Here is a 55536-nt window from a genome sequence, read left to right as displayed (position 1 = left end):
GCGAGGCCGAGCTGTCCGAGCTCACCGATGACGAGCTCCGCGCCGCCGCCACGGCGCTGCACCAGCGGGACGACCCGCAGGACTTCGTCGAGGCGTGCGCGCTGGGCCGCGAGGCCGCCAAGCGGGCCCTCGACGAGCGCCCCTATGACGTGCAGCTGCTCGGCGCTCAGGTGCTCCTCGCCGGTCACGTCGTCGAGATGGCCACCGGTGAGGGCAAGACCCTGACCGCCGCGATCGCCGCCGCCGGGTATGCCGCGATGGGCCCGGTCCACGTGATCACGGTCAACGACTATCTCGCCCGTCGTGACGCCGAGTGGATGCGCCCGGTCTATGCGCTGCTGGACCTCACCGTCGGCTGGGTCAACGAGTCCTCGACCCCCGACGAGCGGCGCGAGGCGTATGCGTGCGACATCACGTACGTCTCGGTCAGCGAGGCCGGCTTCGACCTGCTCCGCGACAGCATCGTCACCGACACCGCGCTGCGCGTGCACCGCGAGTTCGGCACGGTCATCATCGACGAGGCCGACTCGATCCTGATCGATGAGGCCAAGGTCCCGCTGGTCCTGGCCGGCTCGACCATCGACGAGAAGGACTCGCCGGTCGCGATCGCCGAGATCGCCGGCGGCCTGCGCCGCGACCACGACTACGACGTCGTCGACGACGGCCGCACCGTGCACCTGACGTCCGAGGGCCTGGCGAAGGTCGAGGCGCTGCTGGGGATCGACCTCTACGCGGCCGACCAGATGGACTCCCTCACCGCCGTCAACCTGGCGCTGCACGCCGAGGCGCTGCTGGTCCGCGACGTCGACTACATCGTCCGCGACGAGAAGGTCGAGCTCATCGACGAGTTCCGCGGCCGGGTCGCCCAGCGGCGGCGCTGGCCCGACGGCCTCCAGGCCGCCGTCGAGGCCAAGGAGAAGATCCGCAGCAGCGGCGGCGGCACCGTCCTGCAGACGATCACCGTCCAGGCGTTCCTCACGCAGTACAAGAAGATCTGCGGCATGACGGGCACCGCGCTGCCCGTCGGCGACCAGCTCCGCGAGTTCTACAAGCTCGAGGTCGCGGTCATCCCGCCGCACCTGCCCAACATCCGCAAGGACTGGCCCGACCGCGTCTACGCCTCCGCCGAGGAGCGCGACATCGCCGTCGTCAACGAGATCGTCGCGATGCACGCCACCGGCCGCCCCGTCCTCGTCGGCACGCTCAGCGTCGCCGAGTCCGAGCAGCTCGCCGCCACCCTCGCCGAGGAGGGCGTCGAGTGTGTCGTGCTCAACGCGAAGAACGACGAGAAGGAGGCCGGCATCGTCGCCGAGGCCGGCTCGTTCAACGCGGTGACCGTCTCCACGCAGATGACCGGCCGTGGTGTCGACATCCGCCTCGGCGGCAGCGACGAGAAGGACCGGGAGCGGGTCGAGGGCCTCGGCGGCCTGTTCGTCATCGGCACCGCGCGCAACGACAGCCGCCGCATCGACGACCAGCTCCGCGGCCGCGCCGGCCGGCAGGGCGACCCCGGTGAGTCGATGTTCTTCGTCAGCCTCGAGGACGAGCTCATCCAGCGGTACGGGCCCGAGCCCATGCCGATGGGCAGGGCCGACGCCGACGGCGCCATCGACGACGAGGACGTCCGCTGGGCGATCGGCTCCGCGCAGCGGGTCGCGGAGACCGTCAACCTCGAGATCCACCGCAACACCTGGCGCTACAACTACCTGCTCGACCAGCACCGGCAGCTGCACGCGAAGCGGCGCGAGGAGCTGCTCGTCACCGACGCCGCCGGTGAGCTGCTCGCGGAGCGGGCCCCCGACCGCTACAACGAGCTGTCGGAGGAGCTGGGCGAGGAGGTCGTGCTGCGCATCGCCCGCACGATCGCGCTCTTCCACGCCGACTCCGCCTGGTCGGAGCACCTGGCCGACATGAGCGAGCTCCGCGAGGGCATCCACCTGCGCGTCCTCGGCGCCCAGGACCCGCTGGACGAGTTCCACCGGGAGGCGATCCCGGCGTTCCGCGGCCTGCTCGCCGAGATCGACGACCGGGTGGTCAAGGAGTTCGAGGAGCTGGAGATCGACGGTCCCGACTGGGAGCCCGCCGACGCCGGCCTGGTCCGCCCGAGCGCCACCTGGACCTATGTGGTCAGCGACAATCCGTTCGGCTCGGAGATGGAGCGGTTCTTCGCCGGCATGGTGAAGCTGTTCCGCAGCGGCAAGGGCATCAAGAAGGGCTGAGCCCCTCATCGGTTCCGGGGCGGCTGTCGCGATTCCGCGACGGCCGCCCTTGCCGTTGTGCACGGTGCACGGCAACGCCGTCAGGTGGTGCGGGGCGCGCTCGGCGGCCTCAGCCTCTCCGTCGCCGTGCGGCCTCCGCCGCTTCGGCGCTGCGCCGGGGCCGGACCGCCTGGCAGGGAGCGTGCGTGCGCCGCCCGGCCTCGGCGCCGTGAACCCCCGGCGGGCGCGTCCAGGGCCGCGGCGAGCTCGACGCGGTGGTGTCGCCGCCGGTACGCCAGGGCCGCGGCGAGCTCGACGGCGGTACGCCAGGGCAGCGCGAGGCCGGTGGGCGCCGGTGACTGTCGGGGTGCGGCGCTACAGGGCGATGCGCATCGACGGGCTCTGCACGTCGCTGAAGCCGAGCCGCCGGTAGAGCTCGTAACCCTCGTCGGACGCGTGCAGCTGCACCCGCACGACCCCGCTGTCGCGGAACCAGCCGAGCAGCGCGGTCATGCACGCCCGGGAGTAGCCGCGGCGCCGGTACGCGTCGTCGGTGGACACGTTGAACACGTAGCCGAACAGGCCGGCGGGGTTCGCGGGCGAGCCGAGCCGCACGTCGATCACGCCGACCGCGCACGCCGCCAGCCGTCCCGCCTCGCCGGGCCGGTCCACGACGAACGCCGCCGTGCGGGCGTCCGGCCCCGGCAGGCGCTCCCGCAGCGACCGGACGGCCGCCGCGGACCACTCCCCCGGCTCCGGCGCGACGCCGTCCACGGCCTCGAACATCACGATCCGCAGCCGGACCAGCTCTTCGGCGTCCGTCGCGGTAGCTCTGCGGGCCCGCACGTCGATCACGCCGCGAAGGTATCAGGCGGCCGTGCAGCCCGTCGCCCGCGATGCCGGTGCTCCCGTCCTCGGGGTCCACGGGTGAGCTGCCACACGCTTGGGTGGTCCCGCAGCGGGTAGGCAGCAGGTGGGAGCGACACAGAAGGAGGACTTCAACGATGAATGTCGCGTTTCTGGTTGCCAAGGAAGGCATCGAGCAGGTCGAGCTCACCGAGCCGTGGAAGGCCGTCGAGCACGCCGGTCACACGCCCCGCCTGATCTCGCCCGGACCCGGCCGCGTCCAGGCCTACAACCACCTGGAGAAGGCCGACGCGTTCGACGTCGACGTGACCGCGGCCGACGCCCGCGCCGACGACTACTCCGCCCTCGTCCTACCCGGTGGCGTCGCCAACGGTGATCTGTTGCGCTGGCAGCGCCCCGCCGTCGACCTGGTGCGGGAGTTCGTCTCGACCGGCAGGCCGATCGCGGTGATCTGCCACGGCGGCTGGGTCCTCATCGAGGCCGGCGGCGTCACCGGCCGCCGGGTGACCTCGTGGCCGTCGATGCAGACCGACTTCCGCAACGCCGGCGCCACCTGGGTCGACGAGGAGGTCGTCGTGGACGGCCCGCTCATCAGCAGCCGCAAACCGGATGATCTGCCGGCCTTCTGCAAGGAACTCGTCGAGGCCCTCGCGGACGCCCGCTGACCCTCGACGCAACGGGAAGGACGCCGGGTCGCCACAGCGGCCCGGCGTTTCCACGCCCGCCCGAGCCCGTCCCCCGCCGCACCGGCGGCCACGCCACCGCGACCTCGTCCTCGCCCGGGCCGCCGCCCACCCTGACGATGCGGACCCGGCGTGGGCGCGGCGGCTCCCCGACCCGGGCGTCGACCGACCGCTGCTCAGCCGCCGCGGATCAGCGTTTGAGCGTGACCCTGGTGACCAGGCGGAGCGCGCGGGCGGCGACCGACATCCTCCTCGGGTAGGACACGACCGGCCGGCGGCTGCGAACCGCTTGCATGAGCACGTCCACCGCACGGTCGACGCTGACGAGCATGGGCTTCGCGGAGCCCTTGGCCATCTTCGTGTCGACGAACCCGAACCTGACCACGGTCACCGCGACCCCGTGGGGGCGCAGCGCGGCGGACAGCCCGAGCAGGTAGGAGGTGAGCCCGGCCTTCGACGCGGCGTATCCGGGTGCGTCACCGGAGATGAGGACGTCGGCGAGGCTCGAAAGCCCGATGAAGTGCCCGGAGCCCGCGGCGAGCATGCCGGGGACGACGCTCTGCACCGTCCTGGCCGCGCCGATCAGGTTGACCTCCAGGGTCCTGGTCTGCGCCGCGAGGCCGGCAGGGTCGAACATCTCCCCGACGCCGGCCGCGTAGACGCACAGGTCGACCGGCCCGATCCCGGCGAGCACCTGGGGAAACGCGTCGGCGGTGACGTCCACGACGTGCTGCACGACCCCTTCGTGCGGGCTGCGGGACACCCCGATGACGCTCCACCCCTCGGCGGCGAGCCGCCGCGTGAGAGCCAGACCGATACCGTCACTGTTGCCGACCACCAGGGCACGCCGCACCCGCCGAGCGTAACCATCGCCCGGCCGTCCCGGCACCCCGGCCGACCGCGGCGATCTTGACAGGGCGCGACGGAGGGGCGGGCATCGCCAGCGACTTCTCGTTCGACACCGAGGACCTCGCCCTGGAGCTGACCGGGAACCCGGACCTGTTCCCGGAGAGCTACACCCGCTGGGGCCCGATCGAGCTGATGCCGCCGGAGGGCCTGCTGCGGGTGGAGACGGCCCTGAAGGCGAAGGGCTACCCGGCGGACGCCGTCACCGCGATCCTGGGCGGCGACTTCCGCCGCGTCGCCGCCGAGGTCTGGCCCGGCCGGCTGAAGCCGGCCCGGCCGCCTACAGCGCCCCGAGCGCCGTGTACGTGCCGTCGTGGTACACCAGCGGCGTCGCGGAGCTGTCGGCGTGGTGGTCGGCGTGCACCGGCGACGCCACGACGATGACGTGGTCGCCGGCCTCGACGTGGTTGACGACCTCGCAGATGAGCACCGCCAGGACGCCGTCCAGGATCGGCACGCCGCCGGGGCCCGCGGTCCAGGTGCCACCCTCGGCGGCATGCGTGGCATACCGGTCGGTCCCCCGCGCGGCGAAGGTCCGGGCGACCGGCTCCTGACCGGCGGTGAGCACGTGCACGGCGACCAGCCCGGCGCCGCGGACCGCCGGCCACACCGACGCGGCGGTGCCCACGCAGAACGAGACCAGCGGCGGGTCCAGCGACACGGACGTGAACGACGTGGCGGTGAATCCCGTCGGCGGATCGCCGGGCGCCGTCACCACGACCACGGCCGCCGCGTGACGTCGCAGCACCCGCCGGAACAGCCCGGAGTCGATCGCGGTAGCCGTCACCCGTCCTCCCCGAAACGACGGAACCCAGCCGGTGTCAGGTGAACCTTACCCGGGGGTCCACGATGCGACCACCGCTGTCAGACGGCCTCCCCGAACAGCCGCAGGCGCGCCATCCCGCCGTCCGGGAAGACGTCGAGGCGCACGTGGGTGGCGGGGGTGGCACTGTCGAGGCGGAAGCGGTGCCTCGTGTCGGGCTGCAGGTCGACGCGGGGCAGCAGATCGAACCACGCCGATTCCGAGGAGGGGTCGACGGTACCGCGCAGCGTCGCCGCGCCCGGAGCGTTGCCCTTGAAGTGCGTGGTGTCGAGCTCCGCGAGCCGGATCGTCCCGGTCGCGGCGAGCCGCACGAGGACCCAGTCGTTGCCGTCGTCGCGGCGGCGGGCGGTCTCCCAGCCCTCGCCCATGACACGGGCCCGGTCGGGCAGGATGAGGTTGTTGGCCGAGCCGTAGAAGCGGTTGCTGCAGTCGACGACGAGCCCGCCGAGCTCCAGGGCCGCGAGGTCGACCGTCATGCCGTGCAGCAGTGCCGGGTCCGGTTCGACGACGCCGTGGACGCGCAGCCGGGCGACGCCCCCGTCGGGGAAGATGTTGAGCCGCACGTGGGTGACCCGCCGATGGTCGGTCACCTCGAAGAGGTTGCGCGTGTCCCCCCGCACCGCAGACTTCGGCACGAGGGGGGACCATCCGGTCAGCGCCGAGGGTGCGGGGTGGCCGGGGACCGCACAGCCCTCGACCGAGACGTGCGGCGGGTAGTTGCCGGTGAAATGGGCGGTGTCGACGACGACGCCGTGCACCGCGCCGGGTGCGCCGAGCCGCACGACCGCCCAGTCGTGGCCCGGGGTGCGGCGCCGGCGGGTCTCCCAGCCGTCGTACACCTTCCCTTTGGGGCCGAACGTCCACGTCTCGAACGTGGACGGCTCCGGGTTGACGAGGTTGTCGCGGGCGGCGAAGAACTCGTCGTTGGCGTCGACGACACCCCCGCCGAGCACCCTGGACGCCAGGTCCGGCAGATCCACGAACGCCATCAGTGTTGGTCCTCCCGCCGTAGGAACGTCCCGTGTGGAGTGTCGCCGACCCGCTCCCCGCGCAGCCACGTGCCGTGGACGACCCCGCGCAGCACGGTGCCGGCGTAGGGCGTGACCGGGTGCCGGTGGTGCAGGGCGGTCGCGTCGACGACGAACGGCTCATCGGGCGCGAACGCGACGAGGTCCGCGTCGGCGCCCGGCGCGATGCGCCCCTTCCGGGACAGCCCGACGAGGTCGGCCGGTCCCTGCGCCATCCACCGCACGACGTCGGCGAGGGTGAAGCCGCGGTCCTGCGCCTCGGTCCAGACGGCGCTGAGCCCGAGCTGCAGCGACGCGATCCCGCCCCACGCGGCGGCGAAGTCCCCGCTCTCGCGTCGTTTGAGGTCGGGTGTGCTGGGCGAGTGGTCGGACACGACGATCGAGATCGTGCCGTCGGCGAGCCCTGCCCACAGCCCGTCCTGGTTGACGGCGTCACGGATCGGCGGGCAGCACTTGAACTCGGTGGCGCCGTCGGGGACGGCGAGCCCGTCGAGGGTGAGGTAGTGCGGGCACGTCTCGGCGGTGACCCGGACCCCGTCGGCGGCGGCCCGGCGCAGGATCGGCAGCGCGTCGGCGGCCGACAGGTGCAGGATGTGGACGCGGGTGCCGGCGGCCGCCGCCGCGGCGAGCGCGGTGCCGATCGCGGTGACCTCGGCGACCGGCGGGCGGGACGCGAGGAAGTCGGTGTAGGCGCGGGACGCGTGGGCGTCGTGCAGATACCCGGGGTCCTCGGCGTGCACGACGAACAGCGCGTCGACGGATCCGAACGCGGCGGCGAGCCCGTCACGGTCCAGCGGCGGGAACTCGGGGACGCCGGAGTCGGCGAGAAAGCTCTTGAAGCCGAACACCCCGGCGTCGTGCAGCGCGGGCAGGTCGCCGGCGTTGCCGGGGATCGCGCCGCCCCAGAAGCCGACGTCGACGAAGCACTGGCCGGTCGCCGCGGCCTGCTTCTCCCGGAGCGCGGCGACGGTCGTCGTCGGCGGCAGCGAGTTGAGCGGCATGTCGATGATGGTGGTGACGCCGCCGGCGGCCGCGGCCCGGGTCGCGGTCGCGAAGCCCTCCCATTCGGTGCGGCCCGGCTCGTTGACGTGCACGTGCGTGTCGACCAGGCCCGGCAGCAGGACGAGGTCACCGAGGTCCTGGTCGACGGCGGGGTCGAAGCCGGCGTCGTGGTCGCCGACCGCCGAGATCCGTCCTTCGTGGACGGTAACGGTCGCCGGCCGCGGCCCGTCGGGGAGATACACCTGCCGCGAGCGCAGCGTGAACGTCACAATGCCTCCAGCTCCTCGATGGGCCGCCCCGCGGACGACGCCGAGAGTGCCCCGCAGTGGACACCGCGGAGCAGGAAACGGGCGATGGCGCGGGCGGTGGCGGGCTCGTCGAGGATGCCGCTGTCGCGGCGGGACAGATACGCGTCGAGGCGGCGGCGGGCCTCGGGCAGCCCGTCGAGGTAGAAGGTGAACGTGGCCGCGTAGCGGGTCGGCAGCTGCGCCGGGTGCAGGTCCCAGCCCTGGTTGATGCCGCGTTCGAGGGAGCGCCGGACCAGCCGGGCGTGCAGCTGCCGGGCGGCGTGGACGGCGGCGGCGTCACCGACCGGGAGGATGTTGCTGGAGCCGTCCGCGACGTGGACGCCGGTGCCTGCGGCCGCGACCTGCATGACGGACTTCGCGTGGTCGGCGACGGGGTGGTCGAGGGCCTGGTGCGCGGGGGCGACGCCGAGGGCGGTGCTGTAGTCGTACGTGCCGTAGTGCAGCCCGCAGACCCGCCCCTGCCCGGCGAGGATCATCCGCGGCAGCGGGGACGTGCCGTCGGCGCCGAGGACCGCCTGTGGCGTCTCGACCTGCAGTTCGAGGCGCAGCCGGCCCTCCCGCAGGCCGTGCGCGTGCTCCAGCTGCCGGCACAGCAGCACGGCGGTGTCGACGTTGGCGAGCACCGTCGGCTTCGGCACGGTGATGACGAAGCCGGGCGGCGGCGGGCCGAGCGCGGACAGGAACAGGTCGAGGGTCCGGGCGGCGCGCAGCACCGTCGCCGGTTCGAGGCTCTTGACGCGCAGCCCGCTGAAGGGTGTCGGCGCGGCTCGCAGGGCGGCACCGGCGGCGAGGGCGTCGGCGTCCTCGGCGTCGTCGGGGCGCACCCCGTAGCCGTCCTCGAAGTCGACGCGGAGGTCCTCGACCGGCTCGGCCGCGAGCTTCGCCCGTACCATGTCCACAATGGACGCCGGGAAGTCCGGCAGCCCGTCCGCGATCGACGCGAGCGCGGCGGCACCCCAGTCCGCCGCCGTGGTGGCGGTGAAGCGGTCGGCGGGCACGTAGCAGGTGTGCACCGGGCGGCGGGTCACGGCCCCCGGCGGCGCGGGGACGCCGGCGTGCTCGGCGCTGGCGACGAGCTCTTCGAGGTCGAGGTCGGTGAGTCCCATCAGGTCCCCGTCAGGTGTTCGGGCCGGACCGGGACGCGGTTGAGCGCGAGGCCGGTCGCGGCGCGGATCGCGGCGACGATCGCCGGGGTGGACGAGATGGTGGGTGGCTCGCCGACGCCGCGCAGGCCGTAGGGTGCCTCAGGGTCGCCGAGCTCGAGGACGTCGATGTGCATCGGCGGGACGTCGAGGATGGTCGGGATCAGGTAGTCGGTGAACGACGGGTTGCGGATGAGCCCGTCGACGACCTGGATCTCCTCCATGACGGCGAGGCCGAGGCCCTGCGCGGTGCCGCCGGCGATCTGGCCGCGGACCGACTGCGGGTGCAGCGCCCGCCCGACGTCCTGGGCGGTGGCGATCTCGACGACCCGCACGAGGCCGAGCTCGACGTCGACGTCGACGGTGGCGCGGTGCGCGGCGAACGCGTACTGCACGTGCGCGTCGCCCTGCCCGGTCCGCGGGTCGAGGGCGAAGGTCGGTTTGTGCCGCCACTCGACGGTCTGCTCGATCGGCGCGTCCCCGAGCACGTCCACGAGCTCCGCGACCACCTCGCCGGACGGTGTGACGAGCCGGCCGCCGATCAGCGACAGGTCGTCGCGACCGGCTCTCGCGAGCACCGCGGCACGCACCGCCTCGCACGCCGCCTTGACCGCGCCGCCGGTGACGTACGTCTGCCGCGACGCCGAACTCGAGCCCGCGCTGCCGATGCTCGTGTCCGCCGTGGCCACGGTGACCTGGTCGACGCCGAGCTCGGTGCGCACGATCTGCGCCTGGACGGTGACGAGGCCCTGGCCGACCTCGGCGGCCGCGGTGTGCACGACGGCGGCCGCCTCACCGCCGACGACCTCCAGGCGGACGCGGGCGGTGGAGTAGTCGTCGAACCCTTCGGAGAAGCCGACGTTCTTGATGCCGATGCCGTACCCGACGCCGCGCAGGACACCTTCGCCGTGGGTGGTGTTGGCCACGCCGCCGGGCAGCTCCCGCAGGTCGCCGCCGCGGTCCGGGGGCGGCGCGGCGGCACGGACCCGGGTGAGCAGGTCGGCGACGGGCGCCGGGCCGCGCACGACCTGGCCGGTGGGCATGGTGTCGCCGGGTGCGAGCGCGTTGCGGACCCGCACGTCGACGGGGTCGAGGCCGAGCGCGGCGGCGAGCTTGTCCATCTGGGACTCGTAGGCGAAGCACGCCTGGACGGCGCCGAAGCCGCGCATCGCGCCGCACGGCGGGTTGTTGGTGTAGACCGCGTAGCCGTCCACGGTGACGTTGTCCACGGTGTACGGCCCGACGCCGAGGGTGGTCGCGTTCGCCACGACCGCCATCGACGTGGACGCGTACGCGCCGCCGTCCAGGACGATGCGCGCCTTCACGTACACCAGGCGTCCGTCGGGGTCGGCGCCGTGCTCGTACCACATCCTCGCCGGATGCCGGTGGACGTGACCGTGGAAGGACTCCTCGCGGGAGTAGACCATCTTCACGGGGCGGCCGGTGTGCAGGGCCAGCATGCACGCATGGACCTGCATGCTGACGTCCTCGCGGCCGCCGAACGCGCCGCCGACCCCGGCGAGGCTGAGCCGGACCTTCGACTGCGGCAGGCCGAGGCAGTCGGCGACCTGGCCGAGGTCGCCGTGCAGCCACTGGGTGGCGATGAACAGGTCGACGCCGCCGTCCTCGGCCGGGATCGCGAGGCCGGACTCGGGGCCGAGGAACGCCTGGTCCTGCATGCCGACCTCGTACTCGCCGGTCACCACGACGGCGGCGGTGGCGGTGGGGTCGCCCTTGCGGATCGGCACGTGCCGCAGCAGGTTCCCACGGTCGTGCACCGTCTCCGAGCCCGGCTCCATGGCGAGCACACTGTCGACGACCGGCGGGAGCACCTCGTACCGGACGACGATCGCGGCGCAGGCCCTGCGGGCGGTCTCGGGGTGGTCGGCGGCGACGATCGCGACCGGCTCCCCGGCGTAGCGGACCTGCCCCATGGCGAGCACCGGCTGGTCGCGGTGTTCGAGGCCGTACAGCTTCGCGCCGGGCACGTCGTCGGCGGTGAGCACGGCGTGGACGCCGGTGGTGGCGACGGCGCCGGTGATGTCGATGCCGACGATCCTGGCGCGGGGGTGCGGGCTGCGCAGGGTCGCGCCCCACAGCATCCGGTCGGCCCACAGGTCGGAGGAGAACGCGAACTCGCCGGTGACCTTCAGCGTCCCGTCGGGCCGCTGCGGCGACGTGCCGATGCCGCTGGCGGCCTGCAGCGACGTCGTCATCGGGCCTCCCGGAGCTTGCGGGCGGCGCGGCCGAGGGAGGCCGCCACCGCCGTCTCGTCCACTGTGGACAGCGTGCCGTCCTGGACCACGGCACGCCCGCCGACGAGCAGCAGCCGCAGCGGCGCGGGCGGCCCGAGGACGAGCGCCGCGACCGGGTCGTCGATGCCGGCGTGCCCGAGCCCGTCGAGGCGCCACAGCGCGATGTCCGCGAGCTTGCCCGCCTCCAGGGAGCCGAGCTCGTCGTCGCGGCCGAGGCACCGCGCGCCGCCGATGGTCCCGAGGGCCAGGGACTCGCGGGCGGTGAGCGCCGCCGGCCCGCCGCGCAGCCGGGCGAGGTACAACGCCTGCCGCAGCTCCGCGCCGAGCTGCCCGGCCTCCTGCGAGGCGGCGCCGTCGACGCCGAGCCCGACAGGGACGCGGGCGTCGAGCAGGTCACGGACTGGGGCGATGCCGGCCCCGAGCCGGCCGTTGGAGCTGGGGCAGTGCGCGACGCCGGTGCCGGTCGCGCCGAGCTTCGCGATCGCGTCGGTGTCGAGGTGCACGGCGTGGGCGAGCCACACGTCGCCGCCGAGCCAGCCGAGCGACTCGGCGTAGTCGACGGGCGTGCAACGGTGGACCTCGCGGCAGTACGCCTCCTCCTCGACGGTCTCGGCGAGGTGCGTGTGCAGCCGGACGCCCTCGGCGCGGGCCAGCTCGGCGGCCTCGCGCATGAGCCGCGGCGTGACGGAGAACGGGCTGCAGGGCGCGACCGCGATCCGCACCATCGCGCCGGGCGACGGGTCGTGGAAGCGGTCGATGGCGTCCTTCGTCGCGGCGAGCGCGGCGTCGGTGTCCTCGACGACGGCGTCGGGCGGCAGCCCGCCGTCCTTGACGGACAGGTCCATGGACCCGCGGCACGGGTGGAACCGCAGCCCGACGGACGCTGCGGCGTCGATCTCCGCGGCGAGTACGTCGCCGCCGTCGCGGGGGAACACGTACTGGTGGTCGGTGCTGGTCGTGCAGCCGGACAGCGCCAGCTGGGCGAGGCCGGCGGTGGCGGCGGCGTGCACGACGCCGGCGTCGATGCGGGCCCAGACCGGGTACAGCTCCTTGAGCCAGCCGAAGAGGATGTCCTGCTGCGCGTAGCCGCGGGTCGCCCACTGGTATAGGTGGTGGTGGGTGTTGACGAGGCCCGGGGTGGCGAGGCAGCCGGTGCCGTCGACCCGGGTCGCGCCCGGCGCGCCCTCGTAGCGACCGGGTCCGACGGCGACGATCCGGTTGCCCTCGACCGCGATGTGCCCGTCGGCGTACTCGGTGCCCGCGCCGTCGACGGTGGCCACCGCGCAGTGCTCGATGACGATCACGCGCCGGCCGCCAGTCTCACCGCGGCGACGATGTTCTCGTAGCCGGTGCAGCGGCACAGGTTCCCGGCGAGCGCCTCGCGGATGTCGGGGTCGCTGGGTGCGGGGTTGCGGGCGAGGAGGTCGTGGACGGCGACGACGAGCCCGGGCGTGCAGAATCCACATTGGACCGCGCCGGCGTCGAGGAACGCCCGCTGCACCGGATCGAGCCCTCCGGCGCCCGGGAGGCCTTCGACGGTCCGCACGTCGCGGTGCTCGGCCTGGCCGGCGGCGACGAGGCACGCGCAGACCGGGGTGCCGTCGAGGTAGACGGTGCAGGAGCCGCACTCGCCCTGCTCGCAGGCGTTCTTCGCGCCGGGCAGGCCGAGGCGTTCGCGCAGCACGAACAGCAGGCTCTCCCCCGGCCAGACGTCGTCGGCCTGCCGGGGTTCGCCGTTGACGGTCAGGTTCACGCGCATCGGTGCTCCTCCCAGGCCCAGCGCAGGGTGCGGCCGCCGAGGACCGCGAGGGCGTGCCGCCGGTAAGCGGCGCTGCCGCGCACGTCGTCGATCGGCCGGGCGGCGGCCCCGACGAGCTCGCCGAAGCGCCGGATCAGGGCTTCCGGCAGCGGCGCCGGATCGTCCCAGGGCAGTTCGGCGGACAGGGACTCCGCCTCGGTGGCGCGCAGCGGCGTCGGTCCGGCCGAGCCGATGCCCGTGCCGACGCGGCGCCGGGAGGCGTCGAGGGTCAGGGCGAACGAGCAGACCGCGATGACCATCGCGTTGCGGGTGCCGACCTTCGCGAACTGCTGCGGCCCGGCCGCCGGCGGCACGAGGAACGCGGCGATGAGCTCGTCGGGCGCCAGGACGCTGCGTTTGGGGCCCTGGAAGAACTCCGCGACGGCGACGGTGCGGGCGCCGCGGACCGAGGCGACCTCGACCTCGGCCCCGGCGGCCAGCAGCGGCGGGTGGGCGTCGCCGGCGGGTGAGGCCGAGCCGAGGTTGCCGCCGACCGTGCCGCGGTTGCGGATCTGCGGCGATCCGACGGTCCTGGCCGCCATCGCCAGGCCGGGCAGGCGCTTGCCGAGCTCGTCGATGATCCTGCGGTACGTGACGCCGGCGCCGACCCGCAGCCGGTCGCCGTCTGCGGCCCACTCGGTGAGCGGCGCGACCCGGGTCAGGTCGAGCAGGGCGGGCGGGCGGCGGCGGTCGAAGTTGAGCTCGACCATGACGTCGGTGCCGCCCGCGATCGGCACCGCGCCGGGGTGTTCGGCCTTCGCGGCGAGGGCCTCGTCCCAGGTGGACGGTCTCAGAAACTCCACACGACCTCCTCGGCGACGTCGTCGTCGCGCCGGACGGTGCCTTCGATCAGCCCGTAGGGCCGGTCGGCGGCGAAATACACCTCGTCGGGATTGTCGAGCCCGAACGGGGTCAGGTCGACCAGGAAGTGGTGCCGGTTCGGCAGCGACAGCTTGACCTCGACCGCTTCGGGGCACGCCGCCAGTACCGCGGAACCCATGGCGAACAGGGTCTGCTGCAGCGCCAGGCTGTGCGTGTCCGCGAACGCCGCGATGAGGGCCGCCCGGGCGTCCCCGAAGGACGCGCCGGTGTGCCGCCAGGCGGCGTTGACGCTGGTGGCGAGGATCCGGTCACGGGTCTCCGGCAACGTCGTCCACGCGTCCTTGACGTAGCCGTGGAACTCCGAGCCGGTCGTCTTGAGCAGCACCAGGTCACGGACCCCGGACACGACCTGGGTGCCGCTCGCGTCGAAGTGCACCCGCGCGGTGCGGATCTCGCCGCCGTCGCGGCGGAACGTGTGCCTGCCGTCGACGGGCTGCCACGGATACTGCTCGACGGTGACCCGCGCGCCGTGGATGCTCGGCTGCGACTCGACGAAGTGCCGGGCGAGCCGGGTCGCGAACGACTCGATGTCGTCGATGCCGTGCTCGCGGGCGAACGCGTAGACGGTGTTCTTCTGCGTGTCGGTCGGCAGGACGGCCCCGTTGTCGCCGGTGAGGTGGCTGGCGGCGAGGTCGCCGCGCAGGGCGACGCTGACGTTGAGGTCGGTGAGCCCGTCGCCGCCCGGCCCGCGGGTCACCCGGACGATGCGGGTCTCGGCCTTGCCGTACTGGTTGGGTCCGAGCGAGAAGGTCGGCACGGCTCAGCTCCCCCGGTAGGTCGAGTATCCGAACGGGCTCAGCAGCAGCGGCACGTGATGGTGCCGCTCGTCGGCGACGGTGAAGACGATCGCGACCTCGGGGAAGAAGTCCGACGCGAACGCGGTGGCGAGGACGAGCCGGTGCCGCCCGGCTTCGAGCGGCGCGTCGTGACGCCACCGGCCGTCCTCGTCGGTCACCCCCTCGTGCGCACCCGACGGGGTCTCGAGCCGCACCGGAACATCGGCGACGGCCAGACCTCTGGAGGTGTCGAGGACGTGCGTGGAGAAACTCATGTAACGAGCAGTTCCAGGCGCAGCTCCACGATCTTGCGCAGCTCGCCGCGGACGACGCGGCGCTCGGTCTCCTCGTCGTTGCCGAGCCGGCCGCGCGCCGCGGCCAGGATCTCGGTCGCCGTCTTGCCGCTGGCGAAGACGAGGAACAGATGGCCGAAGCGTTCCTCATAGGCCCGGTTGGCCATGGCGAGCTCCTCGTCGGCGCCCTCGACACGCGCCTGCTCGCGGCGCGACCAGGCGGCCTCGGTGCTGTCGCCGGCGGGGCGCTCGCCGATGCGGGGATGCGCGGCGAGGACACCTGCCAGGTCCTGCCAGGTCAGCGCGTCGAACTCGGCGACGCCGGTGACGACGACGTCGGCGGATGTGGGATACGGGCGGTGGTCGGCCACCCTGGCGGCCCAGCCGGGGGAAGCGCAGCAGGCCAGCAGTGCCTCCTGCGCCGCAGCGGGCGGCAGACCGTTGAACCGGTCGAGCATGGCCCCCCTCTCACCTATCTCCGGCACCCTACTCCGGAGATGTTTCATGTCTAGACCTGTCCAGTATCCCCTTTTTGTCCGTCCCGGCCAGCAGCTTCTCAGCAGCTTCTCCAGGCTGCTGGTTCCGTTCCTGCGTGGCAGACTCGAAGCATGCAGCTGCGACCGGAGATCGAGCTCGTCGAAGTGTCGGGCCGCTCGCTGCGCATCATCGACGCGCACCTCATCACCGCCGGCCCCATCGGCCACGACCTGCCCGACCGCGGGGTGTCGCTGACCGCCGACGCCGACGGGTACACGGCCCGCTGGTCGCGCAACTCGGTCAGCCTGCCCGGCATCGCCCGCGCGTTCGTCGGCGGCGCCGCGGGCGGGGCGCTGTTCCGCCTGCTCGGCCTGCCCGGCGCGGTGCTCGGCGCGGTCATCGCCGTCGGCCTGGCCCGCACCGCCCGGGAGCGCCCCACGACGGTGCCCGACCCGACCGTGACCGTCGCCGAAGATGGCCCCGACCTGGTCCTGCGCTCCGCCGACCTGCCGTCGCTGGTGTTCGCCGTGATGGACCTGACCGGCGCGACCGGCCCCGTCACCGTGAGTCCCGCGCCGCAGGTCGCCGAGCTGACCGACGGCGGCTCCGAGACCGTCCGGCTCGACGACGTCGGCGGCCTGGAGGAGGTCGTCGCGCAGTTCCGCGACGTGGCCGTGTCGTTCCGCCACCCCGAGGTCATGGCCCGCTGGGGCGCCACCCGGCCGCAGGGCATCCTGCTCTACGGCCCGCCCGGCACCGGCAAGACGATGCTCGCCCGGGCTCTCGCCAACGAGATCGGCGGCGAGCTGCGCGAGATCCGCACCCCGGAGATCCTCGACAAGTGGGTGGGCAACTCCGAGAAGAACATCCAGCGGATCTTCGCCGACGCCCGCCGCCTGCGCCACCCGACCGTCCTGCTCTTCGACGAGTTCGACTCCATCATCAGCTACACCGGCGCCGCCTTCGACGCCGCCGGCCAGATGATCAACGCGGTGGCGGGCATCTTCAAGCAGGAGATGAACACCCTCATCGAGCACAACCCCAACGTCATCGTCGTGGCCACCACCAACTTCCCCGACCGCGTCGACGCCTCCCTCATCCGCTCGGGCCGCTTCGACCTGAAGCTGGCGGTCCCACCCCCGGGCCCGTCCGCCCGCGCCGACATCTTCACGAAGCTCCTGCGCCGCCTCATCGCCCGCCACGAGGTCGGCGGCTTCCGCCTCTTCGCCGACGACATCGACGTGCAGGCCCTCGCGTCCGCCTCCACCGGCCTGACCGGCGCCGACTTCAAGGAGGTCCTCCGCCGCACCCAGCTCGACAAGGCGATGCACGAGGCCCGCCACGGCCGCCCACCGTCCCCGATCACCCAGGCCGATCTGCTTGCCGTTCTGGCAGGTGTACGCCCGAGCCCCTGACCCACGGCGCTCCGCGCGCCCGGCCCGGCCTTGCCACCGGCCGCATTCCGCCGCCGACCCTCCACCCGGTGCGTCAGGACCCGGCGCCGCGCATGCCCGGCTCACGTCCTGTCGCGGCGCGGCGGGCTCCGTGCCCCCGGGTGGTACTCAGGGATTGCGGACGAACGGTGTCGTGGTGGCCAGTTGCAGGAAGCCGAGCCGCTGGAGGATGGGCCGGCTGTCGGCGGACGCGTCGACCTGCAGGTAGCGGTAGCCGGCCGCGGCGGCGAGGGCCGCCCGGTGCGCGACGAGGGCCCGGAACACGCCGCGGCCGCGCCAGTCGGCGACGGTGCCGCCGCCCCACAGGCCGGCGAACTCCGTGCCGCCGTGGAACTCGACGCGCCCCGCGCAGATGGGGCGGTCGCCGGCCATGACGACCGCGGCGGCGATGGAGCCGGGCCGGTCGGCGATCCGGGCGAGGAGGTCCTTGCCGATCCGCGAGTGGTCGCCGCCGAAGACCTCGTCGTGCACCCGGACGAGGAGGTCGGCACCGGCCGCGTCGGTGACGGGTCGCAGCGTCGTCCCCGGCGGGAGGGACACGTCCAGCGGAAGGTCGGCGACCTCGGCGAAGAGCAGACCCTCGACCGGGTCGGGCTCGAACCCCGCGGCGATGAGCCTCTCGGGCAGGTCGGCGGGGCGGTCGTGGGAGTAGTGCTTCCACTCCCACGGCTGACCGACCCGGCCGAACCGCTGGATCTGCGCGGCGATGACCGCGTCGGCGTCGAGGCCGTGCAGGTCGCACCAGGAGATGCCGTGCCAGCCGTCCCTCGACGAGACGACCCGCACGATGCCGGGCTCCCGCTCCACGACGGAGCCGGCGTCGGCGCCGGGCTCCTGACGGATCTTCCGGTCGAACAGCGCAAGCACCTGCTGGGGGTCCACGTCCCAAGACCACACCTTCGTGGAGCGGCGTGCAAGCGGTTTGCGGCGTCAGCCGGTGTACGTGCCGACGACCTCGATCTCACCGACGAGGTGCGCGTTGACGGCGTCGACGTCCTCCGCCGGGATCCACAGTTCGAGGACGTTTCCGCCACCGGCCCGCCTGGTGACGTACCGCCGGGCGAACGCCGTCGCGACCCGGAAGCGCGTCACGTGCCCCGTCCCGGCCGCCGGCACGTTCCACTCGCGGGCGATCCGCACGGCATAGGCCTCGTTGAGGACCGGGTAGAAGATCGGCTGGTCCGGCAGGCGCGGCGGCCAGCGGCGCCGTCCGGCGGCCTCGACCAGCCGCAGCTCCTGCGGCCCGACGGGACGCCACAGCGTGGTGGTGCCGTCCGCGTTCTCGACCCTCCCGTGCAGCAGGTGCGCCACGAGCCTGACCACCGCCGCGTCGCCGTGCGCGGCGGGCGCGGCAGGCGAAGCGGGCGCGGCGGGCGAAGCGGGCGCGGCGCACGGCGAGGCAGTAGGCGCGGCGGCGGGGCCCGCCGGCGCGAGCCGCAGGGCGCCAGTTGCGGCGGGCGCGGCGGGCGGGACGGCAGCCGGAGCGTCGAGCGTGGCGATCGCCGGGGCGGTGAGGTCATCGATCAGGACGGCCACGACGGGGCCGCCGGCGAGCCAGCGCAGCGCCGCCGCGTCGTGCGGATCCGAACGGTCGACGAGCCGGTCGAGGGCCGTCCTGTCCAGGTCGTACACGGCGGAGCCGGCGGTGTGCCCGCACACCTCCGTGAGCGCCTCCGGCCAGCCGGCATCGGCCCGGACGAACTCGCCGCCTGCCGGGCCGATGCCGTATGCCTTCACCACGCGCGACAGTGTCGCATCACGCGTGCCTGCCCCGCCTCGCGTTTCGGGGCCGGGCGAGGACCGGCGCGAGGCTCAGCGCCAGGCCCACGAGGGCGACGCCGGTGACGAGGTTGACGCCGGGGTGGAACTGGGTGAAGTCGCCGGCTCCCGCGCCGCCGGTGGCGACGAGGGCGGTGACCACCGCGAGGATGAGGGCCGCGCCGACCTGGCCGGAACTCTGTACCAGACCTGAGGCGAGACCCTGCTCCGCGTCGGCGACACCGTCGGTCGCCTGGGCCATGATGGAGCTGAAGCCGAACGCGAACCCGCCGCCCAGCAGCAGCATCGCCGGCAGGATCGCGAGCAGGTAGTGCGGCGCGCCGCCGGCGGTGAGCAGGAACCAGCCGTAGCCGAGGCTCATCGACAGCATCGAGGCGACGATGAGGCGCGGCGTGCCGTGCCGGTCGATGAGCCGGCCGACGAAGGGCGACCCGAACGCGACGAGGAGGCCGGCGGGCAACAGGGCCAGTGCCATGCGCAGCGGCGACCAGTGCAGCACGCCCTGCAGGTACAACGTCATCATGAACTGGAAGCTCAGGTATGAGCCGAAGAGGGCGACCATGCTCAGGTTGGCCCGCACGATCGAACCGCTCCGCAGGATGCCCAGGCGGATGAGCGGGTGCGCGACGCGCCGCTCGACGAGGACGAAGCCGGCCAGCAGCGCGGCGGCGACGACGACGGACGCGAGCGTCACCGGGTCGAGCCAGCCCCGGTCGGGCGCGGACACCACGGTGTAGACCGCGAGGAGCGTGCCGCCCACGAGGGTCGCGGCGCCGGCAAGGTCGTGCCCGCCGTCGGAGGCCGGCTCATCCCTGGGGATGAGGACGTAGCCCGCGACCAGCGCGGCGAGGGCGAGCGGCACCGGGATGAGGAACGTCCACCGCCAGCCGACGCTGGTCAGCAGGCCGCCGAGGATGAGCCCGGAGCTGTAGCCGCTGGCGCCGAAGACGGAGAAGACCGACAACGCGCGGTTGCGGGCCGGCCCCTCGTGGAACGTGGTGGTGAGGATCGACAGGGCGGTCGGCGCGGTGAACGCGGCGGCGAGGCCCTTCACGAAGCGGGTGGCGATGAGCAGGGTGCCGTCGTCGACGAGCCCGCCGACGAGGGACGCGACGGCGAAGACGCCGAGCGCGGCGAGGAAGACGCGGCGGCGGCCGAGCAGGTCGGCGGTGCGCCCGCCGAGCAGGAGCAGGCCGCCGTACCCGAGGACGTACCCGTTGACGATCCACTGCAGCGAGGTGGTCGACAGGCCGAGTTCGGCGCCGATGGACGGCAGGGCGACGCCCACCATCGACACGTCGAGGCCGTCGAGGAACAGCACGGCGCAGAGCACCGCGAGGACTCCCCACAGTCGCGGGGTCATCATCGCGTGGGTCTCCGGCGCGTTGGTCGTGCTCGGGGCCGGGAGGGTCGTAGTCACCCGACGGACACTAGATGCGCGTGCATTCAATGTCCACGCACTAGTTGCGGACGCATTTAATGTTGATGCATTCAGGTGTGGTACCGGAGTAGGATGCGCGGCATGACGTCGCAGGAGGCGCTTGTCGAGCACTGGCGCTCGCTGCTGACCAGCTACAACGAGGTCGCGTGCCATCTGGAGCGGGCGCTGTCGGACGCGCACGGGCTGAGCATGAGCGAGTTCGAGATCCTCGACCGGCTGGTCGCGCAGCAGTGTGAGAAGCGCCGCATGCAGGATCTCGCCGCCGACATGTACCTCAGCCAGAGCGCCCTGTCACGGGCGGTCGCCCGCCTGGAGAAGAGCGGCCTCGTGGCGCGGGCACTGTGCGAGGCCGACCGCCGCGGTGTGTTCGTGACGCTCACCACCGAGGGTCTGCGGCGCCACACGGCCGCGCGTGAGACCCACCTCGCGGTGCTCGCAAGTCACTTGCAGGTCGGCCAGGACGCCCGCCGCTAGGAGCAGGCCGGGCGCCCTCAGCGGTCCTTTCAGGACACGCGGCGCTAGCGGTCCGTTCGGTCGTTCAGGACACGCGGCGCCGGCAGTCCGCGTGGTCCGTTCGGTCGTTCAGGACACGCGGCGCCGGTAGTCCGCGTGGTCCGTTCGGTCGTTCAGGACACCGCGGCGCCTGCGGTCCGCGCGATCCGTCAGGACACGCGGCGCCAGCAGCCCGCGCCGCCCTCAGGACACCCGGCGGTAGTAGGAATGGACGGCAGGCTGGCCGGTGTAGTTCGCGCCGGCCTTGTCGTCGGCGCCGAGGTACTCGTACGGCAGCGTGACGTCGCCGCGGTCGTCCCGGCCGATCCTGCGGCGCCGCCCGTCGTAGTTGAACCCGGCGTCGCGCAGGTGCACGGCGAGGCGCCGCCCCGCGGGCCGGCCGTCCTCCAGGCGGATGCTGTCCAGGTCGATGTCGGCGACGAGCCTGCCGCCGCCGGTCAGCCACCCCGCGGCCGCGGCGAGCAGCCCGAGCTTGTCGCCGACGTAGTGCAGGCCGTGCACGCTGGTGACGAGGTCGTACAGCCGGTCAGGCTTCCAGTCCGCCACCGACGCGGTCGTCAGGCGCAGCCACGGCACGTCCGGCGCCGGGTCGAACGCGTCGACGAGGTCCACCCCGTGGACGAGGACCCGGTCCTCCACCCCGGCGGCGTGCAGCCTGGCGGCCGCCTCGACCAGCGCCCGCCCTGTCCCGCAGCACAGGTCGAGCCACGCGACGGTGTCGGGCGCGCCGGTCACCGACACCAGCGGCAGGAGCGCCTCCACCGGGTTGAACCCCAGCTCACGGTCATAGCCGTTGACCCCGGCGAGGGCGCGCTCGCGGTTCATCGCGGAGTTGGCCACCACTGCCGAGCCGGCGAGCGTGTCGTCATCGAGCAGGGTCACCGAACCATGATCGCAACCAGGACCCGCGAAGCCAACACCGCGCCGCCCTTCCAGAACCCCTCGCCCACCACCTGGTCTCGTCTTGTGGGACGACTCCCCCACCATTCCCTTGCAACCCACGTGCAGATGCCGGCTCAGCCCGTCCCATGTCAGGCTTTCCACATCCCGCCACCGTCCCACAACATAGGACACGCCTCCCGCCCAACGCCACCGAAGTGATCACCAGCGATGGATTCGGGCGGGACCACCGCCTGCGCCCTGCCGCACCCGGGCCCGGCGGGTCGATGCTTGCCGAGCCGCCCGCGAACCGCCCGAACCGCCCCCGAACCGCCCGAGCCGCCCCCGAACCGCCCGAGCCGCCCCCGAACCGCCCGAGCCGCCCCCGAACCGCCCGAGCCGCCCCCGAACCGCCCGAGCCGCCCGCGCCGGTGGCGGCGGGCGGTGGGCGGTGGGCGGTGGGCGTGAAGGTCAGCGGTCGCCGCCGTGGTCGTCGCCCGCGTCGTGGCCCGGGCCGTCGTCGGAGCCGTGGCCGCCGCTGCCGTGGTCGTCGCCGGCGTCGTGGCCGGGGCCGTCGTCCGAGCCGCCGTGCCCGCTGCCGCTGCCGCTGCCGCCGCGCCCGCTGCCGCCGTGACCGGACCCGCTGCTCCCGGACCCGCTGCCCGAGCCGCTGTTGCCTGAGCCGTTGGTGCGGTTGCCGCCGTGGTCGTCGGCGGACGGGGAAGCGGAGGCCGTCGGGTTGCCGCCGTGGTCGTCCGTCGAGGCGGAGGCCGACGGGGACGCGGTCGGGTCGTCGCTGGACGGGGACGCCGAGGGGTCGCCGCCGTGGTCGTCCGCTGACGCCGACGCGGACGGGCTGTCCGAAGTGGACACCCGAGCGGGGCGGTCGTCGCCCGAGGGGCCGGACGCGGCGAGAGCCGTGCCGCCGGCAGCCAGGGCAACCGTCACGGTCGCTGCGATGATGAGGAGCTTGCGCATGTCGTACACCTCCGTGGTTGTTCTGCGTTTGCAACAACCACGTTGCCGGGCGCGGCGATATCGGGGCGCTGTGGCAACCCTAAGGTTCGGTTAACGCGTTCAGCGTGACCGTGACCCGGGCGCCGCCGAGCGGTGAGCGGTCCACGGTGAGGGCGCCGCCGGCGGTACGCCGGGCGATGTCCAGCCCGAGCCCCGTGGAGCCGGCCCCGCTCACGCCTCGGGCGCCGGCGGCAGGGTCGAAGCCGGGGCCGGCGTCCTGCACGGTGAGGACCCGGTGGCCGTCGAGCGTCACGGAGACCGCGACGCCCTCCTCGGTGTGCGCGAAGACGTTGCCCAGCAGGGCGTCGACGCACGCGGCGAGGTCGGCGGCGGAGACCGCCACGGGCAGCGGGCCGTCCGGCAGCTCCGTCGAGACCGGGCGGCCCTGGTCCTCGGCGAGCACCGTCCAGAAGCGGACGCGCTCGGCGACCACCTCGGTCGCGTCGCAGGCCGGCACGTCGCGCTCGCGGCGGGCGTCCTCGATGACGGTGGTGACCGCCCGGTCCAGGGCGGCGACGTGCGCGAGGATCCGGTCGGCCTCGGCCTGGTCGCGCAGGCCCTCGGCGTCCAGGCGCAGCGCGGTCATCGGGGTCCGCATGCGGTGCGACAGGTCGGCGACGCGTTCGCGTTCGGAGCGCAGGAGGTCGCGGATGCGGGCGGCGAGCTGGTTGAGGGCCGCGGCGACCGCCCGCACCTCCGGTGGGCCGGCCGTGGCCGGCGCCCGGCGGTCGAGGTCACCACCCGCCAGGGCGTCGGAGACCTCGGCGAGGGAGCGGATCGGGCGCACGACCATGACGGCGAGCCGGTCGGCGACGGCGACGCCGACGGCGAGCAGGCCCACACCGAGCAGCGCGAGCACCAGCCACGCGCGGGTCACGCCCTTGCGCAGCTCGGCCCGTGGCACGAAGACCCGGATGACGGCCGTCCCCTGCGGCAGGCCCTGGACGGCGACGAGGACCTCCCGGCCGTCCGGGTGCTCGACGGAGAAGCTGCCGGACCGGGCCGCCAGCGACACCCCGGGGGTCCTGCCGGCGGCCGGGCCGACGACGGCGCCGTCAGGGAGGTACACCGTGATCGGGCGGGAAGCGTCGACGTTGACCTGCTCGACGGCGAGACGCAGCGACTGCGGGTCGGCGGTGGCGACGAGGACGCCGAGGGACTGCGCCTGCGTCATGGCCGCCGACACGGCCCGGTCCGCTGCGACGCCACGCAGCAGCAGCGCGAGAGGCACGAGGAACGCGAGCAGCACCAGCGTCATCGCGGCCGCGACGAGCAGCGCCAGCCGCCACCTCATCGCTGCAGCCCGTACTTGACGCCGACGCGGCGGACGGTGTGCAGGCGGCGTGGCTCCAGCGCGGTCTCCCCCAGCTTGCGGCGCAGCCACGACAGGTGCACGTCGACGGTCTTGTCCGCCGTCGTGTACGGCACCTGCCACACCTCGGTCAGCAGCTCCCGCTTGCCGACGACCTCACCGGCGCGGGAGACCAGGTGGTACAGCAGGTCGAACTCGCGCGGGGTGAGGTCCAGCGGCGCGCCGTCGAGGGTCGCGGTCCTGGCCCGCGGGTCGATGCGGACCCCGTCGACGTCGAGCGCCGGGTCTCGTTCGGGTGCGGACGGTCCGCCGTCGGCGCGGCGCAGCACCGCGCGGATGCGGGCGTCGATCTGTTCGGCGCCGTACGGTTTGACGACGTAGTCGTCGGCGCCGGCGTCCAGGGCTCGGACCATCTCGCCCTCGGTGCGTCTCGCGGTGACGACGATGATGGGCACGCGGCTCACGGCGCGCAGCATCCGCAGCACCTCCCGGCCGTCCAGGTCGGGCAGGCCGAGGTCGAGCAGGACGACGTCGGGCGCCTCGGCGACGGCGAGCTTGAGCCCCTCCATGGCGGTCGCGGCGGGCACGACGACGTGCCCGCGCCCGGTCAGGGCCCGCACGATGCCCGTCCGGATGGTCCCGTCGTCCTCCACGATCAGCACCTTCGCCATAGCCAGAGGTTAACCATGCCTTAGCGATCGGCGGTGGATAGTGGTGCACATGTCGACGACGTTGCTCCGCCGATGGGTCCTCGCGGGTGGCGCCTGGCTGCTGACGGTCGCCGTGGCCACGGCCGTGGCGACGGGCGCGGTCGGGTCGATGCGGCAGGGCATCTTCGGCACGTCGGACGCACCGTACAGCGGGGCCAGGGTCGACGCGCTGCTGGCCGCGGCGTCCGCCGCCCCCACGCCTCCTTCCACGTCCCCGGGCTCCGCCGCGCCGTCCGCGTCGGCGGGGCAGGGCGGCATCGTGCGGGCCCTGACGACCCCGGGCGGGACGATCGTCGCGGTGTGCGACGCGGGCCTGGTGACGCTGCGGTCGTGGACGCCGAACTCCGGGTTCGAGAGCGACCATGTGGAGCGGGGACCGGCGGCGGTCGCGTCGCTGCGGTTCAAGGCCCGCAGCGGCGGCGGCGACGTCCGCGCCCAGGTCACCTGCGCCGGCACCGAGCCCCACCTCACCGTCACCGGCGACGACTGAGCAGGCGGGCCCACGTCACGAGCCCGCTGACGGCTCACGGCACCGGCGGGCAGCAGGGCGGCAGGGCAGCAGCAGATGACAGGGCAGCAAGCGACAGGCGACAGGGCAGCACCGGCAGGACACCCGGCGACAGGTCAGCCGGCGACAGCGTGGCAAGCGACAGTGCGGTTAGCGACAGACGGCAGGGCGGCACCCGGCAGGCGCAGCATGCGGCAGGGGCGGCAGGGGCAGGGGCAGGACGCGGCAGGACAGCAGGCGGCAGGGCGGCGGCGGCGCACGGTGGGCAGCGCTGCCAGTTACGACCGGAAGGCGTCGGCGAGGGCTCGGGCCGGTGGGGTGAGCGAGCCGTGCACGAGTTCCGTCCGGTGGACGAGGCGGGGCACGGTGACCGGGACACCGACGACGCCTGGGTGGGTCACCGGGCCGGGCAGCAGCGCCAGGCCCGCGCCGGCCGCGACCAGCTCCAGGAGGCCTCCGGTGTCGGTGCCCGGATAGGCGAACCCGTCGCGGAAGCCGCCGCTGTGGGCGAGGGCCCGCAGCTGCGGCAGCGGCGTGGCGACCTCAGGGGCGTCGATCCACGTCGCGTCGGCGAGGTCTGCAAGCTCGATGCAGCGGCGACCGGCGAGGGGATGACCCACCGGGAACGCCGCCACGGCGGCGGACTCGGCCAGCGCCGACGACACCAGCTGACCCGCGTCGGGCAGCGGCAACGGGTCGCTGGGCGCGGTCACGCCGTCGACGAGCCCGACGTCGAGCGTGCCGGTCGCGACCCCGGTGGCCACCGCGGCGCGCCCCGCGACCAGCAGCGTGAACCGGACGCGGGGCATGGCCCGCTGCACCGAGGCCAGCACCGCCGCGGCGCGTGCGCCGCCGGCGCACGGGGTCGCGCCGAGCACGACGGTCGCGGCGGGCTCCCCCGCCAGCCGGGCCACGTCGGCGCGGGCCGCGCTCAGCCGCAGCAGGATCGGGCCGGCGTGCTCGAGCAGCCGCGCGCCCGCGTCGGTGGGCGCCACGGGGCGCCGGTGCAGCAGCGTGGCACCCAGGTCGGACTCCAGCGCGGCGATCTGTTGCGACACGGCGGACTGCGTGTAGCCCAGCTCCTGGGCAGCCGCGGAGAACGAGCCCGTGCCCGCGACGGCGACGAACGTGCGCAGCAGGTGCGGATCCACGACATCAGTATCGCTTATCGCGGTACGCACATCAGTTGTTGGACTGATGTCCTTCTCCGGTAGGAGAGTGGGACGCATGGCACCGACCCGCACCGCCCGCGTCGCCCTCGTGGGCGACCGCTCTCCGCACGTGCGTTCCCACACCAGGATTCCCGGGCTCCTCGAAGTGCTGCGCACGCGGCACGGGATCGGCGTCGACGCGTACTGGATCCCCACCTCCGACGCCGAGGCGACGGACCTCGCCGGGTTCGACGGAATCTGGCTGCTGCCGGGGAGCCCGTACCGCAGCGAGGAGGGCGCCCTGCACGCCGTGCGGGTCGCCCGTGAGCACGACGTCGCGTTCCTCGGCACGTGCGGCGGCTTCCAGCATCTGCTGCTGGAGTTCGCCCGCACCGTCTGCGGCATCACCGACGCCCGCCACGGCGAGTCCGATCCCGGCGCCCCACGGCAGCTGATCGTGCCGCTGGCGTGTTCGCTCGTCGGCCACGAGGGCGCGGTCGACCTGACCCCCGGCTCCCTGGCCGAGCGCGTCTTCGGGGTGGAGCGGTCCGTCGAGCGTTATCACTGCGCGTACGGGCTGGACCACGGCTATCTGCCGGAGCTGACCCGGCACGGGCTGCGCTTCACCGGCTTCGACGACAGCGGCGAGGTCAGGGTCGCCGAGCTGGACGGCCACCCGTTCCTGATGGGCACCCTGTTCCAGCCGGAACTGGCCGGCGACGGGTCCCGCTGCCACGTCGTCATCCGCGCCTTCGCCGAGGCCGCCGTGTCCGTCGCCGCCCGCCGACCCGCACACGCACAGGCGCGCTGACCCGGACCCGGCGTCCGGCTGCCGCCGGCGGTGGCGTCTCAGCTGAGGTCGGCGACGACGGCGAAGTGGTCCGACGGCCAGACGCCGTCGCACGGGCCGGTGCCGGCCAGGTGGACGCCCTCGACGACGCCGCGCCCGCCGCCCTGCAGCCCGGCCAGGACGTAGTCGATCCGGGCGCTCGGTGCGCCGTGCCCGGCGACGTGCGGGTTGCGGCGGTCCCAGGTCCATCCGGGTCCGCCGCCGCCGGTGTACCGCCACGCGTCGACCATCACGAGTCCGGGCACGACCGGCGCGGTCAGGTGGCCACCGGCGCGGCGCATCTCGTCGGAGTCCGGCTCGGCGTTGAAGTCGCCGGTGAGCACCGGCGGGTGGCCGGCGTCGCGGTGCGCGGCGACGAACGGCATGAGCCGCTCGACCTGCGCGCAGCGGCCGGCCGAACCGTCCGGCGTCGAGTCCAGATGGGTGGTGAAGACGGGCACCGACCCGCCGGGCGCGTCGACCCGGGCGTGCAGCACGGTGCGGCCCTCACCGCCGAGGTCGCCGACCGCGGTCGCGGCGATCGGCCACCGGCTGAGCACCGCGTTGCCGACGTCGATGCCCGCGTCGCCGATGCGCTCGTGCCAGCGCTCCGGTGCCGGCGACGGACTGTACGCCCAGTGCATGCCCAGCTCGCGCGCCAGCACCTCGACCTGATGCTCGCCGCCGCGGACCGCCCAGGCCTCCTGCAGGCAGCACACGTCGGGCTCCTCGGCCCGCAGCGTCGCGAGGATCGCCCCGTGCCGGGCCCGCCAGTCGCCGAACCGCCACCAGACGTTCCAGGTCATGATCCGCACCGTGCCGATCGTAGATCAGCACCGGCCGATCTGAACGGAACCGTCAGCACCGGCCCGCCGGCACGCCCCGCGGCACGGCGCCTTCAACGCAGAGCGGCGATGACGGGCAGGAGGGCGGCGGGGCCTTCGACGTGGGCGTTGTGGCCGACGCCGGGAAGGTCGACGGGTTCCGGAACCAGTGCGGCGAGCTGTTCCCGGCTGACCATCCGGTCGCCCTCCCCACGGGCGAGGACGACCGGGACGGGCGCGGCGGCGAGGAGGGCGGCGACGCCCGGCTCGCCGACGGCGAACGTCCGCGGGTCGTGCGTGCTCCGCCAGCCGGCGCCGTCCCGGACGACCGCCGCGCCGGGTGCGTCATCCTTGAGACCGACGAGCCCGGCGACCCGCTGGAAGCGGGTTGCGGCCTCGTCGCGGGTCGGGTGGATGATCGGCGGCTTCCGGGCGATCGCGGCCGCGCGGTCGAGGTCGTCCTGAGTCCAGGCGACCTTGATGCCGAGCCCGACGACGGCGCGCACGCCGGGCAGGTGGGCGAGGTGCAGGCCGATCACCCCGCCGAACGAGTGCCCGACGACGACGGTCCCGTGCGGGTCGACCAGTGGGGCGACGGCGTCGGCGACCCCGGCGAACGTGTACCCGTCCAGCCATGCCGAACCCCCGTGCCCCGGCAGGTCGGGTGCCACCCACGCGCAGCCGAGGAGCGCGGTCAGGTCGTCCCACACGTCGGCGGTGGCGCCGAGGCCGTGCAGGAGCAGCACCGCCGGGGTGCCGGAGCCGCCACGGAGCACGCGAAGTTCGGTCACCCCGACAGCATCCCGCACGGAGGTGCCGCCGTGGGTGACCCGCCACCCGCCCGCCGGGTGAAGGGGTGCCCCGGCCCGAGCGTCCGCGTGAGCGACTCGACGGCCCGCGCCCGGCAGGCCCGGCTCCGGCGGCGGAGGGTTCACCGCACGGTGGCGTACGCGAGGAGGCGCGGTGCCGCGATGCCCTCCCACGTGGCGGTGAGGGTCGGCGCGGCCGGCGCGGGATCCGGGTCGTCCTCGAGGATTCTGAACACGGTCAGGTCCAGCACATCGGTTGCGATGACGGCCGGGTCCCGGTCATCCACGCGGACGATGCCGGTGACCTCGGCGACCAGCGAGGAGCCGGCGGCGGTGGTCTGCACGTCGCTGCGGCGGGGCCGGCGGACGCCGTCGACCTCGAACTCCTCCACCGCCTGGGCGGCGCCGGTCAGGATCGTGTGGGCGAGCGCGCAGGCGTAGACGGGGTCGCTGGTCGCGTCGTACACCCACCGGCGGCCGAGGACCGAGTGCTCGGTGGTGCCGACGAGCCACCGGTCGGCGCCGGCGAGCGGGGCGCCGCGGTAGGTGAGCGGGACCTGCAGCACCGGCCCGTCGCCGGCCCGCACGAGGATCGTCTCGACGCCGACCTCGCCGGCTGGGTCGTCGAACCGGAACGCGCCGACCTTCGCCAGGGCGGGTTCCGCCGGGCCGGTGTACCAGGCCCGGGCCGGCAGCCACGCGGTGAGCAGTTCGAGCTTGCTGGGCGTCAGGTCCGCCCGGTGCAACAGCGCCATGATCGCATGCTACCGATGGCTCATCGGGACGGACGCTCCTCGCCCGCGGCGCCGGGCGGCCCGGAAGGCGGGACGCCCCCCACGGCACGGACATGGCGGGGCGGATACGGCAACCGGGCGCGGCATACCGCCTGCGGGCCAGCCCGCAGGCCAGCCCGCAGTTCAGCCCGCGGACGGTGACGGCGAGGAGGCGCAGTCGTCGCCGATGTCCAGGGTGTGGTCGGCCTTCAGGTAGGCGTCGGGGTCCTCCGTGTCGGCCGGGCCCGGCACATCGGCGGCGCCCTCCTTGAACGGCGCCAGCATTCCCTTGCGCGCGGCGACGCAGTCGATCCACGCCAGGTACCCGGCGCTGTGCCCGACCCACATCCCCTTGTCGCCGGCCCGGAGGCGGGCCGTGGTGGGGAAGTCCCAGCGGACCTCGTCGTGCGCGGCGGCCAAGGGATGCCCGGGGTTGCCGGTGAAGGCGTAGACCCAGACGAAGTTCGTGGTGATCTGCAGCGTCTGCAGGCCGTCGACGGACACGGACGCGAACGTGACCCGCCCGCTGACCCGCACCTCCTCGGCCGCGTCGAGACGGGCGGACGGGTCGATCCAGGTGGCGAGGGTACTGAACGTGCTGCGGTCGAACCAGGGTCTGATGTTCGACGCCGAGTTGGGGGCGAGCAGCGCCAGGAACGGGGCCGGGTCGTGGCCGGTGAGCATCCGCTGGTCGAGGCGCGCGGCGACGAGCGCCGTGCGGACCTGCCGCAGCGCCCCGTCGACCTGCGCGGCGGTGAACCCGGTGACCGCGGTCGCCGCCGGCAGGGTGATGCCGGTCTCGCCCTTCGGGTAGGTCGCGGCGGCGGTGCCCTCGAAGGGGTCGGTGGGCGCGGCGCTCGCCGTCGTGGTGACGGTGACACCCGACGGCACCGCCTGCGTGGCATAGGCGGCGTCGGCGGTGGTGGAGTCCGCAGCAGCGGAGCCGGGCAGATAGGTGCGGATCGTCGGCAGCGCGGCGGCGAGCAGGACCGCGGCGACGGCGGCGCTCAGGAACCAGGCGACGGTCCGCGCCCGCTCGGAGCGGAACCGGAACGCCGCACCGAGCCTGCGTCGCCGCTCCGCCCGTTTCGCCCTGCGCTCCGCCTCTTTGGCCCAGTCTTCCATCCCGTCGAAGGGGTCGCTCATCATCTGCTCCGGGCCGAGGGTCGGCGGCACAGTATGCACGACGGCCCGCCCCGGCGACGCCCCGGCGAAGTCCGGGATCAGGCGAGGCCGAGCAACCCGCGGTCGTGGCCGGGCGGCGCGATGACGGCGAGCCCGGAGGGCGGGGACGACGCCGTCGGCACGCAGATGCTCGGCAGTCCGTAGGCGCTCGCCGGCACCGAGCACCGCAGCGTCGCACGCCGCCACGTGTCGCGCGCGGTGAGGCTCAGGTCCCGCGGGTGGCCTGGCCCGCCGGCCGGCAGGACCAGCCACGCGTCGCGGTCGGCGAGCTGGTCGAGCAGCCGCGCCCGCAGGCCGGCGATGAGCGAGCGGGCGGCGGCCTCCTCGCCGGCGGTGACGGTCGCGCCGAAGCGGAAGCGGTCCTCGACGTCGACGCCGAGCGCGCGGGGGTGCGCGGCGATCCAGGCGCCGTGCGCCCGCCACGCCTCGGCGGCCTGCACCCGGCGGAACGCCAGCAGCAGCGGGTCGGGATCGTCCCAGGTGGACAGTGCGACGGTCGAGACCGGCAGGCCGAACTGGGACGCGTCGACGCCGTCGACGGTGAGCAGCCGCGCCGGCGGGTCCGGCGGGCCGTCCGGCAGCAGCACGGCGCCGACGAGGGCCAGGTTCGCGGCGGTGGCGGTGATCCAGCCGACGGTGTCGAACGACGGCGCGAGCGGCAGCACGCCGTCGGTGGGCACGGCGCCGTGGGTGGGGCGCAGCCCGAACAGGCCGCAGCAGGACGCGGGGACCCGGATCGAGCCGCCGGTGTCGGTGCCGAGGCCGATGTCGGCGTGGCCGGTCGCGACCGCGGACGCGGGGCCGCTGGAGGAGCCGCCGGTGACCAGGTCCGGCGCGGCCGGGTTGGGCGGCGCACCATAGTGGACGTTCGTGCCCGAGAGGGAGTAGGCGAGCTCGTCGGTGTGCACGATCCCCTGGACGACCGCGCCGGCGGCGCGCAGCCGGGCGACGGCCGGGGCGTCCTGCGCGGCGGGCAGGGCGGACGCGAGCCAGGTGGGGTTGCCGCCGCCGACGGCGAAGCCGGTGACCTGGAACAGGTCCTTGACCGCGAGCCGCAGGCCGTCGAGCAGGCCGTGGCCGGTGGCCGGGGCGAGGGGCATCCCCTTCACCCGCCACACCGAGGGGTCCGCGGTCATCGTCGCCTCCTGCGTCCCGGCAGGCCGCCGCGACGCCGCGGCGGACCGTGATGAGCCTAGCGCCGAATCCGCGGGGGCGTCACCAGTCCGGCGGGCCGAGCCACGTCGCCTTGGCGATGGCGTTCTGCCCGGCGGAGTTGGGGTGGAAGAAGTCCTGCGCGACGACCATGTCGAGGGTGAAGGCGACCCGGTGCGCGGCGCCGCCGTCGTCCTTGCACCGTGCGCCGTAGGCCTTGCAGGCGGCGGTGAGCTGGCTGTTGTACGCGTCGACCCGCGCCCCGAACGCCTTGCGGCGCGCCACGTCGGCGGCTGCCGTGGAGATGGGCGCGGCGAGCAGCGCCTGGCAGATCCCGAACGACCACGCCTTCACCGCGACCTGGCTGGTGTGCCCGACCTCCCAGAGCCGGTTGATGTCGGGGATGCTGACGACCAGGACGCGGGCCTGCGGCAGGCCCTCCTTCAGCACGGCGAGGGCGTCGTCGACCTGACGGCGGAACGTGTCGACGGGGGTCATCGCGTCGAGGGTGGGCCGGCAGGCGTCGTTGGCGCCGATGAGGATCGTGACGTAGGCGGCCTTCGCGGTGACCGCGGTGCGGGCCTGCGCGGCGAGCGCGTCGGCGCGTGCGCTGCCCTGGGCCGAGTTGACACCGCGAAGGCCGGGGCTGGTCTCGCGCAGCCGCCGGTAGTGGCTGTCGACGCGGGTGCCGTCGCCGGTCGACCACGAGTTGCGCGGGCACGGCGACGGCGCGAGACACGACGCGAACGCGGTGGTGAGCGAGTCGCCGAGGGCGACCATCGTGACGGAGGCACTGCCGGACGGAGCGGGGTCCGCGCCGGCGCCGCCCTCACACGCGAGGGCGAGGGTGGCCAGCGCGGCCAGCCCGAACACCCAGAGTCGATTGACGATCAGCACATAGTAGCGTGCAGCCGCTTCAGCAGCGACATCTCGAGCTCCTCCGGCAGCTGGAAGAACCCGTCCCCGGTGAGCAGCCGGTGGTCGTCGTTCGGCCGGTACGACATGGGCACCAGCACCCCGTCGCGCACCTCGACGCTGCCGATGACGTCGTGCGCCGGGACGTCGCCGGAGGGGTCGGGGGTGCGGGCGTCGAGGACGTCGACCCAGCCGTGCTCACCGACCACGGAGGCCTGCTCGCGGATGCCCGGCACGACGAAGATGTCGTCGGCGATCATCTCGTGCAGGAAGCGCACGAACGCGGGATTCTCCTCGAAGTGGTCCGGCTGCATCGCGGCCGGCCCGCCGACGCCCACAGCGAGGAGCCCGACGACCGCCTCCGGCGCCAGCCCGTATTCGGCGACCTCGTCCGGCTCCAGCGGCGACACCAGGTGCCGCAGCACGGAGCCGACGACCATCTCGTAGATGTAGAACTCAGCGGTCCCCACGGAGCTTCCCGTAGACGAGGACGTCACGCCAGGCGCCGTCGCGGAACTCCGCGGAGCGCAGGATGCCTTCGCTGAGGAACCCGACCTTCTCCAGGGCCTTCTGCTCCGGGATGTTCTCCGGCTGGGTCCGGGCCTCGATCCGCGGGGCGGCGCTGTTGGCGAACAGGTAGTCGCACAGCAGCGTCTGCGCCCGCCAGCCGACGCCGCGGCCGCGCCACTCCGGCAGCAGGATGATGCCGATGCTCCAGTACCGCGACCAGCCGGTGCCGCACGCCTCCCAGCTGACGTAGCCGGCGGCGGTCTCGTCGGCCTCGACCATCAGCCGGCCGTCGAGGTCGCCGAGGAAGCCGTCCTCGGCGAACCGCCGGGCCGGGCCGGTCGGCTCGCGGTAGCCCGACCAGGCGGGGCCGGCCAGGCCGGGCTCCGTCACGAACCGGCGGAACATTCCCAGATCGCTCTCGACCACCGGTCGCAGCCGCACCCAGGTCTTATTCAACTCGCCTCACCTCGCTCACGCCGGCAGCCTGCGCGCGACGCGCAAGATCGTCCGCCATCTTCGCCGATGATCGGGCCGGCCGCCATCCGACCAAGAGCCGACAAACGCCAGCCGCCGGGAAGGGGCAACCACCGGTAGATCGGCCACGCTACCGTCTAGGGCCATGCCCGTCGATGCCTTCGCTCACACGTTCGTCGTGGCCGCCCCGCCGGCCAGGGTCTACTCGCACCTGGCCGACCCGCGGTCCTACGTGGGCCTGTCCCCGCTCGTCGTCGCCGTCCGCGACGTCCACACCGACGGCGACCGGGTCACCTATGTGGCCCTCGAACGGTTCCGCTTCTGGACCAACCCGATCCGGGTGACGATGACGCTCGACCCGGACGCACCGGCCGTGACCAGCGAGGTCGTCTCGCCCGGCCGGGTGCGCCTGCGGGCCGCGGTGACCCTGGTCCCGAAGGATCAGGGCACGGAGGTGACCGAGTCCGTCACCGTCGACTCGCCGTCACTGCTGCGCCGGTACGTGCTGCGGACCGCGAAGTCCGTGCAGCTGCAGAGGGCCGCCGAGCTCACCCGCCGGATGGCCTAACGGGTCAGGTGCGCCGCCACGTGCTCGCGGATCAGCGCGAACGACCGGGCGCGGGCGTCGATGTCGTACACCATGCAGGTCAGCATCAGCTCGTCGGCCTGCGTACGGTCCAGCAGCTCGGTCAGCTGCGCCCGGACGGTCGACGGCGATCCGAGGGCCTGGCCGTCGCGCCGGTCGAGGATGAACTCGCGTTCCCGTTCGCTGTAGGGATACGCCGCCGCCTCCTCCGGCGTGGCCATGGCCTCGGGCCGGCCGGACCGCAGCCGCAGGAACGACAGCTGGCTCGGCCCGGCGAGGAACTCGGCCTCCTCGTCGGTCGGGGCGGCGACCGCGCTGACGGCGACCATCGCATACGGCGCGTCGAGCCATTGCGACGGCCGGAAGCTGTCGCGGTAGAGCTTCAACGCCGGCAGCGTGTTGGTGCTGGAGAAGTGGTGCGCGAAGGAGAACGGCAGGCCGAGCAGCCCGGCGAGCTGGGCGCTGAAGCCGCTGGAGCCGAGCAGCCACACGTCGGGCTTGTCGCCGCGGCCCGGCGAGGCGAGGATCCGCTGCCGCGCGTCGTCGCCCGTGAAGTAGGCGATGAGGTCCTGCAGCTCCTCGGGGAAGTTCTCCGCGGACAGCCCGTCCATGGTGCGGCGCAGGGCGAGCGCCGTGTACTGATCGGTGCCGGGCGCCCGGCCGATGCCGAGGTCGACGCGGCCCGGGTGCAGCGCCTCGAGGGTGCCGAACTGCTCGGCGACGACGAGCGGAGCGTGGTTGGGCAGCATGACGCCGCCGGACCCGACGCGGATCGTGGAGGTGGCGGCGGCCAGGTGGGCAAGGAGCACCGCGGGTGAGGAGCTCGCGATCGCCGGCATGTTGTGGTGCTCGGCGACCCAGAACCTGCGGTATCCGAGCGCCTCGACGCGTCTGGCCAGCTCCGTCGTGTTGCGCAGGGCGTCACCGGCGGACGCGTCGGCGGCTCGGGGCGCGACGTCAAGGACGGAAAGCGGAATCTCGGTCACAAACCATGGTCAACAGCGGGACCCGCCGGAATGTTCCCGCGGCGGCGCGGCCCGCCCCGGAAGGTTTCACGTGCTTCCTCTTCTGAACGGCGTATTGCCGAGGAGAGGCAAACAATGGCGGCGGCCAGACTCGCAGGGGGGCGACGGGGTCGTATACGCAGCGCTCACCGGCGCTGACGAATTCACTCCCGCGAGTGCGACCGGAGCGCGATTCACATGCAATTCAGTCCACCACCCGGGTGAGCCCGCAGTATGAATGTTCACACCGCGCGGGAATTGCGCCGCGGCCCCTGCGGGCATCCGTGCCCGGCGGCGGGTTACGGTCGTGGCAGGGTAACTACCAGGAGGGCAGCATCATGGCCGGGAAACCGCAGCTGACCGCGGCGCGGTCCGTCGCGCTCGTCAAGGACTCCTCCGGGGCGCCCGCCGTGAACCTCGCCAAGGTCCGCGAGTCCGGGCACGTCGACCTCGCCAAGCGCGCCGACAAGGCCGGCCTGGCGCTGAGCAAGCGGGGTCTCGGCGGCATCCGCGCCCAGGCGATGCTCGTGCTGGACCACTCCGGCTCGATGCGCGCCGACTACAAGAACGGGGCGGTGCAGACCCTGGTCGAGCGGGCGCTGGGCTTCGCGCTGCAGATCGACATCGACGGCACCGTCCCGGTGGTCCCGTTCGACACGAAGGTCCTGCCGATCGTGCCCGTGACCGTCGACAACTACAGCGGCGTCGTCGACCGCGAGATCCACCAGGGCTGGATGGGCACCACCAACCTCGCCGACGCCCTCGCGGTCGTCCTCGCGGAGGCGGAGACGACGACCGCGCCGATCTTCTGCATCGTCGTCGCCGACGGCGGCCCCGACAGCCGGCGCGCCACCACGAAGATCGTGTGCGAGCTGTCCCGCTACCCGGTGTTCCTCAAGCTCCTGGCCGTCAAGCCCGTCGAGTACTTCCAGACCCTCGACGACCTCGACAACACCAAACGCCTCCTGGACAACGTCGACACGAAGTCCTCGACCGAGGCCCTGGACCTGCTCACGTGCACCGATCTGCAGTTCGCCGAGGCGATGGCCGACGAATGGGACACGTGGGTCGAGGCAGCCACCGCCGCGGGCGTGCTCAGCTAGACACCGGGACACCTGGGTCGAGGCGGCCACGGCGGCCGGCATCCTGACCTGGACGACCAGACCGGGCGCCAGGATGCTCAGTTTCCCGCTGACGCGCCCGCGTCGTCTGCGGTGCCGAGCCGTTCCAGCCGCATGATCTCGTCGACGATCTGCTCGGGGGTGGCGTCGATCGACACCTCCGTGACGTCCTCGTCCGGCTGGGGCGGCTCCAGGGCGGCGAGCTGACTGTCGAGCATCTCCACGCGCATGAAGTGGCCGTGGCGGGCCGCGAGCCGGCGCGTGATCAGCTCCCGGGACCCGTCGAGGAGGACGAGCCGCACCTGCGGGCGGCCGGCGCGCAGTTGGTCGCGGTAGACCCGGCGCAGGCCGGAGCAGGACACGACGCCAGGGCTGCCGGCGGCGGCGTGCTCGTCGATCCACCGGCCGATGGCGGCGAGCCACGGCGCCCGGTCCTCGTCGGTCAGCGGCTCACCGGCGGCCATCTTCGCCACGTTCCCGGCGGGATGGAAGTCGTCGGCCTCCGCGTATCTCCACCCGAGCCGACCGGCGAGCAATGCCCCGACGGTGGTCTTGCCGGTGCCGGCGACACCCATGACGACGATCACTGGAGGCGGGGTGTCCGGCATGGCGACACCGTACCCATGCGGCCCGGGGACTACACACAGGGGCTGCACACGCCCCGTGGGCCGGCCGGCGTCCACCGGCCGGCCCACCGGGCGTGCCCTCAGGACGCGGCCATCGCCACCAGGGGCGGAAAGTGCCGGGCGAGGAGCTGCTTCGCGACCGTGTCGGGGTCGCCGATGTCGCCGACGCGGTGCCGCTCGACGAGGCGGGCGTGCCCCGGCAGGCCGGTCCCCCGCTCCCGCAGCGTCCGCTGCATCTGCGTCTCGATGGCGCCCGGGTCGACGATCTCGACCGTGCAGGCGCGGCTCGCCGCCTCGCTGACGCAGCGCATGAACGCCTCCGCGCCCGCCTTCGTCGCGCAGTACGTCGCCCAGCCCGGGTAGCTGCGGTGCGCCGCCGAGGAGGCGACGTAGACGATCCGCAGCCGCGGGGCCAGGTCACCGGCGAAGGCGGCCAGGAAGGTGTTGGTGAGCAGGATCGGCGCGACCAGGTTGACCTGGACCGCGGCGAACACCTCCTCGGGGGCGAGCTCACCGGCGAGGCCGATCGGCTCGACCGTCGCGGCGTTGTGCAGCAGCACCACCTCGTCCTCGGGGCGGGTGTCGCCGACGAACGCGGCCAGCTCCGCCTCCGCCGGGAGGCTGAAGACCTCGGCGAGGTCGGTGGACCGCAGCCGTACCGACGCCGGATGCCGCGCCGCGAGCGCCTGCTGCTCGGAGGGGAAGGAACGGGCCAGCCCGAAGACCCTGGCACCGTCGGAATGCAGCGCGTGGAACAGGGCCGCGCCGAGCCCTCTGGAGGCGCCGGTCACGATGACCGAACGCATGCGGGAAACGTCCGCGGTTGCGGACATGACATCACTCCAACCGTGTCGAGGTGCCTGACAACAACGACGGGGTGGGAGTTCGGTCTACGTGCGCCAGACCTGCAGCACGGAGCGGACGGGCGCGTGGTCCGTGCGGCCGCCCGGCGGTGGCCCGGCGAGGAGGACCGGCATCAGCTGGGCGAGGATGCCGGCGGTGAGCTGGGCGAGGGCGTGGGCCGTGCCCTCGGGGGACTCGGCCTGCTCACCCTCGGCGTGCAGCATGAGGGGTTGCTGCTGGTTGTCGTCGTCGTCGGTCGACCACGAGCCGTGGTGGTGGGCGGGCGCGAGCAGCTGATGCGTGACGCCGGCACGGGAGGTGGGCGCGCCGATGGTCGCGCCGAACAGCATCGCCAGGACAAGGGCGAGGACGCCGACGACCCAGCCGGGCTTGCCTGCCCGCGCGAGTCCGTCCAAGTCCGCCCCCTCCGGAGGTAAATGCCCTCCGCCATCATGGCGCAACACCCCGCACATCGGAGTGTCGCGAATTTGCCAGCATCTGCGAAATTCAATTTCACCGATAGGGTGCCCGTGTGTTGGTACGCGCGGTTGTCGGGACCGATCTGCCCTGGTTGCAGGAATTGCTCGTCAATTCGTGGGGTGCGGTCCACGTCATCACGGGAGAAAACGGTCGGGACGCCGATCGGCTGCCCGCATTGGTCGCCGAGGACGCAACGGGTGAACGGGTGGGACTTCTCACCTACGAGCTCGCCGCGACAGGGCTGGAAATCGTCACGCTCGACGCGGTGCGTCCACATGCCGGGATCGGCACGGCACTGCTGGACGCGGCGCGGGCGGTCGCCGCCGACGCGGGCTGCACCCGGTTGTGGCTGATCACCACCAGCGACAACCTCGAGGCCCTGCGCTTCTACCAGCGCCGGGGCATGCGGATCCGGGACGTGCGCCCGGGCGCGGTGCAGCGGGCCCGCCTCCGCAAGCCGCGGATCGCCGAGGCCGGCGAGTTCGGCATCGCGCTGCGCGACGAGCTGGAGCTGGAGCTGTCCCTCGCGACGCCGGACGCGTGCGTGCGGCCCGGCACCCTCGCCGACGTGAAGCCGGTCCTGGGGCTGCTGGATGGCGCGACCCGCTGGCTGGCCGGGCGGGGGCGGACCGGGCAATGGGGCACCGGGCCGCACTCGACGAACCCGCGCCGGCTGACGGCGATGATGCGGTGGGTCCCGCAGGGGCACCTGCACGTCGCCGAGATCGGCGGCGCCGTGGTGGGTGCGATCGTCGTCGGTGAGGCGCCGGAGAACATCCCGGTCGTCTACGAGCCGGAACTGTACGTGAACCTGCTCGTCACCGACCGGGCGCGGCAGGGCCGGAGGCTGGGCACGCTGCTGCTGGACCACGCCCGGGTCCTGGCGGTGCGGCGCGGGATCGGGCTGCTCCGGGTCGACTGCTACGCCGGCGACGACCGGGCGCTCGTCGACTGGTACCGCCGGCAGGGCTTCACCCCGACGGAGACCTTCACGGTCCGCCTGACCACCGGCGTCGACTGGCCCGGCCAGGTCCTCGAGCAGCGCCTCTAGCGCACGTCCCACAGCCACAGGCCGCCGACCAGGCGTCCCGGCCCGAACAGCGCGTCCAGGGTGCCCCGCTCGGCGGCTGCCCCGGCACCGTCCGGGGCGAGGATGATCGACGTGCGCCAGTAGGCGAGGTCGAGCCGGGCCTGCTCCCGGTCCACGTCGGTGACGGCGGTGACCTGACGCGAGCCGGTGGCCGCGTTGATGAGCCGGTCGGTCGGGCGGACCGGGGCGCCGACGGCCGCGTGGCTGCCCCGCACGCCGCCGGCCGGGCCGAGGAAGTAGCCGTGCGACATCCGCATGTCGGCGCCCGTCGCGGTGGCCCAGCTCATCGACGTCCAGTGCTCGAAGGTGGCGAGCGGCACGACCAGCACCGACTCCTCGGCCCGGACGTAGGAGCGCCACTGCCCCGAGGCGATGAACGCCGGGACCGCCGGCCGGTCGATCACCTTGATGGGCACCGGCGCCGCCGGCACCAGCACCGCCGCGACGAGACCGGCCGTCAGCACCCGGATGCTCCGCGCCGTGCCGTCCGGAGCCGGCAGCCGGTCCAGGCCGATCGCGACGAGCGGCGCGACCGCCCAGGTGGCCGCCTCACCGAGCCGCGTCGGGAGCAGTGTGTCGAAGAGCGGCAGGTGATTGAGCAGTGCGTAGGGGCCCGGGATGCCGGTGCCGCGGTTGTACAGCGTGAGCTCGGTGCCGAACGACAGCACGGCGAACACCGCGCCGGTGACGGCGACCGACCGCACGAGCGGCTCCCGCCACCGCCACACGACGACGGCGGCGACCGCGATGACGAGCGGCCAGCCGAAGTAGCCGTGCTGCTCGGCGGAGAACCCGGGCGCCGGCTGGAACTCGCTGAAACGCACCGCCACCGAGTTGCGCGAGAACGACGTGAGGCCCAGCAGGTCCGTGTGGAACGCGGTCATCTGCTTCTCGCCGCCGCGGTACGCGTTCGGGCCGAAGAACTGCCACCACAGCGGGTACGCCAGGACCACCGCCGTCGCGAGCAGCGTCACCCCGAGCCCGGCCAGGACGCTCGGCAGCCGCACCTCGCGGGGTCGTTGCGCCAGCCACAGCAGCCCGCACACCCCCGTGGCGAGGGCCGTGATGAACAGCGTCTCCTCGTTGACGAAGACCTGCCACACGACCAGCGCCGCGAGGATCAGCCCGCCCCGCACCGGCGCGTCGCGCAGCTTCACGACCCGCCACACGATGACGGGCACCAGGAACTGCGCGGTCAGGTTCGGGTGGAACGTCGCGTGGTTGGCCACGCTCGGCGCGAACGCGGCGACCAGCCCGCCGACCCAGGCAGCGCCCCTGCGCCCGACCACGTGCCGGGACAGCAGCCAGTACCAGGTGGCGCCGGTCGCGGCGAGGGTCAGCACGACCAGCAGGTCGAAGGCGATCCCCGGGCCGAACAGCAGCGTCACCGGCGACAGCGGCAGGCCCAGCCCCAGCATCGTCGTGTTGGCCATCCCGTTGACGCCGGCCGGGGCGTTGAGCCGGTCCAGCACGAACGGGTTCGAGGCGGTCCGCACGCACCGCGCCGCCCACGTCAGGAAGTACTCGGCGAGGACACGGTCGCCCGGCGTGTACGGCAGCCGCTGCCCCGGATGCGCGAGCAGCCGTCCACAGAGGAGGACGGCACCGGCCAGATACCCGGCCACCGCCAACGCGTCGATCGTCCACCGGCTCCGGGATCGCCCCTCGTCCATGGTCCAGAACGATACTTCGCTCCCGTTTCGGGCGGTTCAGCGCACGGCCTCTCGCCGTTTCGCGGGCTTGGGCACAGCCGCTTCGTGGGCTTGGGCACGGCCTTCGCCGCTTCGTGGGCTTGGGCACGGCCTTCGCCGCTTCGTGGATCAGGGCACGACCTCGTCGACGGAGGCGGCGCCGGCGATGCGGTGCACGGCGGCGACGGCGGCACGCGGCAGCGGGGCGTACACGTGCGGGAACAGGCCGCCGTGGGCCGAGGTCTCCCAGCGCACCCACTCACCCATGGTCAGCACGTCGATGGCGACGACGACGAGATCGGGCTCGGCGCCGAAGTAGCGCAGCGCGGTGCCGGCGAGCTGGTCCCGGGAGGAGCAGTGGATGTAGCCGTCGCGCAGGTCCAGCGCAGAGCCGTCGAACCGGCCGTCGGCCTCGAAGCGGGCCCACTCGGCGGGCAGCAGGATCTTGTAGATCAGCACCGGCACACAATGCCACGGGTGAGGGGTTCTCTCACCTGTCGCAGGTGAAATGGTGTGAGCGACGAGTCACCCGTTTGCGACCTAGCGTACGCGATTATGAGAACTCGGACATGGGTGTGCGTCGCCGGAGCCGCCATCGCGGTCGGCACGCTGAGCGCCGCGCACGTGCGAAGACCCGACCCGGCGATGGTCCGCACGGCGCAGACCACCGGGCAGCAGTCCGTCCAGGAGCAGGATTCGACGATGTACCTGCTGACCGGGACCGGACTTGTCGCGATCGGCGGGGTGGTGCTCGTGGGCGGTGTCGCCGGGCTCGGCGGCCTGGACATTCCGGGCGGTATCACGATGGCTGTCGGGCGGACCCGCCTGCGGGCCCGCCGGTGGACCCGGTCGGTGCGGAGCCGGGGACGGCACCGCAGCCGCCGCGTCGTCGCCCGGCGGCGGCTCACAGACGGGTGATGCGGTCCTTCAGCAGCGTGGTGGCGATCGCGGCCTTGTGCGGCTGGCCACGCACGAACGCCTCCGCGAACTTCACCGCCTGCTGGTAGGTGACCTTGGCCGGCATCGGGGGCTCGTCGGCGTCGACCGCGACGTCGACGAGCGCCGGCCCGTCGTACGCCAGGGCCTCCCCGAGGATGTTCTCCAGGGCGATGGGGTCGGTGACGCGGGCGCCGTACGCCCCGCAGCCGCGCGCCCACCCGGCGTAGTCCGGCTGCGGGTCGTCGCCGTAGCGGACGCCGAACTCCGGGAAGCCGTTGACCATCTGCTCCCAGACGATCATGCCGAGGGCGTTGTTGTCGTTGATGACGACCTTGATCGGCAGCTTGTACCGGGCCGCGGTGTGGAACTCGGCCATGAGCATGGCGAAGCCGCCGTCGCCGACGTACGCGATGACCTGCCGGCCCGGGTACTCGTGCTGCAGCGCGATCGCGTACGGCAGGCCCGGCGCCATCGAGGCGAGCGTGCCGGACAGGTAGAACTCGCGGCCGCCGGTGGCCTGCCAGTGCCGGGCCGCCCAGGTGGTGACGGTGCCGGAGTCGCAGGTGAGGACCGCGTCCGGGGCGGCGACCCGGTCCAGTGTCCGGGCCAGGAACTGCGGCGCGATCGGGTCCCGGTCCGCGCGTTCGGTGGCCGCCATGCGCTCGCGCCAGTCGCGCATCTTCTCCTGGTACCGCTGCAGGAAGCGCCGGTCGGTGCGCCGCCGCAGCCTGGGCAGCAGCGCCTCCAGGGTGGCCGCGGCGTCGCCGACGAGCGGCACGTCGGTCGGGATGCGGGTGCCGACGCGGGACGGCTCGACGTCGATCTGCACCACGTGCGCCTGCCCGGGCGCCGGGAGGAACTTCGTGTAGGGGAAGTTCGTGCCGACCATCAGCAGCCCGTCGCACTCCTGCATCAGGTCCTCGCTGGGCGCGGTGCCGAGCAGCCCGAGCCCGCCGAGCGCGAACGGCGAGTCGTCCGGCACGACCATCTTGCCCATCAGCGACTTCACGATCGGCGCGCCGAGCACGTCGGCGACGAGCTCGACGAGCGGTCCGGCGCCGCGGGCACCGACACCGGCCAGGATCGCCGGTTTCGAGGCGTTGTTGAGCAGGTCCGCGGCGGCCTGCAGGTCGTCGCCGGCGGGCCGCACCGGCGGGGCGACCCACACGGGCGCGGTCGCCGGCTCGCGGACCGGGCCGACCGCGTCGAACGGGTTGTCGCCGGCGGTGGCGACCTGCACGTCGTTGGGGACCGTCAGGTGTGCCACGCCGCGGCGGGCCAGGGCGGTGCGGACCGCGATGTCCACCAGCGACGGCACCTGCGCCGGGTTGCCGACGATCTCGTTGTACTCCGCGACGTCGGAGAACAACCGGTCGAGGTGGACCTCCTGCTGGTACGCGGTGCCGATGACGGTCGACTCCTGCATGCCGGTGATCGCGAGGACCGGCGCGTGGTCGAGTTTCGCGTCGTACAGCCCGTTCGCGAGGTGGATGCCGCCGGGCCCGGACGTGGCCAGGCAGACGCCGAGCCGGCCGGTCGCCTTGGCGTGCGCGACGGCCATGAACGCGGCCGCCTCCTCGTGGTGCACCAGGACGAACCTGACCCGGTCGGCGTTGCGCCGCAGGCCCTCCATGATCCCGTTCACGCCGTCGCCGGGGAGGCCGAACACGGTGTCGACGCCCCAGTCGGCCAGTCTGGCGATCAGCGCCTCACCGACAGTCGGTTTGCTCATACGCCTGTGCTTTGCCGGTACGGGCGGAAACAAACGGGAAGTGACTGATCAAGTCGGGTAGCGTGCCTGGCCATGGGGATGCTCGACGGGGTGTTCGGCAGCCGGCAGGACCGTTTCGCCAGGCAGGTGCTGACCGCGCTGCGGGACGCCGGGGTCGCCGACGCCCGGTACGACCGCGACCGCTTCGCCATCCACGTCCGGGTGGGCGGTCACGGCGGGGCGGCCACGGGCCACGGGCGGGACGACGCCGGGGCGGCACCGTCGATCGCCTACCTCGGCAACATCTTCCGCGAGTGCCGCGACGCGGGCCGCGAGGAGCGGCGGCAGCGCATCGCGCGTTTCCTGTCGGCCGTCGTGTTCCCCACCGGCGCGCCCGACACGTGGGAGGAGGTCGCGCCGCTGCTGCGGCCCCTGCTGCGGGCGGTGACGTTCGGGCTGGGGATGCCCGCGGGGTCACCGCCGCTGGTGCGCCGCCCGGCGCTGCCGATGCTCGACGAGGTCGTGGCCGTCGACCAGCCGACGTCGATGATGTACGTGACGACCCGCCAGCTGGCGCAGTGGGGGGTGCCCGCGCCGGTGGTCTTCGACCGCGCCCGCCGGAACCTCACCGGGCTGCCCGGCGGCCCTTCCGGCGGCACCGCGGTGATCCGGATCGTCGACGACGGCGACGCGTACTGCGCCTCGCACCTGCTCCTGCCCGGGTGGCTCGCCGCGCAGGCGGACCGGCTCGGCGGCACCCCGGTCGCGTTCGTGCCCGACACCACGGGCCTGCTCCTGGCCGCCGACGACGCCGCCGGTCCCCTGTTCGCGGTCGTCGAGGAGGAGTACCGCGACGCCGCCCGGCCGATCTCGGCGATGGCGTACACGGTCGACGCGACGGGCGCCGTGGTGCCCTACCCGGCGCCGCCCGGCCATCCGCTGCACGCCGCCGTGCACCGCTCGGAGGTCCTGATGGCCGCCGCCGGATACGACGCGCAGGCACCGCACCTGGACACCGACGCGTCCGTGGCGGCGGTCACCGTCGCCGAACGCCCGGACCGGTCCGTGTTCTCCGTCGCCGACTGGGCCGAGGGCGTCGACACGCTGCTGCCCCGGGCCGAATACGTGTCGTTCGGCTCGTTCCTCGTCACGTGGGCGGCGCTGGAGCGCGAGGTCGACCTGGAGCCGGCACCGGGCCTCGACCCCGAACGCTTCCGCCTGCGCACCTGGCCGCACCCGGGCGTGGTCGCCCGCCTGCGGGCCGTCGCCGTCACGCCGTAAGGCCGTTCAGCCGGCTCCGGACGCCCGGGTCGTGGGCGTCGGTGGTGCCGCGCCGTACAACGACGACGGCCCCGCCGGAGGGTGCCCGGCGGGGCCGTCGTCACGTGCCGTGGGGCGGGTCAGCCGCCGAGACCGGCGGGCAGGCCGCCGCTGTCCGCGTCCTTCACGTCGAGGATGTCGACGATGAAGCGCAACGTGCCGGCGGGATACCCCTCAGGGGCGTCGTCGCCGTAGGCCTTGCTGCCGGGGATGTCGAGCTGGACCCGGGTGCCGACCTTCAGGCCGACGAGGCCCTCGTCCCAGCCCTCGATGACCTGCGGCTGCTTGCCGAGCTGCTTCTGGCCGACCGGGATCTCGATCGTCTTCTTGCGCGGCCAGGACGCGTCGAAGACCTTGCCGTCCTTGATCGTCGCGCCGACGTAGTTGACCGTGACGGTCTGGCCGGCCTTGACGGTCTTGCACTCACCCTTGATCAGGATCGTCTGCTTGACGGTCTTGATGTCGGCGTCGCCGGTGGTCATCTTCGGCTCGGTGGCCAGGCCCTTGTCCATGCCGCCGAGCAACGGCGGGAACGCGGCGGCGTCGGCCGACGGCTTGCACTTGACCCGGTTCTTCTCGGCCCGGTCGCCGAAATACCAGACGCCGGCGAACGCACCGCCGACGACCAGCAGGACGATGATCGTGCCGGCGATCGCCTGGCCGGCGCGGCGGCGGCGGGCGACCTTCGCGGCGGCGATGCGGGCGGCGGCGCGCTTCTCCGCCTTCGTCATCGGGGCCGGCGCCTTCGACTTCGACGACGGCTTCCCCTTGGCGGCCGCAGCGTCCTCGTCCTCCGCGTCCCCGGCCGGGTCATCCTCCGGGTCACCCGGGGCGGCCGCGTCCGGGTCGTCGGCGCCGGTCGCGGCGTCCGCCCCGGCCTCGTCGGCCTCGTCCGCCTCGGCGGCCGTGTCCCCGGCGTCGTCCTTGTCCAGCGACACCGTCTCGTCGGCGCCGGTCACGACCTCCGGAGAGGTCGCTTCAGGCGTTTTGTCGCTTTCCGCACCCTCGACGTCGGTGGGCTCGACCTCGGTGTCCGGTGCCGCCTTCGGCGGCGTGGCCTTCGTCGGCCTCGCAGTGCGGCGGCTTCTGCCCCGATCGCTCACAGTTGGAAGACTCCCCTGCTGGACGGACCCGAATAGTGGCGGACCTGAGTTTTGTTCGCCAGAGCTTCCCATATCACACGCGCCGCGACACGCCCCGGGTGGCATCACAGCCGATAGGGTCATGACATGGGCACTGTTCAGGGCGTCGAGATTACCGGACCGCTCGACGAACGATTCGCCGAGATCCTCACCGAAGAAGCTCAGAGTTTCCTGGCAGACCTGCACAGGACGTTCGACGCCCGGCGGCTGGAGCTCCTCCAGGCCCGCAAGGAGCGCGAGGCGGCGCTCGCCGCCGGTGGGACGTTCGGGTTCCTGGCCGAGACGCGCGAGATCCGGGAGGGTGACTGGCGGGTGGCCGAGCCGGCACCGGGCCTCGTCGACCGGCGGGTGGAGATCACCGGGCCGACCGACGCGAAGATGACCATCAACGCGCTCAACTCCGGCGCGAAGGTGTGGCTCGCCGACCACGAGGACGCCAACACGCCGCTGTGGGCCAACGTGATCGGCGGGCAGCTCAACCTCCGCGACGCGAATGCCGGCACCTTGTCGTACACCTCCGGCGAAAAGCACTACGAGCTGACCGACGGCCCCCGTCCGACCGTCGTGGTGCGCCCCCGCGGATGGCACCTGCCGGAGAAGCACATCCTGGTCGACGGGGCGCCGACGTCCGGGTCACTGACCGACTTCGGGCTCTACTTCTTCCACAACCACCTCGTCACCAGGCCCTACTTCTACCTGCCGAAGATGGAGTCGCACCTGGAGGCGCGGCTGTGGGACGAGGTGTTCGCCTTCGCCGAGGAGCACTTCGGCCGCCCCCGCGGCACGATCCGGGCGACGGTGCTCATCGAGACGTTCCCGGCCGCGTTCGAGATGGACGAGATCCTGTACGAGCTGCGCGAGCACTCCGCCGGTCTCAACGCGGGCCGGTGGGACTTCATGTTCAGCGTGATCAAGAAGTCCAGATTCCTCGACGAGACCCGCGGCAAGGACTTCCTGCTGCCGGACCGCAACACGGTGACGATGACCGTGCCGTTCATGCGCGCCTACACCGAGCTGCTGGTGCGCACGTGCCACAAGCGGGGCGCGCACGCGATCGGCGGCATGGCGGCGTTCATCCCGAGCCGGCGCGACCCGGAGGTCAACAAGGTCGCCCTGGAGAAGGTCACCGCCGACAAGACCCGCGAGGCCGGCGACGGCTTCGACGGCTCGTGGGTCGCGCACCCCGACCTGGTCGGGACGTGCCGGAGCGTGTTCGACGGGGTGCTCGGCGACCGGCCCAACCAGCTCGACCGGCTCCGCGACGACGTGGCGGTGTCCGCCGCCGACCTCCTCGCCGTCGGCGACACCCCGGGCACGCGGACGGAGGCCGGGCTGCGCAACGCGGTGAGCGTCGGCGTGCAGTATCTGGACGCGTGGCTCAAGGGCACCGGCGCCGTCGCGATCAACAACATGATGGAGGACGCGGCGACCGCGGAGATCTCCCGGTCGCAGGTCTGGCAATGGCTGCACACCGGTGTCACCCTGGCGGACACCGGCGAGACGGTGACCCGCTCACTGATCGAGCGGATCGCCGACGAGGAGCTGGCGCGCCTTGCGGGCGACCTCACCGAGGCCCGAGGACTGTTCATGGAGGTGGCCGTGGCGGACGAGTTCGTCGACTTCCTGACGTTGCCGGCGTACGACCGCATGCCATGACCGTCGCAGCGCTGACGGCGAGGCTCCGGGAGCTCCTGCTGCCGGAGCAGGTGCTGACCGATCGGCAGCAGCTGCGCACGTACGAGTGCGACGGCCTGACCCATTACCGGGTCGTGCCCGCCGTCGTCGTGCTGCCGCGGACCGCCCAGGAATGCGCGGACACGGTCAAGGCGTGCGCCGAGCACGGCGTGCCGTTCGTGGCCCGCGGCTCCGGCACCGGCCTGTCCGGCGGGGCGCTGCCGCACGCCGACGGCGCGCTCATCGTCACCTCCCAGCTGCGCGCGATCCGCGAGGTCGCCCCGCAGGACGAGCGGGCCGTCGTCGAGCCCGGCGTGATCAATCTGCAGGTCAGCCGCGCCGCCGCGCCGCACGGCTACTACTACGCGCCGGACCCGTCCAGCCAGCAGATCTGCTCCATCGGCGGCAACGTCGCGGAGAACTCCGGCGGCGCGCACTGCCTCAAGTACGGGTTCACCACCAACCACGTCACCGGCGTGCAGATCGTCACGCCCGACGGCGACCTCGTCCGGCTCGGCGGCCGGGCGCCCGACACACCCGGGTACGACCTCCTCGGCGCGTTCGTCGGCTCCGAAGGCACCCTCGGCATCGCCACCGAGGTGACGGTCCGGCTCGTGCGCCTGCCGGAGACGGTCAGCACGCTGCTCGCCGCGTTCCCCGGCACCGACCAGGCCGGCGCCGCCACCTCGGCGATCATCGCCGCCGGGGTGGTGCCCGCCGCCGTGGAGATGATGGACGCCCTGGCGATCGAGGCCGCGGAGGCGGCGGTGCACTGCGGCTACCCGGGCGGGGCCGGCGCGGTGCTCATCGTCGAGCTCGACGGGCCGCGCGCCGAGGTCGACGCGCAGTTCGCCGCCGTCGAGGCGTTCTGCCGGGAGCACGGCGCGTTCGAGATCCGCATCGCCGCCGACGAGGCCGAGCGGGCCCTGTTCTGGAAGGGGCGCAAGTCGGCGTTCGCCGCCGTCGGCCGGATCAGCCCCGACTACATCGTCCAGGACGGCGTCATCCCCCGCACCGCGCTGCCCCGGGTCCTGACCCGCATCGCCGAGATCGCGAGCGAGCACGGCGTCAGGGTCGCCAACGTCTTCCACGCCGGCGACGGCAACCTGCACCCCCTGGTCCTGTTCGACGAGACCGTCCCCGGTCAGGCCGAGCGGGCCGAGGCGGTGTCGGGCGCGATCCTCGACATCTGCGTCGAGCACGGCGGGTCCATCACCGGCGAGCACGGGGTCGGTGTCGACAAGGCCAAGCACCTGCCCCGCATGTACAGCGACGCCGACCTCGACACGATGCAGCTGTTGCGGTGCGCGTTCGACCCGCGCGGGCTGTCGAACCCCGGGAAGGTGTTCCCGACGCCCCGCCTGTGCGGCGAGGTGCCGGGACGGCACAAGGGCACCCATCCGCTGCACGACCCAGGCGTCGCGGAGGTTTTCTAGGAGATGACTGCGCTGATCTCGGGGGTGCCGGCCGCCGCCGTCGCCACGCCGGCTTCCACCGATGAGGTCGCCGACGTGGTCCGCGGCGCCGCCGGCGACAATCTCGCGCTGGTCGTGCGCGGCGCCGGGACCCGTCAGGACTGGGCGCTGCCACCCCAGCGGCTCGACCTCATCCTGGAGACGGCGGAGCTCTGCGGGCTCGTCGAGCACGCCGCGGGTGACCTCGTCGCCGTCGTCCGCGCCGGTACGCCCCTGCGCCAGGTCCAGGAGGCACTGCGGCCGGCCGGGCAGCAGCTGGCGCTGGACGAGCCCCTGCCGGGCGCGACCGTCGGCGGGACCGTCGCCGTCAACGCGTCCGGGCCGCGCCGCATGCTGTACGGCACGGTCCGCGACCTGCTCATCGGCGTCACCGTCGTGCGCGCCGACGGCGTCGTGGCGAAGGCCGGCGGCAAGGTCGTGAAGAACGTCGCCGGTTACGACCTGGGCAAGCTGGCCGCAGGGTCGTACGGCACCCTCGGCGTCATCACCGAGTGCGCCTTCCGCCTGCACCCCCTGCCGGCCGCGCAGCGCTTCGTGTCGGTGCGCGTCGAGGGCCCCGACGACGCCGCGCGGGCCCTGTCCGCGGTCCTCGGCGCGCAGGTCGTCCCGAGCGCCCTGGAGATCGACACCGACCCGTTCACCGTCACCGCCCTCGTCGAGGGCGTCCCCGACGGCGTCGCGCAGCGCTCCGCGGAGCTGGAGAAACTCCTCGGCGGCGACGCCGTCACGACCGACACCCCGCCGCCCGGCTGGGGCGCCTACCCGTGGCGGCCCGGCGACATCGGCATCAAGCTCACGTCGGCGCTGTCGCGGGTGCCGTACCTGCTGACCGCCGCCGGCGTCACCGCGCAGCTGCACGACGTCGCGCTGCACGTGCGCGGCTCCGCGGGCACCGGCGTCCTCTACGCGGGCCTGCCCGGCGACACCGACCCGGGCTCGGTCGTCGGCGTCGTCAGCGACCTGCGCGCCGCGACCCGCGCCGGCGCCGGGCACTGCGTGGTGCTGACCTCGCCGCCGGGGGTCCGCTCGCGGGTCGACGTGTGGGGGCACGTCGACGGCCTCGACCTCATGCGCCGGGTCAAGGAGCAGTTCGACCCCCTCGGCATCCTCGCGCCGGGGCGGTTCGTGGGAGGCATCTGATGTCCATCGATCCCGATCTCGTCTCCGACTGTGTCCACTGTGGATTCTGCCTCCCCACCTGCCCCACCTATGTGCTGTGGGGCGAGGAGATGGACTCGCCGCGCGGCCGGATCCAGCTGATGCTGCAGCAGCTGGAGGGCGAGCCGCTGACCCCGGCCGCGGCGGGCCACTTCGACGCGTGCCTGGGCTGCATGGCCTGCGTGACCGCCTGCCCGTCCGGTGTCCGCTACGACACCCTCATCGAGCAGACCCGCGTCGTGGTCGAGGAGCGGCACCCCCGGCCGCTGCCCGAGCGGGCGCTGCGCGCACTGGTCTTCGGCCTGTTCCCCCACCCACGCCGGCTGGCGGCGCTGAAGGGGCCGCTGGCGCTGTACCAGCGGCTCGGCTCACCGCTACTGGACCGGCTGCCGGGGCGGCTGTCGACCCTCGCCGCGCTCGCCCCGCCGGTGCGTTCCTCCGTGCCGCTGCCCTCGTCGCTGCCGGCGCTGGGCGCGCGCCGGGCGGTCGTCGGGATGCTGACCGGCTGCGTGCAGTCCGCGTTCTTCCCCGCCGTCAACGCCGCCACCGCCCGGGTCCTCGCCGCGGATGGCTGCGACGTGGTGATCCCCCCGGGCCAGGGCTGCTGCGGCGCCCTCAGCGTCCACAGCGGCCGCCGCGCCGAGGCGGCGCGCTTCGCCCGCGGGATCGTGGACACCTTCGCCGGCGCGGGCATCGACGCGCTGGTCGTCAACGCCGCCGGCTGCGGCTCGTCCCTGAAGGAGCTCGGCGACCTGCTCGCCGACGACCCCGTCTACGCCCCGCGCGCCGCCTGGCTGGCCTCCCGCGTCACCGACTTCTCGGAACTCCTCGCCACCCTCGGCCCGGCCGCCCCACGCCACCCGCTGCCGGTCACCGTGGCGTATCACGACGCCTGCCACCTCGCCCACGCCCAGGGTGTGCGGTCCCAGCCCCGCGACCTGCTCCGCGCCGTCCCCGGCCTGACCCTGCTCGAGATCGCCGACCCCGAGATCTGCTGCGGCTCCGCCGGCGTGTGGAACGTCCTGAACCCGGCCCCCGCCGCGCAACTCGGCGCCCGCAAGGCCCGCGACGTCCTCGCCACCGGCGCGGACTGGCTCGTCACCGCCAACCCGGGCTGCCTCATGCAGATCGCCTCCGGCGCCCGCACCACCGGCGCCACGATCCGCACCGCCCACACCGCCCAGGTCCTGGACGCCTCGATCCGCGGCGTCCGCCTCCCCCGCGCCCCCTGACCCGCGGAGGGCGCGGCCGCAGGGGTGCGGGTCAGTTCGGGCGGAGCGGGCGGCCCTGGCCGTCGACGGGGCGGCCGGCCAGCAGGATGATGCCGTCGACCACGAACCAGATCCACAGGCCTAGCGACACCAGCCACGTCAGCCCGAAGACGAAGAACCCGCACCAGAACGCCGACCAGCCGACGACGACGCTGAGAATCAGCTGGGTCACGCCGATGGCGGTGTTGCCCGCGTAGAGGCGGCCGATGCCGCCGAGGGCCAGGAACAGGCCCGGCAGCAGCTGCAGCAGGCCCGCGGCGAGCTTCGACTTGTCCGAATACGGCTGGCCGGTCACCGGGTCGTAGCCGGCGTTGGCCATGCCGAGGACGGGCACGCCGTAGCCCGGCTGGCCGTAGCCGGGCTGGCCGTAGCCGGGCTGGCCATACGCCGCCTGCTGCTGGGCATAGGGGTCGTAGCCGCCGGACGTCGGGGCGCCGGAGACCGGCAGCTGATAGGTCGGCGAATACGGCGGGCCCGACCCGGGCGGGCCCGACGACGGCGGGCCGGACATCGGCTGCTGCGGCCCGGCGGGCAACGCATACGGGTCGGCCGGCTGCTGCCCATACTGGGGCTGGCCATACGGGTTTGGCTGATATGGGTCCTGCTGCCCGTAGGGTGGCTGCGTCATGGGAGCAGGCTACCGCCCCCCACCGACACTTCCGCCCCTGTGACCACGGTGACGTTGAGCCGTCCCGCACCGTGCGATCGGCGGGTCCGCACCGGTGAGTGCCGTCGGCGCTGGACAGTGAGTCCGAGTCGCTGGTACAGGAGGCGCTGACCCGGCTGATGCGGGGCCGGACGACGTTCGTGGTCGCGCACCGGCTCGCCACCGTGCGCGGCGCCGACCGGGTCGCGGTGCTGTCCGGTGGCCGGCTCGCCGAGCTCGGCACCACGACGAGCTCATCGCCGCCGATGGCCTGTTCGCCAGGCTGCACCGGCTCCAGAGCGTCTGACCGGTGGAGTCTGCGACACTGGGCGGGTGAAGCCCGGAGCGTCCGAGGAGCTGGCCAGCGCGAGCCTGGTCGACCTCGCCGTGTCGCGGCTGCGCCGGGAGATCCTCAGCGGCGCCACCGACCCCGGTGAGCGGCTCGTCGAGGAGCAGCTGACGCGGCGCTTCGGCATCAGCCGCGCCCCGCTGCGGGAGGCGCTGCGCCTGCTGGCCCAGCAGGGGCTCGTCGAGCACGTGCCGCGCCGCGGCGTCCGGGTCGCGACGCTGTCCGCCGACGACATCCAGGAGCTGTATGCGGTCCGCGACGTCCTGGAGCGGTACGCCGTCTCGGTCACCGACCCGCACGCCGACCTCACCGGTGTCGCCGCCGGCGTGAAGGCGATGCAGGAGGCGGACGCGCGCGGCGACCAGTTCGACGTGGCGACCGCGCACCGCGAGTTCCACGTGGCGGTCGTCGCGCTCGCCGGCAACCGTCAGCTCACCGACGTCTACGAGTCGATCCTGGTGAAGATCCAGCTGTACATGGCGCTCAACCTGCGCCGGGAGGCCGAGGTCGCCCGCCCGCACGACGGCGTGCACCGGCACGAGCGGCTGTTCGAGGCGGTGTCCGCCCACGACACGGCCGCGGTGCTCGCCGCCCTCGACGAGCACGGCGCCCGCTCCTACCTCCCCTGACGCCCCCGGGTTCACGAGGTCGTCCGGCGCACGAGGGACCGTCAGGCGCTCGGAGGAGCCCAGCCGTGCGACGGCGGCGGCGCGTCGAGGACAGGGGGTGTGTCGACGGCAGCAGGCGCGTCCAGGACCGGGGGCGCGGCCCGGACCGCGAAGGGTGCGGCGGTCGCCGGGACGGTGAAGCCGGCCGGCATCGGGTAGTCGGGGGCGGGCTGCGACCGCAGTGCCTCGAGGAAGGACGGGTGTGCGCGCCGCACCTCCAGCCACAGCCCGTCGCGGCTGACCCGGACGCCCGCCACGAGGGTCCGGGAGCTGCTCGCGGCCACCAGGAGACCGACGACCGCGCACAGCAGGGCGATGCCGATGGTGGAGTACCCGGGCGTGGAGGGGTCCTGCTCGACGGCGTAGACGGCGACGGCCACGCTGCCGAAGAACGTGGCGTAGCCGGCGACGACGGGGGCCACGAAGCGCAGCTCGCAGCGGCCGCACCACGGCCAGGCCGGCACGACGACCTCCCTGCGCAGGGCGCGCAGGACGAAGTGGTAGATCAGGCGCCCGCCGAGGACGGCGACCGGCCACATCCACGGCGCGAGCGCCGACAGGAAGGCCATCTCCCGCGGCTTCGTGACGTGGCGGCCGTGGCGGGGGCAGACGGGCGGCACGGGCGCGCCGACGGGGATGCGGACGAACAGCATGGCAGGCTCCGGAGCCGAAGGGACCGCCGGATCTTGCCATGCCGCGCGTCGTTACGACAGTGCTCTCACGACTGTGCGCTCACGGGAGCGGTGCGAGGATGGAGCAGCTGATGGTCGTGGCGCCGTCGGCACCCGGGTAGCAGAGGTCTGAGTCCGCGCCGCCGTCGAGGGTGTCGTTGCCGGCGTCGCCGTACAGCACGTCGTTGCCCGGGCCGCCCTTGATGGTGTCGGCACCCTGCCGGCCGCGGAGCGTGTCGGGCCCGCCCGCACCGTCGATGACGTCGTCGCCGGAGTACGTGGTGCACGGCGGCGGCGCCTGGAAGGCGGTGGGCGCGAGCTGCGCGGATCCCGTCGGGTACGGGAAGCACGGCGTGGTGTACCAGCCGCCGTCGATGACGTTGGCGCCGACGTCGCCGGTGAGCTTGTCGGCCGCGCCGCCACCGGTGAGGTTCTCGATCTGGCCGAAGACGTCGTGCTCGCCGGTCAGCGGGTCACCGCCGCCCGACATGTCCGCCGTGATCTTCGCCTGACGTCCCTGGAAGGTGACGGTGTCCGTGCCGTTGCCGCCGAAGAGCCAGTCGTCGCCGGGGCCCGAGTAGAAGATGTCGTCGCCCTCACCGCCCGAGGCGTCGCCGGCCGCCGCCGAGGTGGCCTTGCCGCCCATCTTGATGATGTCGTCGCCGTCGCCGCCGAAGGCGTGCATGTTGGAGGAGGACCGGTTGTCGATGACGTCGTCGAGGTCGTAGGTCTTGATGTCCAGGAACGACGAGCCGTGGACGCAGTGGACGGTGGTCTGCACCGCGTACGGGTAGCTGCAGGTGCTCCCGTCCGGCGTACTGAACGTGATCGGGTAGACGTCGGTGAAGGCGACGACACCCGCCGACGGGTTGGTGACGGTGAGCCGGTTGGCCTGGTTGAGCGCCGCCTCGTAGTGCATCTCACCGCTCATGGTGAGTGTGGCGACCGGTGGTGCCGCGTGTGCGGGGCCCACGGCGGTGACGGTGCATCCGACACCGACGATGACCGCGAGCCCGAGCCGGGACAGTCGTCTCATCGCGGCAGGGTCGCAGTGACGGCGATCACATACGAGCAACTGTCGGGTACTGCACCTTGGACATCGACGCGTTACAAGCGCCGCGGTTCGCCGAAACAGAACTGTCGACAATCGACAGCATGACTCCACTGGCCACCCGGGCAGGTATCGCCGCACTTCGCGACGCGTACCTGCGCGGCACGCTCACCCCGGGCGACGTCGCCGAGCAGGTCATCGCCGCGCCGTCCGCGCCCGGCGTCTGGATCAGCCGCGTGTCCCCCTTCGAGCTCCGCGCCCGTGCACGCCAGTTGCAGGACCTCGACCCCGGCCTCCCCCTCCACGGCATCCCGTTCGCCGTCAAGGACAACATCGACGTCGCCGGG

57 protein-coding genes (2 of these 57 cut by a window edge) are annotated in these 55536 nt (G+C 73.5%); 17 read left to right on the top strand and 40 right to left on the bottom strand.

Translation table 11 applies throughout. The features are described 5' to 3' along the window. Positions 1-2219, top strand: the 3' portion of a protein-coding gene (gene secA2, locus ABZS58_RS17385) for an accessory Sec system translocase SecA2 (RefSeq protein ID WP_354782461.1). Its footprint begins 109 nt before the window's first position; 2219 of the gene's 2328 nt are visible here — the last part of the coding sequence; its start codon lies off the left edge, out of view; the stop codon is at positions 2217-2219. Between the two features lie 354 nt (positions 2220-2573). On the opposite strand, the gene ABZS58_RS17380 is transcribed toward secA2, so the two are convergent. Continuing rightward, on the bottom strand, positions 2574-3053 hold the full coding sequence (locus tag ABZS58_RS17380; RefSeq protein ID WP_354782459.1) for a GNAT family N-acetyltransferase: 480 nt from the start codon (positions 3051-3053) through the stop codon (positions 2574-2576). Positions 3054-3202: 149 nt separating this feature from the next. Between ABZS58_RS17380 and ABZS58_RS17375 the strand changes: the two genes are divergently transcribed. Continuing rightward, on the top strand, positions 3203-3730 hold the full coding sequence (locus ABZS58_RS17375; RefSeq protein ID WP_354782457.1) for a type 1 glutamine amidotransferase domain-containing protein: 528 nt from the start codon (positions 3203-3205) through the stop codon (positions 3728-3730). A 208-nt stretch (positions 3731-3938) separates the two neighbouring features. Here ABZS58_RS17375 and ABZS58_RS17370 read toward each other — a convergent pair whose 3' ends face one another. The 12 genes from ABZS58_RS17370 to uraD form a co-directional block, all read right to left on the bottom strand. Beyond that, complete coding sequence (locus tag ABZS58_RS17370; protein WP_354782455.1) at positions 3939-4601, bottom strand: SDR family NAD(P)-dependent oxidoreductase; 663 nt, start codon at positions 4599-4601, stop codon at positions 3939-3941. Between the two features lie 333 nt (positions 4602-4934). Further along, entirely contained in the window at positions 4935-5441 is a 507-nt protein-coding gene (locus ABZS58_RS17365; protein WP_354782453.1) for a flavin reductase family protein, read from the bottom strand. A 77-nt stretch (positions 5442-5518) separates the two neighbouring features. Further along, the gene (gene alc, locus ABZS58_RS17360; RefSeq protein ID WP_354782451.1) at positions 5519-6466 is read right to left on the bottom strand and encodes an allantoicase; all 948 of its coding nucleotides are present in this window, start codon (positions 6464-6466) and stop codon (positions 5519-5521) included. Next, complete coding sequence (gene allB, locus ABZS58_RS17355) at positions 6466-7776, bottom strand: allantoinase AllB (RefSeq protein WP_354782449.1); 1311 nt, start codon at positions 7774-7776, stop codon at positions 6466-6468. Before allB ends, alc begins: the two co-directional genes overlap by 1 nt. Further along, the gene (locus ABZS58_RS17350; protein ID WP_354782447.1) at positions 7773-8921 is read right to left on the bottom strand and encodes a hypothetical protein; all 1149 of its coding nucleotides are present in this window, start codon (positions 8919-8921) and stop codon (positions 7773-7775) included. The genes allB and ABZS58_RS17350 overlap by 4 nt, the downstream gene beginning before the upstream one ends. After that, the gene (gene pucD, locus ABZS58_RS17345; protein WP_354782445.1) at positions 8921-11173 is read right to left on the bottom strand and encodes a xanthine dehydrogenase subunit D; all 2253 of its coding nucleotides are present in this window, start codon (positions 11171-11173) and stop codon (positions 8921-8923) included. The genes ABZS58_RS17350 and pucD overlap by 1 nt, the downstream gene beginning before the upstream one ends. After that, positions 11170-12516: an 8-oxoguanine deaminase gene (locus ABZS58_RS17340; protein ID WP_354782443.1), complete on the bottom strand. Its 1347-nt coding sequence runs from the start codon at positions 12514-12516 to the stop codon at positions 11170-11172. Before ABZS58_RS17340 ends, pucD begins: the two co-directional genes overlap by 4 nt. Then, positions 12513-12971 carry a (2Fe-2S)-binding protein gene (locus tag ABZS58_RS17335; RefSeq protein WP_354782441.1) on the bottom strand — a complete coding sequence of 153 codons (459 nt, stop codon included), beginning with the start codon at positions 12969-12971 and terminating at the stop codon, positions 12513-12515. The genes ABZS58_RS17340 and ABZS58_RS17335 overlap by 4 nt, the downstream gene beginning before the upstream one ends. Continuing rightward, positions 12962-13813, bottom strand: a complete 852-nt coding sequence (locus tag ABZS58_RS17330; RefSeq protein ID WP_354782439.1) for an FAD binding domain-containing protein — start codon at positions 13811-13813, stop codon at positions 12962-12964. Before ABZS58_RS17330 ends, ABZS58_RS17335 begins: the two co-directional genes overlap by 10 nt. Next, the gene (gene pucL / locus ABZS58_RS17325; protein WP_354782437.1) at positions 13801-14649 is read right to left on the bottom strand and encodes a factor-independent urate hydroxylase; all 849 of its coding nucleotides are present in this window, start codon (positions 14647-14649) and stop codon (positions 13801-13803) included. The genes ABZS58_RS17330 and pucL overlap by 13 nt, the downstream gene beginning before the upstream one ends. Positions 14650-14652: 3 nt before the next feature. Then, a complete protein-coding gene (locus ABZS58_RS17320) occupies positions 14653-14943 on the bottom strand; it encodes a hydroxyisourate hydrolase (RefSeq protein ID WP_354782435.1) in 291 nt (96 codons plus the stop codon). Next, the gene (gene uraD / locus ABZS58_RS17315; protein WP_354782433.1) at positions 14940-15419 is read right to left on the bottom strand and encodes a 2-oxo-4-hydroxy-4-carboxy-5-ureidoimidazoline decarboxylase; all 480 of its coding nucleotides are present in this window, start codon (positions 15417-15419) and stop codon (positions 14940-14942) included. The genes ABZS58_RS17320 and uraD overlap by 4 nt, the downstream gene beginning before the upstream one ends. Positions 15420-15569: 150 nt before the next feature. Here uraD and ABZS58_RS17310 point away from each other — a divergent pair, with 150 nt between their 5' ends. After that, entirely contained in the window at positions 15570-16853 is a 1284-nt protein-coding gene (locus ABZS58_RS17310; protein ID WP_354782431.1) for an ATP-binding protein, read from the top strand. Between the two features lie 147 nt (positions 16854-17000). On the opposite strand, the gene ABZS58_RS17305 is transcribed toward ABZS58_RS17310, so the two are convergent. The 3 genes from ABZS58_RS17305 to ABZS58_RS17295 form a co-directional block, all read right to left on the bottom strand. Next, positions 17001-17774 carry a GNAT family N-acetyltransferase gene (locus ABZS58_RS17305; RefSeq protein ID WP_354782429.1) on the bottom strand — a complete coding sequence of 258 codons (774 nt, stop codon included), beginning with the start codon at positions 17772-17774 and terminating at the stop codon, positions 17001-17003. A 48-nt stretch (positions 17775-17822) separates the two neighbouring features. Beyond that, the gene (locus tag ABZS58_RS17300) at positions 17823-18191 is read right to left on the bottom strand and encodes a hypothetical protein (protein WP_354782665.1); all 369 of its coding nucleotides are present in this window, start codon (positions 18189-18191) and stop codon (positions 17823-17825) included. A 457-nt stretch (positions 18192-18648) separates the two neighbouring features. Further along, entirely contained in the window at positions 18649-20091 is a 1443-nt protein-coding gene (locus ABZS58_RS17295) for an MFS transporter (protein ID WP_354782427.1), read from the bottom strand. A 102-nt stretch (positions 20092-20193) separates the two neighbouring features. Here ABZS58_RS17295 and ABZS58_RS17290 point away from each other — a divergent pair, with 102 nt between their 5' ends. Beyond that, a complete protein-coding gene (locus ABZS58_RS17290; RefSeq protein ID WP_354782425.1) occupies positions 20194-20586 on the top strand; it encodes a MarR family transcriptional regulator in 393 nt (130 codons plus the stop codon). A gap of 222 nt (positions 20587-20808) precedes the next feature. On the opposite strand, the gene ABZS58_RS17285 is transcribed toward ABZS58_RS17290, so the two are convergent. From ABZS58_RS17285 to ABZS58_RS17270, 4 genes are all read right to left on the bottom strand, one after another. Then, the gene (locus ABZS58_RS17285; protein WP_354782423.1) at positions 20809-21507 is read right to left on the bottom strand and encodes a methyltransferase domain-containing protein; all 699 of its coding nucleotides are present in this window, start codon (positions 21505-21507) and stop codon (positions 20809-20811) included. 468 nt (positions 21508-21975) lie between these two features. Beyond that, the gene (locus tag ABZS58_RS17280; RefSeq protein WP_354782421.1) at positions 21976-22482 is read right to left on the bottom strand and encodes a hypothetical protein; all 507 of its coding nucleotides are present in this window, start codon (positions 22480-22482) and stop codon (positions 21976-21978) included. 79 nt (positions 22483-22561) lie between these two features. After that, positions 22562-23815: a HAMP domain-containing sensor histidine kinase gene (locus ABZS58_RS17275; protein WP_354782419.1), complete on the bottom strand. Its 1254-nt coding sequence runs from the start codon at positions 23813-23815 to the stop codon at positions 22562-22564. Continuing rightward, the gene (locus ABZS58_RS17270) at positions 23812-24504 is read right to left on the bottom strand and encodes a response regulator transcription factor (RefSeq protein WP_354782417.1); all 693 of its coding nucleotides are present in this window, start codon (positions 24502-24504) and stop codon (positions 23812-23814) included. Before ABZS58_RS17270 ends, ABZS58_RS17275 begins: the two co-directional genes overlap by 4 nt. Before the next feature lie 49 nt (positions 24505-24553). On the opposite strand from ABZS58_RS17270, the gene ABZS58_RS17265 reads away from it, so the two are divergent. Further along, the gene (locus ABZS58_RS17265) at positions 24554-25033 is read left to right on the top strand and encodes a hypothetical protein (protein WP_354782415.1); all 480 of its coding nucleotides are present in this window, start codon (positions 24554-24556) and stop codon (positions 25031-25033) included. A gap of 296 nt (positions 25034-25329) precedes the next feature. On the opposite strand, the gene ABZS58_RS17260 is transcribed toward ABZS58_RS17265, so the two are convergent. Beyond that, positions 25330-26202 (bottom strand): LysR family transcriptional regulator, encoded by an 873-nt coding sequence (locus ABZS58_RS17260; protein ID WP_354782413.1) that lies wholly within the window; start codon positions 26200-26202, stop codon positions 25330-25332. A gap of 76 nt (positions 26203-26278) precedes the next feature. Between ABZS58_RS17260 and ABZS58_RS17255 the strand changes: the two genes are divergently transcribed. Further along, entirely contained in the window at positions 26279-27013 is a 735-nt protein-coding gene (locus ABZS58_RS17255; protein WP_354782411.1) for a hypothetical protein, read from the top strand. Positions 27014-27051: 38 nt separating this feature from the next. Here the strand turns inward: ABZS58_RS17255 and ABZS58_RS17250 are convergent, their stop codons facing one another. The 8 genes from ABZS58_RS17250 to ABZS58_RS17215 all read right to left on the bottom strand — a co-directional run bounded on the left by ABZS58_RS17250 (position 27052) and on the right by ABZS58_RS17215 (position 33655). Further along, the gene (locus ABZS58_RS17250; protein WP_354782663.1) at positions 27052-27837 is read right to left on the bottom strand and encodes an endonuclease/exonuclease/phosphatase family protein; all 786 of its coding nucleotides are present in this window, start codon (positions 27835-27837) and stop codon (positions 27052-27054) included. Between the two features lie 92 nt (positions 27838-27929). Then, on the bottom strand, positions 27930-28646 hold the full coding sequence (locus ABZS58_RS17245) for an alpha/beta hydrolase (RefSeq protein WP_354782409.1): 717 nt from the start codon (positions 28644-28646) through the stop codon (positions 27930-27932). Between the two features lie 140 nt (positions 28647-28786). After that, positions 28787-29419, bottom strand: coding sequence for a hypothetical protein (locus ABZS58_RS17240; protein ID WP_354782407.1), 633 nt, complete (start codon positions 29417-29419; stop codon positions 28787-28789). 162 nt (positions 29420-29581) lie between these two features. Further along, a complete protein-coding gene (locus ABZS58_RS17235; RefSeq protein ID WP_354782405.1) occupies positions 29582-30622 on the bottom strand; it encodes a hypothetical protein in 1041 nt (346 codons plus the stop codon). 38 nt (positions 30623-30660) lie between these two features. Further along, entirely contained in the window at positions 30661-31758 is a 1098-nt protein-coding gene (locus tag ABZS58_RS17230; RefSeq protein ID WP_354782403.1) for an amidase family protein, read from the bottom strand. A gap of 79 nt (positions 31759-31837) precedes the next feature. Then, the gene (locus ABZS58_RS17225) at positions 31838-32671 is read right to left on the bottom strand and encodes an SGNH/GDSL hydrolase family protein (protein WP_354782401.1); all 834 of its coding nucleotides are present in this window, start codon (positions 32669-32671) and stop codon (positions 31838-31840) included. Beyond that, on the bottom strand, positions 32665-33159 hold the full coding sequence (locus ABZS58_RS17220; RefSeq protein WP_354782399.1) for a hypothetical protein: 495 nt from the start codon (positions 33157-33159) through the stop codon (positions 32665-32667). The genes ABZS58_RS17225 and ABZS58_RS17220 overlap by 7 nt, the downstream gene beginning before the upstream one ends. Beyond that, the gene (locus tag ABZS58_RS17215) at positions 33146-33655 is read right to left on the bottom strand and encodes a GNAT family protein (RefSeq protein ID WP_354782397.1); all 510 of its coding nucleotides are present in this window, start codon (positions 33653-33655) and stop codon (positions 33146-33148) included. Before ABZS58_RS17215 ends, ABZS58_RS17220 begins: the two co-directional genes overlap by 14 nt. Positions 33656-33818: 163 nt before the next feature. Between ABZS58_RS17215 and ABZS58_RS17210 the strand changes: the two genes are divergently transcribed. Beyond that, positions 33819-34241, top strand: a complete 423-nt coding sequence (locus ABZS58_RS17210) for an SRPBCC family protein (protein ID WP_354782395.1) — start codon at positions 33819-33821, stop codon at positions 34239-34241. Here ABZS58_RS17210 and ABZS58_RS17205 read toward each other — a convergent pair. Beyond that, positions 34238-35245, bottom strand: coding sequence for an LLM class flavin-dependent oxidoreductase (locus tag ABZS58_RS17205; RefSeq protein ID WP_354782393.1), 1008 nt, complete (start codon positions 35243-35245; stop codon positions 34238-34240). The genes ABZS58_RS17210 and ABZS58_RS17205 overlap by 4 nt on opposite strands. A 356-nt stretch (positions 35246-35601) precedes the next feature. Here ABZS58_RS17205 and ABZS58_RS17200 point away from each other — a divergent pair, with 356 nt between their 5' ends. Then, complete coding sequence (locus ABZS58_RS17200; protein WP_354782391.1) at positions 35602-36366, top strand: VWA domain-containing protein; 765 nt, start codon at positions 35602-35604, stop codon at positions 36364-36366. A 77-nt stretch (positions 36367-36443) separates the two neighbouring features. Here ABZS58_RS17200 and ABZS58_RS17195 read toward each other — a convergent pair whose 3' ends face one another. From ABZS58_RS17195 to ABZS58_RS17185, 3 genes are all read right to left on the bottom strand, one after another. Continuing rightward, positions 36444-36992, bottom strand: coding sequence for a gluconokinase (locus tag ABZS58_RS17195; protein ID WP_354782389.1), 549 nt, complete (start codon positions 36990-36992; stop codon positions 36444-36446). Positions 36993-37090: 98 nt separating this feature from the next. Beyond that, a complete protein-coding gene (locus ABZS58_RS17190; protein ID WP_354782387.1) occupies positions 37091-37816 on the bottom strand; it encodes an SDR family NAD(P)-dependent oxidoreductase in 726 nt (241 codons plus the stop codon). Positions 37817-37900: 84 nt separating this feature from the next. Continuing rightward, positions 37901-38269 (bottom strand): hypothetical protein, encoded by a 369-nt coding sequence (locus ABZS58_RS17185; protein ID WP_354782385.1) that lies wholly within the window; start codon positions 38267-38269, stop codon positions 37901-37903. A 116-nt stretch (positions 38270-38385) separates the two neighbouring features. Between ABZS58_RS17185 and ABZS58_RS17180 the strand changes: the two genes are divergently transcribed. Next, positions 38386-39384, top strand: a complete 999-nt coding sequence (locus ABZS58_RS17180; RefSeq protein ID WP_354782383.1) for a GNAT family N-acetyltransferase — start codon at positions 38386-38388, stop codon at positions 39382-39384. Here the strand turns inward: ABZS58_RS17180 and ABZS58_RS17175 are convergent. Both ABZS58_RS17175 and ABZS58_RS17170 read right to left on the bottom strand, forming a co-directional pair. After that, on the bottom strand, positions 39381-41096 hold the full coding sequence (locus ABZS58_RS17175; RefSeq protein ID WP_354782381.1) for a hypothetical protein: 1716 nt from the start codon (positions 41094-41096) through the stop codon (positions 39381-39383). The two genes, ABZS58_RS17180 and ABZS58_RS17175, sit on opposite strands and share 4 nt — an antisense overlap. 147 nt (positions 41097-41243) lie before the next feature. Beyond that, a complete protein-coding gene (locus tag ABZS58_RS17170) occupies positions 41244-41573 on the bottom strand; it encodes a DUF952 domain-containing protein (RefSeq protein WP_354782379.1) in 330 nt (109 codons plus the stop codon). A 96-nt stretch (positions 41574-41669) separates the two neighbouring features. Here ABZS58_RS17170 and ABZS58_RS17165 point away from each other — a divergent pair, with 96 nt between their 5' ends. Continuing rightward, positions 41670-42032: a hypothetical protein gene (locus ABZS58_RS17165; RefSeq protein ID WP_354782377.1), complete on the top strand. Its 363-nt coding sequence runs from the start codon at positions 41670-41672 to the stop codon at positions 42030-42032. Here ABZS58_RS17165 and ABZS58_RS17160 read toward each other — a convergent pair. Then, positions 42019-43785 (bottom strand): thiamine pyrophosphate-dependent enzyme, encoded by a 1767-nt coding sequence (locus ABZS58_RS17160; protein WP_354782375.1) that lies wholly within the window; start codon positions 43783-43785, stop codon positions 42019-42021. The genes ABZS58_RS17165 and ABZS58_RS17160 overlap by 14 nt on opposite strands. A gap of 72 nt (positions 43786-43857) precedes the next feature. Between ABZS58_RS17160 and ABZS58_RS17155 the strand changes: the two genes are divergently transcribed. Continuing rightward, positions 43858-45045, top strand: a complete 1188-nt coding sequence (locus tag ABZS58_RS17155; protein ID WP_354782373.1) for a hypothetical protein — start codon at positions 43858-43860, stop codon at positions 45043-45045. 119 nt (positions 45046-45164) lie between these two features. On the opposite strand, the gene ABZS58_RS17150 is transcribed toward ABZS58_RS17155, so the two are convergent. Then, positions 45165-46187, bottom strand: coding sequence for an FKBP-type peptidyl-prolyl cis-trans isomerase (locus ABZS58_RS17150; protein ID WP_354782371.1), 1023 nt, complete (start codon positions 46185-46187; stop codon positions 45165-45167). Between the two features lie 126 nt (positions 46188-46313). Here ABZS58_RS17150 and aceB point away from each other — a divergent pair, with 126 nt between their 5' ends. The 4 genes from aceB to ABZS58_RS17130 are packed head-to-tail and all read left to right on the top strand — an operon-like array spanning position 46314 to position 51765. After that, on the top strand, positions 46314-47882 hold the full coding sequence (gene aceB / locus ABZS58_RS17145) for a malate synthase A (RefSeq protein WP_354782369.1): 1569 nt from the start codon (positions 46314-46316) through the stop codon (positions 47880-47882). Beyond that, the gene (locus tag ABZS58_RS17140; RefSeq protein ID WP_354782367.1) at positions 47879-49336 is read left to right on the top strand and encodes an FAD-linked oxidase C-terminal domain-containing protein; all 1458 of its coding nucleotides are present in this window, start codon (positions 47879-47881) and stop codon (positions 49334-49336) included. Before aceB ends, ABZS58_RS17140 begins: the two co-directional genes overlap by 4 nt. Positions 49337-49339: 3 nt before the next feature. Further along, positions 49340-50515 carry an FAD-binding oxidoreductase gene (locus ABZS58_RS17135; protein WP_354782365.1) on the top strand — a complete coding sequence of 392 codons (1176 nt, stop codon included), beginning with the start codon at positions 49340-49342 and terminating at the stop codon, positions 50513-50515. Beyond that, complete coding sequence (locus ABZS58_RS17130; protein WP_354782363.1) at positions 50515-51765, top strand: heterodisulfide reductase-related iron-sulfur binding cluster; 1251 nt, start codon at positions 50515-50517, stop codon at positions 51763-51765. Before ABZS58_RS17135 ends, ABZS58_RS17130 begins: the two co-directional genes overlap by 1 nt. 31 nt (positions 51766-51796) lie before the next feature. Here the strand turns inward: ABZS58_RS17130 and ABZS58_RS17125 are convergent, their stop codons facing one another. Continuing rightward, positions 51797-52432 (bottom strand): hypothetical protein, encoded by a 636-nt coding sequence (locus ABZS58_RS17125; RefSeq protein WP_354782361.1) that lies wholly within the window; start codon positions 52430-52432, stop codon positions 51797-51799. A gap of 351 nt (positions 52433-52783) precedes the next feature. Here ABZS58_RS17125 and ABZS58_RS17120 point away from each other — a divergent pair, with 351 nt between their 5' ends. After that, positions 52784-53428 carry a GntR family transcriptional regulator gene (locus ABZS58_RS17120; protein WP_354782359.1) on the top strand — a complete coding sequence of 215 codons (645 nt, stop codon included), beginning with the start codon at positions 52784-52786 and terminating at the stop codon, positions 53426-53428. 41 nt (positions 53429-53469) lie between these two features. Here the strand turns inward: ABZS58_RS17120 and ABZS58_RS17115 are convergent, their stop codons facing one another. Together ABZS58_RS17115 and ABZS58_RS17110 are read right to left on the bottom strand one after the other, a co-directional pair. Further along, positions 53470-54120, bottom strand: a complete 651-nt coding sequence (locus tag ABZS58_RS17115; protein WP_354782357.1) for a hypothetical protein — start codon at positions 54118-54120, stop codon at positions 53470-53472. A 79-nt stretch (positions 54121-54199) separates the two neighbouring features. Then, entirely contained in the window at positions 54200-55174 is a 975-nt protein-coding gene (locus ABZS58_RS17110; protein WP_354782355.1) for a hypothetical protein, read from the bottom strand. A 119-nt stretch (positions 55175-55293) separates the two neighbouring features. Here ABZS58_RS17110 and atzF point away from each other — a divergent pair, with 119 nt between their 5' ends. Then, positions 55294-55536, top strand: the start of a protein-coding gene (gene atzF / locus ABZS58_RS17105) for an allophanate hydrolase (protein ID WP_354782353.1). It continues 1497 nt past the right edge of the window; the window shows 243 of its 1740 coding nt (coding positions 1-243); the start codon lies at positions 55294-55296; the stop codon falls past the right edge of the window.

Source organism: Dactylosporangium sp. NPDC005555, assembly GCF_040605635.1.
Classification (GTDB): Bacteria; Actinomycetota; Actinomycetes; order Mycobacteriales; family Micromonosporaceae; genus Dactylosporangium.
This window is presented reverse-complemented; position numbering and strand designations above follow the sequence as displayed.

Excerpts from the sequence above, each read along its gene's own strand:
- ABZS58_RS17310 (WP_354782431.1), top strand. The coding sequence starts at position 15,570 with ATGCAGCTGCGACCGGAGATCGAGCTCGTCGAAGTGTCGGGCCGCTCG.
- ABZS58_RS17320 (WP_354782435.1), bottom strand. The coding sequence starts at position 14,943 with ATGAGTTTCTCCACGCACGTCCTCGACACCTCCAGAGGTCTGGCCGTC.
- ABZS58_RS17115 (WP_354782357.1), bottom strand. The coding sequence starts at position 54,120 with ATGCTGTTCGTCCGCATCCCCGTCGGCGCGCCCGTGCCGCCCGTCTGC.
- pucD (WP_354782445.1), bottom strand. The coding sequence starts at position 11,173 with ATGACGACGTCGCTGCAGGCCGCCAGCGGCATCGGCACGTCGCCGCAG.
- ABZS58_RS17155 (WP_354782373.1), top strand. The coding sequence starts at position 43,858 with ATGGGGATGCTCGACGGGGTGTTCGGCAGCCGGCAGGACCGTTTCGCC.
- ABZS58_RS17255 (WP_354782411.1), top strand. The coding sequence starts at position 26,279 with ATGGCACCGACCCGCACCGCCCGCGTCGCCCTCGTGGGCGACCGCTCT.
- aceB (WP_354782369.1), top strand. The coding sequence starts at position 46,314 with ATGGGCACTGTTCAGGGCGTCGAGATTACCGGACCGCTCGACGAACGA.
- uraD (WP_354782433.1), bottom strand. The coding sequence starts at position 15,419 with ATGCTCGACCGGTTCAACGGTCTGCCGCCCGCTGCGGCGCAGGAGGCA.
- ABZS58_RS17240 (WP_354782407.1), bottom strand. The coding sequence starts at position 29,419 with ATGGCGCTGTTGCACCGGGCGGACCTGACGCCCAGCAAGCTCGAACTG.
- ABZS58_RS17175 (WP_354782381.1), bottom strand. The coding sequence starts at position 41,096 with ATGGACGAGGGGCGATCCCGGAGCCGGTGGACGATCGACGCGTTGGCG.
- ABZS58_RS17135 (WP_354782365.1), top strand. The coding sequence starts at position 49,340 with ATGACTGCGCTGATCTCGGGGGTGCCGGCCGCCGCCGTCGCCACGCCG.
- ABZS58_RS17350 (WP_354782447.1), bottom strand. The coding sequence starts at position 8,921 with ATGGGACTCACCGACCTCGACCTCGAAGAGCTCGTCGCCAGCGCCGAG.
- ABZS58_RS17190 (WP_354782387.1), bottom strand. The coding sequence starts at position 37,816 with ATGCGTTCGGTCATCGTGACCGGCGCCTCCAGAGGGCTCGGCGCGGCC.
- ABZS58_RS17230 (WP_354782403.1), bottom strand. The coding sequence starts at position 31,758 with ATGACCGCGGACCCCTCGGTGTGGCGGGTGAAGGGGATGCCCCTCGCC.
- ABZS58_RS17130 (WP_354782363.1), top strand. The coding sequence starts at position 50,515 with ATGTCCATCGATCCCGATCTCGTCTCCGACTGTGTCCACTGTGGATTC.
- ABZS58_RS17125 (WP_354782361.1), bottom strand. The coding sequence starts at position 52,432 with ATGACGCAGCCACCCTACGGGCAGCAGGACCCATATCAGCCAAACCCG.
- ABZS58_RS17210 (WP_354782395.1), top strand. The coding sequence starts at position 33,819 with ATGCCCGTCGATGCCTTCGCTCACACGTTCGTCGTGGCCGCCCCGCCG.
- alc (WP_354782451.1), bottom strand. The coding sequence starts at position 6,466 with ATGGCGTTCGTGGATCTGCCGGACCTGGCGTCCAGGGTGCTCGGCGGG.
- ABZS58_RS17110 (WP_354782355.1), bottom strand. The coding sequence starts at position 55,174 with ATGAGACGACTGTCCCGGCTCGGGCTCGCGGTCATCGTCGGTGTCGGA.
- ABZS58_RS17140 (WP_354782367.1), top strand. The coding sequence starts at position 47,879 with ATGACCGTCGCAGCGCTGACGGCGAGGCTCCGGGAGCTCCTGCTGCCG.
- ABZS58_RS17275 (WP_354782419.1), bottom strand. The coding sequence starts at position 23,815 with ATGAGGTGGCGGCTGGCGCTGCTCGTCGCGGCCGCGATGACGCTGGTG.
- ABZS58_RS17280 (WP_354782421.1), bottom strand. The coding sequence starts at position 22,482 with ATGCGCAAGCTCCTCATCATCGCAGCGACCGTGACGGTTGCCCTGGCT.
- ABZS58_RS17250 (WP_354782663.1), bottom strand. The coding sequence starts at position 27,837 with ATGACCTGGAACGTCTGGTGGCGGTTCGGCGACTGGCGGGCCCGGCAC.
- ABZS58_RS17265 (WP_354782415.1), top strand. The coding sequence starts at position 24,554 with ATGTCGACGACGTTGCTCCGCCGATGGGTCCTCGCGGGTGGCGCCTGG.
- ABZS58_RS17160 (WP_354782375.1), bottom strand. The coding sequence starts at position 43,785 with ATGAGCAAACCGACTGTCGGTGAGGCGCTGATCGCCAGACTGGCCGAC.
- ABZS58_RS17270 (WP_354782417.1), bottom strand. The coding sequence starts at position 24,504 with ATGGCGAAGGTGCTGATCGTGGAGGACGACGGGACCATCCGGACGGGC.
- ABZS58_RS17165 (WP_354782377.1), top strand. The coding sequence starts at position 41,670 with ATGAGAACTCGGACATGGGTGTGCGTCGCCGGAGCCGCCATCGCGGTC.
- ABZS58_RS17200 (WP_354782391.1), top strand. The coding sequence starts at position 35,602 with ATGGCCGGGAAACCGCAGCTGACCGCGGCGCGGTCCGTCGCGCTCGTC.
- ABZS58_RS17195 (WP_354782389.1), bottom strand. The coding sequence starts at position 36,992 with ATGCCGGACACCCCGCCTCCAGTGATCGTCGTCATGGGTGTCGCCGGC.
- ABZS58_RS17335 (WP_354782441.1), bottom strand. The coding sequence starts at position 12,971 with ATGCGCGTGAACCTGACCGTCAACGGCGAACCCCGGCAGGCCGACGAC.
- ABZS58_RS17375 (WP_354782457.1), top strand. The coding sequence starts at position 3,203 with ATGAATGTCGCGTTTCTGGTTGCCAAGGAAGGCATCGAGCAGGTCGAG.
- ABZS58_RS17290 (WP_354782425.1), top strand. The coding sequence starts at position 20,194 with ATGACGTCGCAGGAGGCGCTTGTCGAGCACTGGCGCTCGCTGCTGACC.